This window comes from Microbacterium ureisolvens, assembly GCF_015278315.1.
Classification (GTDB): domain Bacteria; phylum Actinomycetota; class Actinomycetes; order Actinomycetales; family Microbacteriaceae; genus Microbacterium; species Microbacterium ureisolvens.
Genome location: NZ_JADIJE010000007.1, coordinates 169,132 through 225,502, shown reverse-complemented (window position 1 = coordinate 225,502; position 56,371 = coordinate 169,132). Strand labels below are relative to the sequence as shown.

Here is a 56,371-nt window from a genome sequence, read left to right as displayed (position 1 = left end):
CCGCGCGTCGAACGCGGTGATCAGGGGCGCGCCCATGCCCCCGGCGGCGACGTCGGCCACCCGCAGGTTGAAGACCACGGGGCAGCCGGTGGCGCGGGCGATCCAGGCGGGCTCGCCGACCTGCAGCGTGCCCCACACCGCGGCACCCTCGACGCCGTGGAACACCGTCTGCCCGTGCGAGCAGACGAGGTCGACTCCGGCCCCTGCGGCGAACCGCGTCGCGGCCCGCGCGAAGGCCTGGCCCACGGTCGTCTCGACCGCGCACCACTCGCCCGCGTCGAGCGGGTCGCCGGCGACGGCGCGCATGACGAGCTCCCGCTCCTCCGGCCGCCAGGGCTCGGTGCCCCAGCCGTCGACGACGAGCTCGAGCGCGTCGCCGGACGCATCGATGTCGACGACGGCGGCGTCGATGCCGTCGGCGCTCGTGCCTGACTGGAGCGCGAGGATCCTCATCGCCCCTCCCCCGCCCAGGCCCGCGCGATGGCGGCCGAGAACTGCGAGTCGGCGCCCAGCTGCACGACTGCCGCGTCGAACCCGCCGGGCAGCGCGCCGACGTTGACCACGATGCACTCGCCCGCGGCCCGCGCCTGGTCGAGCATCTCCCGCTGCGCCGGACTCGGCCGGTCGGCGACGACCGCCGTGATTTCCGCGTCCGCCTCTGGGCGCCCGTCCGCGAGCGCCCGCAGCGTCTCGACGACCGGGACCGCCCGCGTCGCGGCGGCCTGCGTCGCACCCGCCCGGGCGTCGACGACGCGCGAGATGCGTCGCAGCGCCTCGAGCGCGTGGGGATCGGATGCCGCGGCCAGCGCCTCGGCGATCGCGTCGGTGTCGGCGGGGTCGACGGCGACCGCACTCGCGGCGTCGCTCGTCGGCGTCCCGGTCCCCGCGCGCTCTCCCGCCGTGACCGCGGCGAGGCGTGCGACGCGGCCGTGCGCCTCACGCAGCCGCTCGGCCGAGAGCCGTCCGTCATCCACCGCCGCCACGACGGCGCCGACCACCTCGGCGTACTGGGCCGCGGCGTCGACGCCGCTCAGCTCGGGGTTGCCGAGGCACACCAGGTCCGCGCCGGCGGCCAGCGCCCGTGCCGCTCCGCCCCCGATGCCGTAGCTGCCGGCGATCGCGGCCATGTCGACGGCGTCCGTCACCACCACGCCGTCGAAGCCGTCGGCCCGCAGCCGCGCGATCGCGTCGGGGTTGACGGTGACCGGCTCGGCGCCCCATTCGGGCACCACGATATGTGCGGTCATGATGGCGGGCACGCCCTCGTGGATCGCCGCGGCGAACGGCGCCGCGTGACGTGCGGCGGTCGCGGCCGGCACCGTCGGCACCCCGCGGTGCGAGTCGACGTCGGTGTCGCCGTGACCCGGCCAGTGCTTCACGCACGGCGCGACACCGCGACGGGAACGGATGCCGCGCACCGTCGCCACGACGCGCGCCGCGACCTCGTCGGGGTCGGCGCCGAACGAGCGCGCGCCGATGACGGGGTTGGCCGGGTTGTCGTTGACGTCTGCGCTCGGCGCCAGCACGAGGTCGATCCCGGCGCGGCGCACGCGCTCACCGAGCACCGCACCCGCGCGCTCGGCGAACTCCGGTGACACCAGGCCGAGCTGAGCGGGAGACGGCAGCGTCGACCCGTCGCGGCCCTCGAGCCGGGTGACCACGCCACCCTCCTCGTCGGCCGCGATGAGCGTCTCGGGCCGCACCGCGCGGATGCCGGCCGCCAGGCGCGCCGTCCCGTCGGGGTCGGCCGGGTCGACGTTTCCGGCGAAGAGGCACACCCCGCCGAGTCCCCGCCGCAGTTCGTCGCGCACCCAGTCCGGCAGCGACGGTCCGGCGAATCCGGGCAGCAGGACGCCCGGCACCAGCTCTCGGACGTCCATGTCAGCCCTTCACCGCCCCGGCGACGAGCCCGCTCGACAGGCGCCGCTGCACGACGATGAAGAAGATCATGACGGGGATGGTGATGATGGTCGACGCCGCCATGACCGAGCCCCAGTCGTTCGAGTGCAGGCCGAAGAACTGCCGAAGCCCGATCGACACGGTGTAGTTCTCGGTGGCGCCGCCCAGGAGCGTCATGGCGAAGATGAACTCGTTCCACGCGGTGATGAACGCGAACACGCTCGTCGCCACGAGGCCCGGTGCCACGAGCGGCAGCAGCACCGAGCGGAACATGCGCCACCACGACGCGCCGTCGATGTACGCCGCCTCCTCGAGCTCCACCGGGACGGCCGCGACGAAGCCGCGCAGCATCCAGATGCCGAACGGAAGCGCGAGCGCGGTGTAGACGATGATCAGGCCCGTCAGCGTGCCGAGCAGCTGCAGGTCGCGCACCTGCACGAACAGCGGGATCACCAGCGCCTCGAGCGGGACCATCTGCACGACGAGGATCATCATGACGATCTGGGTGCGGAGGGGGAATCGGAAGCGGGCGACGGCGATCGAGGCCAGGAGGCCCAGCAGGCCCGACGCGAGCACGACGACGAGCGCGACCACGGCGGAGTTGCGAAGGAACGTCGCGAACCCGCCCTCGGTGAGCACGTACACGAAGTGGTCGAACGTGAACTGCCGGGGCACGAGCTGCGCACCGCCCGAGGGGTTCTCGTCGAACGCGCTGACGAGCATCCAGTAGGTCGGGAACAGCGTGAAGACGAGCAGCAGGAAGACGGCGACGCCCTTGAGGATGCGTCGTCCGATCGAGGGCCGGGTCACAGCTGGTCCTCCTTGAGAAGCCGCCGCACGTACACGACGGTGATGCCGAGCAGCAGCAGGGTGAGCAGCACCGCGATCGCGGAGCCGAAGCCGTACCGGTTCTGGCCGAACGATTCGACGTACGACCAGACGCCGAGGTTGAGCACCTCGCGGTTGGAGCCGGCGCCGCCGGGCATCAGGTACACCTGGGCGAAGACCTTGAAGTCCCAGATCGTCGACAGGATGATGACGACCGCGAACACCTGGTTCAGCTGCGGGAAGGTGATGCTCCAGAAGCGGCGCCAGGCGCCGGCGCCGTCGAGGGAAGCCGCCTCCAGCGTCTCCTTCGGCACGCCGAGGAGACCCGCCAGCACCGTCACCGCGACGAACGGGAAGCCGTGGTGGATCACGTTGAGCAGGACGATCGCGTAGAACGACCAGCGGTTCGTGAACCAGTTGTAGGGCTCGTCCATGAGCCCGAGCTGCATGAGGACCTGGTTGAAGATGCCGCGGTCGGCGTCGAAGATCCAGACCCACACGTACGTGCCGGTGACGGCGGGCATGGCCCAGGCCGCCATGATGGCGCTCGCCACGACGGTGCGCCAGAAGGTGCCGAGGGACTGCAGGAGCAGGGCGACGAGGGTTCCGAACGCCACCGTGCCGAAGACGGCGAGCGCCGCGAAGCCGACGGTGTTCGGAAGCACGACGGTCCACAGCGTCGGGCTGGTCAGCACCTCGACGTAGTTGTCGACGCCGATGAAGTTCGGCTCGCCCGAGACGATCTCGCGCAGGCCGTAGTCCTGGAACGAGAACAGGACCACCCGGATGAGGGGCCACAGGAGCAGTCCCGCCAGCACGACGAGTGCCGGCGCGATGAGCATCCACGGCCGGAGGCGGTCGATCGGGCGACGGCGGGATCCCGTCGCGACCGCCGCGCCGGCGGCGGAGGAGGTGCGCTCCTCCGCCACCGGCGCCTGAGGCATGAAAGCCATGCGTCTTCTCTTACTGGTCGTTGAGCGTTGCGGTCATCTCGGCGGCGGCATCCTTCGCCGCCGTCTCGACGTCCTTCTGACCCGACAGGATGGCCTGCATCATGGCGCTGGTCGTCTTCTTCGCCTGCACGGCGCCGAAGGTCGGCGTCACCGGCACCGAGGCGCCGCCGTCGACCATCTGCGTCGCGAACGGCACGACGAGCGGGTCGGCGCTCTCGATCGAGGCCTCCAGCAGCGAGGTCTGACCGGGGAAGTAGCCGCTCTGCTCGCCCCACTTCTCGGCGAACTCGCCCGTGGTCATGAGCTTGACGAACTCGAACGCGAGGTCCTTGTCGTCGGCCGTCTCGAAGACGCTGAGGTGCGAGCCGCCGAGCACCGACGGCGAGATGCCGCCGTCCTGGCCGGGGATCGGGATGGCGGCGAACTTGCCCTCCATCTCGGGGTTCTTCTCGACGATCGCCGCGGGCGTCCACGAGCCCATGACGCCCATGCCGACCGTGCCCGCCGCGAAGCCGTCGAGCACGTCGGTCTCGCGCCACGTGGTCGCGCCGGCCGACGACAGGCCGTCCTCGGTGGCGAGCCCGGTCCAGAACTCGAGGCCTTCGACCGACTCGGGCGAGTCGAGCTGGCTCGTCCACTCGCCGCCGTCCTCGGTGGCGACCTCGCCGCCGGCGCCCCACACCCAGGGGTACACCGTGAACTCGGCGTCGCCGGGCACGGCGACGGCCGTCATGTCGGGCTTGGCCGCCTTGATGGCCAGCGCCGCCTCGCGCAGCTCGTCCCAGTTGGTGGGCGCGCTCAGGCCGAGCTCCTCGAAGACGTCGGTGCGGTAGACGAGCGAGCGCACGCCGGCGTACCACGGCATGCCGTACAGCTCGTCGTCGTACGTGCCCGACTCGACGAGCCCCTCCACGAGGTCGCCGTCCAGGCCCTCCTCCGAGACGTAGTCGCCGATCGGCGCGAGCGCACCGGCGTCGGCGAACTCGGGCGTCCAGGTGGTGCCGGTCTCGGCGACGTCGGGCGTCGTACCGCCCGCGATCGACGTGACGAAACGGTCGTGGGCGTCGGCCCACTGCACGAACTCGACGTTGAGCGTCGCGCCGGTCTCCTCCTCGAACGCCGCGGCCACCTCGTCGAAGAACGGCTCGGCGTCGGGGTTGGTCCCCTCCATGATCCAGACGTCGAGCGTCTTTCCCTCGCCCGAGCTCGCGTCGTCGCCCTCTCCGCCGCCCGCGCTGCAGGCGGTGATGCCGAGTGCTGCCACACCCAACACGGCGATGGGCAAGATGTGCTTCCTCATGTGAACTCCCTTGTGCGTGACCCTTTCGGCCACACATCAGAGTATGGAAGAAACCACCGCATGTCACGTAGTATTCGGAACTTTCTCCCAACCGTTACATGAGCGATGCGCGCGCGAAATGCGCGTGGTTCCGGATGATCAGGAGACGGATGCCGCCACCCGGCGCCGCCGCCACGGCAGCGCCAGCGCTGTCCCGGCGACGACCAGGACCAGCCCGAGCCCGGCCGCGGCCCAGGGCGTGGCATCCGGGATCTCGAGGTACGTGGTGATGCCGAGGATGCGCGCGAGACCCCACGGCAGGAGGCCCATCTCGTCGTTCCACAGCGAGAGCGCGGTCTCGAGGCCGACGGTGCCGATGACCACTGCGGGCACCAGGAGCCCCGCCCCGATCGCCGCGAGCACGAACCCGGTCGCGCGGCGCGCGCGCACCTGGGCGGCGAGCGCCCAGCCGGCGGCGACGAACACCCAGGCGAAGAGCGCGAACGCCACGGTGATGTACGCCGTGCGCAGGACGGGGTCGGTCCAGAAGGCGAACCAGTATCCGCCGGGGCCTGAGAACGAGAGCGCGAACAGGGTGACGATGCAGCGGAGCATCACCACGCCGCCGACCGCGGCGATGACCGGCCACGGCGAGCGATCCCATACGAACAGGCGCAGCACGAGGGCGAACACCGCCCACGCGCCGATGATGACGGCCAGGTGCGTCCACGAGAGGAACGACGTCTGCACGGCGCGCGCGGCGACCAGCAGCGCGACCGGCACGATCAGCAGCAGCCAGCGGTCGAGCTCGAGCATGCCGAGGGTCGACTCGCGCGCCCGCCACGGCCGGGTGGAGGCGATCCACGTCGCGCGCGCGGCGGCGGCGCCGGGCTTCGCGACCAGACGGGTGCGCGCGGCGAGCATGCCGATGACCACCCACGCCAGGGCGAGCACGAGCAGCCCGCGCGCGAGCCAGGCCATCGTCGCGTCGCGCTCCGCGCGCTCGACGCCGAGCTGCGCGGCGGTCAGATTGAACGCCGGGTAGTCGATGTTCCCCTTGTAGGCGGCGAGGTGCTCCGCGGCCCGCTCCTCGTACACGGTGCGATCGGCGTCCCACTGCGCGTGCGCCTCAGGCGAGAGGGTGTCGTGCCACTGGCCCTGGTGCAGGATCATCGCGCGATACGCCTCGAGCAGCCGCAGGGTGTCGAGCTCGTAGTCGAGCGTGTCGAGGAACGACGCGCGAATGTCGGCGGAGTGCCAGGTGGCGGCATCCGTCTGCGAAACCAGGTCGCGCATCTGCTCGACCGCGGTCACGGCCTCGGCTCCGGCGTCGATCGCCGCCTCGACGCCGTCCGGCCCGCTGTCGCGGACGATCGAGTAGAGCACGTCGAGCACCGCGGAGTCGCCGGTCAGGATGTCCCACTCGAAGATCCACATCATGGGCGGCGGTTCGAGCCCGATCGCGAACACGCGCTGCTCGGCGAACTGCGGCACGTACATGCCCTGGGCGATCGCGTGGCGCGAGTGCGTCATCGCCTCGACGATCGCCTCGACGGTGGCGGGGTCGTCCGAGAAGTACTGCCGCGCCCACGACGCGGTGATGCCCGCGACGTCGGCGTCGGGGTTCTGGGCGAGGCCCGCCGCGAGCTGCGTGTTCAGCTCGTACAGCTGCCAGAAACCCGACTTCAGGTAGAGCGACATCGGCCCTGCCCGCCACGGACCGCCGTCCTGCGTCCAGACCCAGATGCCCTCGATCTCGTCGTTCGCGGCCAGCAGCTGCTGCAGCGCCCACTGGTACTCGGCTCCGAGGTCGTTGGGGAACGCGCCGAAGTTCTCGAACTCCCGGCGGCTCTGGAACTCCACGATGCGCCGCTGCTCGCCCTGCTCGAGGGTGTCATTGAGGGGCAGCCACGTGTAGAAGTCGCCGAGCGTGTACTTCGTCGACACGATCAGCGCGGGCGAGTCGAGGCCTGAGAGCACCGCCTCGTACGAGGCGCTGTTGGTGTGCATGTCGCCGACGGCGCCGACACCCACCGACCACGTGCGGAAGATCACCTCGCGATCGGATGCCTCGGCCTGCGCCGAGAACGCCTCGAGCATCGTGCGCACGGCGTCGACCGAGGTCACCTCGAGGGCCGAGTAGTAGTCCCAGCCGCCGACGTCGTAGACCGGGCCCGCCTCGCCGATGCGGATGAGGACGCCGTCGAGGGCGGGCACGGCCTCGTAGAGCTCGTCGAGCCCGGCGGTGTAGACCTCCCAGAGCTCGGGGTTCTCGGTGTCGAGCGACCCGAACTCCTCGGTGAGGTACTGCTCTAGCGGCCCGGTCAGCGCGAGCATGTCGGTCCGGAGGAACACCTTCATGCCGAGCTCGTCGGCGCGCTCCCAGAACGGCGCGAACGCCTCGCGCAGCGCGAGCGCCTTGTCGCGGTGGTCGTCGCCCTCCGGATAGACGGCGTCGTCCGCCACGCCGTCGAACGTGACGAACTCGACGAATCCGGGGAACGCGACCGCGTTGAAGCCGTTCGCGAGCGAGTGGCGCAGGAAGCCGTCGAAGTCCTCGTATGCCTCGGCGAGCGCCGCCTCATCGATGTAGGGCGCCTCCGGCGTGAAGACGTCGGCGAACCCCTTCGACGCGTGCGAGTAGTCGTCGCCGGATTCCCATTCGGCAGGATCGGGCGTCACGCCCACCGCGCCGAGGTCGGTCATCCGCAGCGGCAGTCGGGATGCTTCGTGAATGCCGACGAGGTCCTGCAGCGGGAGCGCGGCGCGCACCTGCGCGGCGAGGTCGTAGACGGCTCGGACCGCCCCGGCCTCGGAGGTGGCCTGGACGCGGAGAGCCGTGGCGTCGCCCTCCAGCGTGTAGCCGTCCCCCGTCTCTGGGATCAGCGTGGGAAGAAGGGTGACCGTGAGCGAGGCCTCTCCCTCGCGCGCGGACGCGGCGGCGACGGCATCGGTCAGCTCATTCGCGGCGACGGTCAGCCGCTCGGTGTCGGGCACGTCGATCGTCGTGAACTCCGGCGGAGCGACCGGCTCTGCGACCTGAGCGACGGTGGCGGCGGCGGGCTCCATCTGCGCGGCCGCCTCGGTGCGGATGCCGAGCGCGTCGCCGACCACGACGGCCACGCCGAGGCCGAGGGCGAGGAGGACGAGGGCCGTGATGACGGCGAGGACGCCGCGGCGTCGCGCCGAAGACATGCGCAGAAGCCTATGCGCGGGTCGGCTGTGGATTCACCCGGACTCCTGCCCCGTGGGCAACGCTGAGCGAATCGTTATCGTCTCGTGCCCGAGCCCGAACGGCCCTGCTACGGGAACTCGATCTCGGAGTCCGGCTCGCGGATGAGGAAGCCCTGCGCCCGGTCGCAGCCCAGCGCCACCGCGACATCGAGATGGGTGAGGGTCTCGATCCCCTCGGCGACCACGCGCAGCCCACGACCCTGCGCCGACTCGACCTGGGCCCGCAGCTCCGCCCGCGCGTCGCCCTCCACCGAGCGGACGAGGTGCCCCGGCAGCTTCCATTCGGCGACCGGCAGACGATCGAGGAGCTCGAGCGACGGCGACTGGTCGTCGGAGCCGGCCAGCGAGATCTCCACACCGATCTCTCGGAGCGTGCGCAGCTGCGTCCGCACGGACCCGTCGTCGATCGCCGGAGGGTCGTGCGGAAGCTCGAGGACGAGCGAACCGGGCGCGAGCGCACGTCGAGCGAACTCGTCGGCGACGTGACGCGCGAACGACTCGTCCTCGAACTGCAGCGGCGAGACGTTGACGGCGACGGCCCAGTCGCGTCCTGTACCGCGCCACTCGGCGAGCTTGTCGAAGCACTCGTCGAGCATCCGCCGCCCGAGCGCGTGGATCGCGCCGGTGCGCTCGGCGACGCCGATCATCGTCACCGGATCGATGTCGCCGAGCTGCGCGTGCCGCCATCGGCACAGCGCTTCGGCGGCCACGACCGACCCGCTCTCCAGCGACACCTGCGGCTGGTAGACGGCGAAGATCTCGGGACCACCGACCGCGGACGCCAGATCGTCCGCGAGGTCTTCCATGGTGGGCATCCCTCCAGTCCACCCGCTCGCGAGCGCCGTCGCAAGCTGGGGCACGACGAGAGCCGATCGGCTACAGTGCGCCGCGGAGACGCTCGTCGACGTCGTGGAGGCGGTATCCGCCTGGTCCATATACTTTCTCGTCGCAGATGCAGCAGGAGGATCGCGATGGCGTTTCGGAATCTTGAGACGTTGGAGTCTTGGCTCGCGGAATACCGCGAACTCGGCAAGCCCGGGGCGGATGCCGCACGCGTGATGGTGCAGGACGGCGACGGCGGGGCCGACACGGGCCTGGTCGCCTTCCGGCTCGGTCACGCGCCGACCGGCGTCTTCATCCAGCCCATCACCCAGGACGCCGAGGGCTGGGTCGCGACGATGGAGCCCCGCGACGAGAACCTCGTCCTCGACGCGGCGGGATTGATGAAGCTGTCGGTCGAGCTCGCGGCGGTCTCGGAGCTGTGCGCGTTCCTCGAGGCGAAGTCGCAGGCGTATGAGGGCACCGACATCGCCTGACGGGCGGACAGCGCCGCGTGCACGCCGGCACGGGGCGGACAGCGCCGCGTGCACGCCAGCGGGGGCGATCAGTGCCGCGTGCCCACCGTCGCGGTGGTCAAGGCCGCCAGCAGTGCGGCCGAGTCGCCGACCAATGCCTGATCGGCGGTGCCGACGGCGACGTCGAAGTCGTCGTCGAACCGGTTGAGGACCGACCACGGGTCGTCGGCGATGTCGATCGTCGCGGTGATGCGGTTGACCCGCCGGTCGTCCGGGTCCACGTCCCGCCGCACCAGCGAGCGGTTGACGAGGCGATCGATCAACGTCGTGACCCCGGCAGACGTGATCCCGAGGTACTCGCGCAGCGCCGTCGGCCTCGTTCCCGGATTGCCCACCACGAACAGGAGGGCCCGCGCGTCGATGTCGCTGATGCCCAGGCTGGCACGCGCCGTCACCATCGCCGCGTTGCGCGCGTCGAGGTACTGCCGCAGCGCTTCTCCGAGGGTCAGCGCCCGCGTGTCGTCCGCCATGCCGCCATTCTCCCTCAGCCACCCCTCCCGCGAGTATCGCAGATCGCAGATGTTTAAGAAAGTTATCTAAATATGCGAAGTATCGGTTAGATTGGAGTCATCCGCCGACGCGACGTCGCATGCCGTCACGCCACCAGCGCACCCCAGGTGCAGAAACCAGGAGCCATCGTGGTCAACGGCACTTTCCCGATCGGATGCCGCGCCCCGTCGATCGCTCACGGCACGAGCGCCGCATGCTAGGCCTCGCGATCTGCGGGCTCGTCGCGGTCGACCACGAGTCGACGGTCCTCGATGCGAATGCGCAGCTGCTCGAGTGGCTGGGCTGCGAGCGCAGAGACGTGATCGGCAGGCCGCTCGAGTCGCTGCTCACCCTGCGGATGCCACTCACCGGCGCCGACGGGCAGCGGCCCACCGATGCCACCCTTCACGGGCTGTCCGGCGTCGTCCGGCCGGTCGTCGTGGGCTCGCTCGGCGAGAACGAGGGCGGCATCGAGCGGATCGCGGTCTACGACGTGTCGACGCGTTCGGCATTCAACCTTGGATTCCAGGGCGCCGAGGCCAAGACCGAGCGAGGGCGGCACCGGCTGCAGATCCTGCTGAACGCCGCGGTGGGCTTCGGCAACGTCAGGACCGAGGTCGACGCGGCCGAACTCCTGGCGGATGTGGCCGAGCGGGCGTTCGCCGCGAGCGCGGTCAGCGTGCACATCGACGGGCCTGACGGCCTCTTCCACGCGGCCGGGGTGAACCCGCTCGCCGCGCGCTGGCCGGCAGGTCTCCGACCTCCCGGCACCGTGACCATGCTCGGCGGAGAGGTGCTCATCGTGCGCTCCCCCGAGGATGCGGACGGCTATGCCCCCGGGGTCGGGATGAGCGACGTCTATCGCGCCTGCGGCGTACACGCGGCGATCGCGTCGCCGATGCGATCGCACGGCGACGCCGTCGGCTCGATGATCTGCTTCTTCGACCACCCGCGGGAGTTCGACGAGGAGGCCGTCCCGCTCGCGGAGGCGCTGTCGAACCAAGCGGCCCAGGCCATCGCCCGCGTGCGCCTGGAGAACATGCAGCGTCGTGCGATCATGCACGACGAGGTGACCGGGCTGCCGAACCGGCGATTGATCGAGGAGGACGTGACGCGCACCCTGCTGCAGGGGTACTCGGCGCTGACCGTGATCTTCATCGATCTCGACGGCTTCAAGGCGGTGAACGACCTCCTGGGTCACGCGGCCGGAGACGCTCTCCTGCGCGAGATCGGACACCGGCTGCGAGGTGTCATCCGGCAGACCGATGTGCTCGGCCGGTTCGGCGGAGACGAGTTCATCGCCGTCGCGACGGTCGACGACGACGCCGACGCCGCGGCGCTCGCCGACCGCATCCGGGCGGCGATCGCCGAGCCGTATGACGAGCTGCCGCCTATCTTGTCCATCACCGCGAGCGTCGGCGTGGTCATCGTCGGCAACGACGGCGCCCCGGTCATGGACCAGCTCATCCGAGCGGCTGACCACGCCATGTACGAGGCGAAGATGGCCGGGGGCGACCGCGTGGTGATCGCGCAGAGCGCATCGGCCCCCGTCCCGCAGTAGCACAGGACGAGGGCCGCCGCTCCCCGATTCCGGCTAGCTGCTCTTGCGCATCGCGCGGATGCCGACCGCGAGGCCGATGACCGCGAGCACGATCGCCGCCACCCAGCCCCACAGCACCTCGATCGCGCCGAGGTCGCCGGCGAACAGCGCCCGCTCGGCCTGCACGACCCAGTTGACGGGGTTCACCGTGGCGACGGCACGCATCCAGCCCGGGCCTTCGTCCAGCGGCAGGAGCATTCCCGACAGGATCAGCAGCGGGAAGATCAGCGTCTGCTGCACACCCCAGAACAGCCACTCGCGATCCTTGGTCTTGAGGGCCAGCGTGTACGACAGCGCGCCGAGGCCGATGCCGAACACTGCGAGCAGGGCGAGCCCGATCACGAGCCCCGGCACGTTGATCGTGAAGCCGAACGGCCACGCGATCAGCACGATGATGATCGCCTGCACCACGATCGGCGCGATCTCCTTGAGCGCACGGCCGACCAACAGCGACGACCGCGACAGCGGAGCCACGAGCGTTCGCTCGTGCGAGCCCGTCATCATCTCGTACTGGAGGTTCGATCCGGTCGCCCCGGTGCCGAACAGCACGATCATCACGAGCACGCCGGGCACGAACCACTGCAGGGTCTCCCCCACCGGCGCTCCCGACGATCCGACGAGCAGAGGCGCGAACAGCCCGAGGAACACCAGCGGCTGCACGAGGCTGAAGATCAGCGTGAACGGGTCGCGGACGACCGGCTTGAGCTCCCGCGTCAGCACGTTCCACGTGTCGCGTGCGGGGTTCGCCCGCACCACCGTGTCGGGTCGGGTCTCCATCTGCAGGGTCATCGCTTCGCTCCCGTCTTCTCTGCCGCCGGTTCGGCGGTGACGGATGCCGCGGCCGCGGCATCCGTTCCCTCGTCTGTCTCATCGGGCTCGCTCTCGCCCTCGCCGGCTTCGCGCAGGGTGCGGCCGGTGAGCGCGAGGAACACGTCGTCGAGCGTCGGCGGCACGCCCGTCGCCGTGCGGACGGTGAGCCCTGCGGCGTCGAGTTCTCGCACCGCGGCCGGCAGCAGCGCGTCGCCGTCCGGAGCGGTCACCGTCACGAACGCCGCGGCGCGGCCGCCGGCGTCGGCGTCGGCGGCGGTGGCGTCGACGCGGTGCACCTCGCGATCGGTGAGCCGCTGGATCACGGCCACGGCGGCTGCGGCATCCGCCTGAGAAGCGAAGCCGAACGTGAGCACGTCGCCCGCGAGTTCCGCCTTGAGGCGGGTGGCGGTGTCATCGGCGATGACGCGGCCCTTGTCCATCACCATGACGCGCTCGGCGTAGCGGTCGGCCTCCTCGAGGTAGTGCGTCGTGAGGAAGACCGTCGTGCCGTACTTCGCGCGCAGGTCGAGGATGTGCTGCCACAGGTTGGCCCGGCTCTGCGGGTCGAGACCCGTCGAAGGCTCGTCGAGGAACAGCAGCGGCGGCGCGTGCATGAGGCCGAGCGCGATGTCGAGCCGGCGCTTCTGCCCGCCCGACAGCTGCTGCACCGACCGCGTCGCGAAGGGTGCGAGGTCGAGCGACTCGATGAGCTCCTCGGCGCGGGTGCGAGCGGAGGCCTTGGACATGCCGTAGAACGCGCCCTGGCTCAGCAGCTCGTCGCGGGCGCCCTGCGAGAAGCTGCCGCTGGTGAGTTGGCCGACGTAGCCGATGCGGGCGCGCACTTCGGCGGGCTGCTTCAGGATGTCGAAGCCGACGACACGCGCCGTGCCGGAGGTCGGCGGGATGAGGGTGGTGAGCATGCGCAGGCTTGTCGACTTGCCCGCGCCGTTGGGTCCGAGGAACGCGACCAGTTCGCCGCGCGCCACCTGGAAGGTGAGGTCGGTGACGGCCTCGACGGTCTTGCCTTTCACAGTGAAGCGCTTGGTGAGCCCCTGCGCTTGGATGATCGATTCGTTCGCCATTCCCCCAAGCTAGGAGCCAATGCGGACACATTCGGTCCGCGATGCATGAGATTCTTGGCGCATGTCCGACACGACCGCCCGAGCTCTCTCGCTGCTGAATCTCCTGCAGACCCATCGGCACTGGCCGGGTTCCGAACTCGCTGATCGGCTCGGCGTCACCGAGCGCACGGTCCGCCGTGACGTCGAGCGTCTCCGCGACCTCGGGTACCGCATCGAGTCCACGCCGGGCGCCGCGGGCGGGTACCGGCTCGAAGCCGGCAGCGCCGTTCCACCCCTGCTGCTCACCGACGAAGAGGCGGTGGCGATGGCGATCGGACTGCGGGTCGCGGCATCGCAGCGCCTCGTCAGCGGCCCGGAGACGACCATCACGGCGCTCGCGAAGCTCGAGCAGGTGCTGCCCGCTCCCCTGCGGCGCCGCGTCGCCGCGCTGGCCGAGGCTGTGCAGCCCGCCGGACTCAACGCCGGCGCAGCGGTGTCGGGCGAGGTGCTGGGCGAGCTGGCTCTCGCGACCCGCGACCACGAGCGCGTGCGGTTCACGTACACCGCCGCGACGGGCGACGTCACGCACCGGCGTGTGGAGCCGCACGCCCTCGCGCCCGCCGACCGCCACTGGTACCTGCTGTGCTGGGATCTCGACAAGGACGACTGGCGCACCTTCCGCGTGGACCGGCTCACCGGTGTGGAGCACACGCGCGTGCTGTTCCAGCCCAAGCCGCTCACGCCCGAAGAGATCGAGGAGTTCATCTTCGTCGCACGTTCGTGGGTGCGGCAGGCGGTTGAAGCGGACGCCGTGATGGAACTCGACCTCCAGTCGATGCGCGACCTCTTCGGGCAGTGGGGCCAGGGCGCTTCGGACGAGGGCGACGGCCGCACCCGCTGGCCGGTCGGGGGAAGCGACTTCCGCGAGACGATGTACGGCCTGTCGTGGATCCCTGCCGGCGTCGAGTTCACGACCGACCTCGCGTCGCCCGCGCGAGAGCAGCTGCGCGAGACGCTCGAGCGGATGCTGCGCGCTCTCGACGCGCCGGCTCCTCCGGTTCCGCCCGAGCGCGCGCGGCAGCGCGAGCGCCAGCTGCGCGCGTAGCCGGCCGGCAGCGGTGGGCTCGCCGCGGCCGGTTCGCACATCGGAGCGGTCTACGCGGACCTCGCGCGTCTGAGTTCGTGCAGCAGGAGCCGATTGGGCCCGCGCCATCGTCGCTGCGGATCGACCCAGCCCGGCGGTCGCACCTGCGGCATCCCGTCCACCATGCGGATCTCCCACCCGCTGGTCTCGATCCCGTGGTGATGGTGCCAGCAGAGCAGCACGCCGTTGTCGACAGAGGTCGGCCCACCCTTCGCCCAATCGGTGACGTGGTGCACCTCGCACCACGCCGCCGGCACGGTGCAGCCGGGGATGATGCAACCGCCGTCGCGGGCGCCGATGGCCTTGCGCTGCCAGTGGTTGAAGATCCGATCCTCGATGTGGAGTGCTCTGATCGCCCCGTTCGCGGCGAGCGTGAGCCGGTGGATCGTGCCATGGCAGCCGACGTGCCGGGCGAACGTGGCGGAAACCGTCACCGGGCCGCCCGCGCTCTCGACGAACGCGACGCCGTTCGGCGCGGCGAGGTCTTCCTCGGTGGTGGTGACGATGAGCGTAGGCGCCGCACCCCCCAGAGTCGGTGTCGCTGCCGCACCCGCCGCAGCGGACAGGATCGACGCGAACGCGTCATGCCGCTTCTGGTCGATGGTCCGAGGGTCGAGCACGCAGTCGTCGGGCGTGTCTTCTGCGCGGGCCTCCGCGAATCGTGGCCCGCGATCCTGCACCCGGGGATTCAGGTGGGCGTCCACCAGCCGGTCGAACTGCGCCGCGACCTCGTCGGTGACATCACCGGAGATCCTGCGCAGGCCCCGATTGGACCGCCTGCTGATGCGGACTCCGCGCATCCGCGTCGCGTACTCGTCGTCGGGCAGCGTGCCGTCAGGATCGAGGAACAGCGCCCACGTCGTCGCCATGATCTTCAACTCGTGGATGCCGCAGGCCGGCGCCTCGGCGTCACCCACGGCCGCTCCGACGAGCTCGAACTCGGCCGCCGCGAGCTCATCTCCCGAGCAGCGGCCGAGCAGCGGGCGCAGTGCGTCGACGATCGTGGACAATGCGTCGGCACTGAGCCGCCCCGATACCAAGGCTGCGCGCGCATGCTCGAGCGGCGCCGGGCGCGCCTGGCCAGTGAGCGTCACGCGGCCGGTGATGGCTTTCGCGTCGCGCAGTCGAGACCGAGCCGTCGTCGCCGAGACTAACGTCGCCCGTTCCAGGAGTTCCTGCGCCGACCCGCAGCCGAACTGCACCGTGATGGCATCGTCGCCGAACTCGGAGTCGGCACGGCGCCCTACCTCTCCGGCGAGCGCCAGGCGCGCGGCATCCGTCACCCGCCCCAGCCGCTCGACGACGCCCAGCGCGTCGACCAGCTCTGGATGGGAGAGACCCATCTGAGCCCCGCCGCCGAGCGCCGATCCGAGCGCGTCGCCGAGCTGGTCGGCGATGCTCCGGAGGTCGGCGAGCGGGAAGTTCATATATCCCAATTCTGCCGAGGAGTTCCGACACTGAGTGGGTTGTAAAGCCCAGGTCAAACGTAGTTTGTGGATCGCCTCGACTTCGGCCGATTTCCCCATGGCTGGGGAGGAGGCGGTGCTTGAAGGAGGACCGAGCAATCCCAACCGCGCGGGCGACCGCCCCCGCGCCCCGCACCATCCCGCCTCCCCACCCACAACGCCCGACCCCGACGCCGATAGAGTCGTCGGGATGACGCGCAAGGGGCTCGCGACCGCGGGCGTGGGAACGGTCACCCTCGGGGCCACTCTGCTGGCCGTCCCGCTGACGACGATCCAGACGCTCAACCCGGTCAGCATCGTGGGCGGCGGGGTCATCGTCGTCGGACTGGGCGTGCTGGCAGCGGCAGGATTCCGGCGCGGCGACTCAGCCCCCGCCCAGCCCACGCCGGCTGCGGTTCGCCGCGAGGAGATCAAGAACGCCCTGAGGATCCACAACGACGCCCTCATCGACGCCAAGGCGGCGCTCACGCGCAACGACATCGCCCGCAAGCACTCCGCGAGCTTCAGCGACGGCGGTGCGCACCTCTACGACACCCTCGAGACCCGGCTCGCCTCGGATCGCGACAAGATCGAGCAGCGCATCGCGGAGCTCGAAGAGGAGCTCCAAGCGCTCGACCGATCCGAGGCCGCGTAACGCGCCGCTCCCGTCCGCGAAGTCCCGCGCTACCGTCGTTCCATGACCGACGACATCGCCGCTCTGCTCGCCCGCGTCGAAACCGACGAGGCCGAGGTGGTGCTCACCCGATTCGATGTGACGGATGCCTGGACCCTCGGCCGGCGCATGCGCGAAGCCGCGGCGGCTCGCGGCCTGCCGATCGTCATCGGGATCACGCTCGGCGAGGCTCGCGTGTTCCACACGGCGCTGCCCGGTTCGAGCGCCGACAACGACGGCTGGCTCGAACGCAAGACCCGCGTCGCCCGCCGGTACGGCCGGTCGTCCTTCGGCGTCGGACTGTCGTTCAAGGCCTCGGGCAAGGACTTCGACACCGACGGCCGCCTCGACCCGACGCAGTACGCCGCGCACGGCGGCGTGTTCCCGATCACGATCGAGGGAGTCGGCGTCGTCGGAACCGTCGGCGTCTCGGGCCTCCCGCAGGCCGAGGACCACGCGTTCGTCGTCGAGCACCTGCGGGCGTTCATCGCCGACAGCGCGCGGCCGGGCGCGTAGGTAGCGCGCCACCTCGCAATCCGCGGCCACCCCGCACTCCGCGGACCACCCCGCACCACATGAGACCGGCGGACCAGGAAGCCACCTACCGCTGACACCGATCCCCCCGGTTGTCAAGCGCGCCTTCCCTCGACATCGCCGACGTACGCTTCCGACAGCGCAGGCTCCTCGCCCTGCGCCGTGAGCGAGGTGGAACGTGGGCGTTCAGACCGCGATGGACGACGTGCTCAACTCGCCGACGATCCTGCACGCCCTGCGCGCCGCCGACGATGTCGCATTCGAGGCGGGCCGCGACCCGAGCGTGCGGACCCTGCGTGTGCTCATGAGCGCTCTCGCGAGCAACGACGACATCGCGGCGATCGCCGCGGTGCACGCCCTCGCCGAGATGCACGATGACGAGGCGCTGACGGAGCTGGTCGCACTGCTGTCGGACCAGCGGCCATTCATCCGAGAGCACGCCGCGTGGGCGCTCGGCCAGAGCGCGCCGCGCCCGGAGGCCGTCGGCCGCCTCCTCGCTCTCGTCATCAGGGGCGGCTTCACCGGCATGCTGGCACAGCACACGATCGAGAGGTGGGCGGCCTCCGCGGGCGACGCGATGGCGATGGCCGTCGAGGCCGCATTGCTGGGGATCACGGATGCCTCGTCCCGGGCGTCGCTCGTCGAGACCCTGGGACTCGTCCCGCAGCCGATCGCCGCGCGCCGTCTGCGCGAGGTGGCGCTGGATGACGCCGAGCCGGACGACGTGCGCGAGGCCGCGATCGCCGCGCTCGGGCAGCGCCGCGACACCGCCGGCCTGGAGGAGGATCTCGGCGGCCTCATGGCCGCCGGCGGCCGCCTGGCGGCGATCGCCCGCCTTGCGCTCATCGACCTCGATCCGATGCCGCCCGCGCACGGCGCACACCCCCGACTCGACCCGCACCCCGGACTCGGAACGAACCCCGGACTCGGACCGAACCCCGGACGCGGCCCGCACCCGACGCTCGGGGCGTATCCGCCGTTCGGCCCACCGACCGGCGCAGGCACGCGGAGAGGCCTGACCGTCGCGCAGCTGTTCCTCCACGCCGACATCGACCCGTCTCTGTCCGCCGCCGGGGCGGGCGACAACGGGGGCATCGCCACGCTCCTGGTGCGCCTCGGCGATGCGCTGACGCAGACCGACGGCGACGTCACGCGGGTGCTCACGCTGTCGCGCGGTCCGCTGCAGAAGAGCACCGTGGACCTGCTCCAGCTCGCCGGCACGCCGACCGGCCACCTCTACGGCCACATCCCCCTCGCTGCAGAACCCGTGGCATCCGCAGCGGCCTGGCCGTACCGGGTGACCGCGAGGCGCGGCATCCGTCGCGTACTCCGCACCGCGGGCGGTGTCGACGTCGTGCACCTGCGCATGGCCGATGTGGGCAGCCTCGCGGCCGCGGACGTCGCACGTGAGCTCGGCATCCCCACCGTCTTCACCGTCGCACCCGACCCGCACAGCGTGATGCGGTCGCTCGAGGAGGCCGGCACGCTCACCCGTGACGGCTTCGGCGAGGCGGACCTTCGCGAGCACTTCTGGTTCCGGACGCATCTGGTGCGGACGCTCGCGGCATCGGCCTCGCACACGGTGTTCTTCCCGCGCCCGAATCTCGTCGACGAGATGAGAGAGCTGGTCGGCCTCGACCTGACCTCGCGCGGCGACCGGCACACGGTGGTGGCAGAGGGCGTCGACCTGGCGGTCATCGACCGGGCCGTCGCCGAAGTCCGAGCGGCGACGGCACCCGCCGGCGGGACGGACCAGACGACCGCCGACGCCCGCACGCTGAACCATGCGACCGCCCATCCCGCTGCGACGAGGCCGGCCCTCCTCGAGCTCTCAGCCCTCCTCGGCGAGCTCGACGAGGAACGCCGCGGGCTTCCGCTCCTGATCTCGGTCGGCCGTCTGCACCGGGTCAAAGGCATGGCGACCCTGGTGGAGACCTGGGCGGGATCGCTGCTGGCCGAGCGCGCAAACCTCCTCATCGTCGGAGGCGACCTCGACGCTCCGTCCCGCGACGAGCAGGACGAGTTGACGCGCATCGCAACCGTCGCTCGGCCGCACGAGCGCCCCCGGCGGGGACTGGTCCTCGCGGGCCACCGCCCCAACGACGTCGCCGCGCGCTGGATGGCGGCGGCGCGATTCGGGCTCCCCGAGCTCGCCGCCCCCGGAGGTGTCTACGTGTGCGCCAGCATGAAGGAAGAGTTCGGCCTTGCCCTGCTCGAGGCGATGGCGACGGGCCTGGTCGTGGTGGCACCTGACGCCGGCGGCCCTGCCACCTACGTGGACCACGGCGACACCGGGTTCCTCACGTCCACATGGGACGCCGAGCGGTTGGCCCACACGATCGCCGCCGCCCTGGACCGTGCGGCCGATCACGACGCACGCCGCGCCGAGCGTGCGCGCGAGGTCGTGGCGTCGAGATTCACGATCGAGGGGATGGCGGCCACCCTGGCTCCGATCTACGCGTCGGTCGTCGCGCAGGAGGCGCAATACGCGCAGCCGACGAGGCTTCCGGCATGACCCTTCTCGTCATCACCCCCGACTACGCCTCGCACCTCCTGCCGCTGGCGACCCTCGCGACGGCATGGCGTGACGCGGGCGAGCGGGTCGTCGTAGCGACCGGCCTCGCGACCGCGCCGATCGTCGCCGACTTCGGCTTCGACCGCGTCGACCTGCCGCTCGGCCGCGGGGCGAACGCCGGCGTCATGCGCACGGAGGAGCAGGGTGCCGCGGAGGCGGCATCCCTCGAGGGCTTCTTCGACGCCACCCGGCACGGGATGGTGCCGACGCTGGCCTATCAGGCGCGCGAGCGCCTCACCGACCTGATGTGGCGCCCGGAGGAGCGGGCCGCGGCGACGCTCGACGTCGTCGACCGCGTTCGCCCCGACACGATCCTCGTCGATCACCTCGCGTTCAGCGCCCGTCTCGCCCTTCACACGGCCGGCATCGAGCACGGGGACGTCGTGCTCGGCCACCCCTCCGCGCTGCCGGTGGCCGACGAGGTGTACGGCTATCCGCCGGCGTGGCCGAGCGCCTTCGCGCCCGCGGCCGCCGAGCTGGCGGACCTCCGTCAGCTGTGCGAGAAGGTGTCGGACCGCTTCGCACAGCAGTGGAACACGGCTGCTCACGCGCTGGATCGCGACGCCGTCGAGGTCACCGACGCCTTCGCGCTGCACGGCGATCTCGTGCTGTACAACTACCCGGCGCTCCTGGCTGCGGGCGACGGACGGATGCTGCCGCCACACGTCTTCCTCGGCTCGACTCGCCGCGACGAGCGCCACGACCCGGAGGTCGACGAGTTCCTCCGCGACGATGCGCCCTTCGTGTACGTGAGCTTCGGCAGCTTCCTGTCGGTGCGCGGCGATGTACTAAGTCGGGTCGCGGCGGCGATCGCGCGGACCGGCCTCCGCGCCGCGATCGCCGTCGGCTCGATTCCCGCGAGCGACCTCGGCTCGCTGCCGGCCGGCTGGCTCGTCCGCGAGTACCTCCCTCAAGTGCGCCTGCTCGGTGCGGCCCGCCTCGCCGTCACCCACGGCGGCAACAACTCCGTGACGGAGGCGGTCGGGCAGGGGGTCCCGCTGCTCGTCCTGCCGTTCTCGACCGATCAGTTCGCCGGCGCGGCCGCCATCGAGCGCTCGGGCACGGGCATGGCGCTCGCGCCGAACACCGCCACCGTCGACGAGCTCGCCGAGGCGATCACCGCCCTGGCCGACCGGTCGTGGCCGGGTCGGGAGCCGCTCCGGACCGAGGCGGGCGCTCAGCACGAGCGCCCGGGCCCGACGCTTGCCTACGCAGCCCTGGCCTCTGTCTCGCTGACCGGCGAGCCGGCGGCGTCCGCCCCGGCCGTCATCCACGGATCCCCGATCCCTGGATGAGCGCGCCCTGAATCTCCGCCGCGGACCTGCCGAGCATGGGAAGCACCCACCGATACAGGAGCCCCCATGCCCAAGCCTCTCGACATCCCCGTTCCCGACCTCACCGGCAAGCTCGCCCTCGTCACCGGCGCCAGCGACGGCGTCGGCCTCGAGATCGCCGCGCGTCTGGCGCGCGCCGGCGCCGACCTCCTCATGCCGGTCCGCAATGAGCAGAAGGGCCAAGCGGCAGTCGCCGAGATCCGCGCGCGAACCGAGCGAGCCGGCATCCGTGTCCTCTCACTCGACCTCGCCTCGCTCGACTCGGTCGCGAACCTCGCAGCCGAACTCCGCACCGACGGCCGCCCCATCGACTACCTCATCGCGAACGCCGGCGTGATGACCCCGCCGACCCGCCACGTCACCGAGGACGGGTTCGAGCTGCAGTTCGCCACCAACCATCTCGGCCACTTCGCACTCGTCGCGCAGCTGCTTCCGCTCCTCAGCGAGGCGAGGGCGCACATCGTCAGTCAGGTGAGCATCGCCGCCGACCGGGGCGCCGTGAACTGGGACGACCCGAACTGGGAGCAGGGCTACGACCCGATGAAGGCGTACAGCTCGTCGAAGATCGCGTTCGGCCTGTTCGCGCGGGAACTCCAGCGGAGATCGGATGCCGCGGGCTGGGGCATCCGGAGCACCCTCTCGCATCCCGGCATCACGCCGACCAACCTGCTCTCCGCGCAGCCGGGCATGGGCCGCCCCACCGACACGACCGCGGTGAAGCTGATCCGGGCACTGTCGCGGCGCGGCATCCTGGTCGGCACACCTTCGTCTGCCGCGCTGTCGGCGGTGTACGCGGCGACCAGCCTCGATGCCCGCGGCGGTCACCTCTACGGGCCGAAGGGCTTCCACCACCTGGGCGGGCTGCCCGCCGAGCAGCCGCTGTACTCGCGGCTGCAGAGCGAGGAGGACGCCGGCCGCATCTGGCAGCTGTCGGAGCAGTTCACCGGCGTGCGCGTCGCGGCGTGACCCAGTCGCCCAGGCCGCGAACGCTCCCGGACCCGAGCGCTCCACTTTCCTGCGAACGCTGCGCAGATCCACGCAGCGGTCGCAGGAAACTGCAGCGGTGGGAAGCGAGCAGAGCGCGCGGACACGGGGACCCGCAGTCCCTGGTTGAGGACTGACGGATGCCGCAGACTCGGGTCATGGACCGCGCACAGCTCGCCGACTTCCTCCGTCGCCGGCGCGAAGCGCTGCAGCCCGAAGACGTCGGGCTGCGGCGCGCATCGCGGCGGCGCACCGCGGGGCTCCGGCGCGAGGAGATCGCAGCGCTCTGCGACATGTCGACCGACTACTACAGCCGGCTCGAGCAGGCCCGCGGTCCGCAGCCGTCGGAGCAGATGCTCGCCGCGATCGCCCGCGGCCTGCGGCTGACGCTCGACGAGCGCGACCATCTGTTCCGGCTCGCCGGTCACACGGCACCGGCGCGGGCGCTGCGCAGCGAGCACGTCTCGCCCGGGCTCATGCGCATCCTCGACCGCCTCGCCGACACCCCCGCCCAGGTGATGACCGAGCTCGGCGAGACGCTCGCGCAGACCCCGGCTGCCCGCGCGCTCTTCGGCGACGAGACCCGCTTCGACGGCTTCATGCGCAGCGTCGGCTACCGCTGGTTCGTCGATCCGTCGGCGCGCGACGTGTATCCGGCCGAGGACCACCCGATGCATTCGCGCGCGTTCGCCGCCGACATCCGCACCGCCTACGCGAAGTTCGGCGCCCACTCGCGCGCCGGTGCGATCGTGTCGGCACTCCTGGAGGAGAGCCCCGAGTTCGCCGAGCTGTGGGCCGAGCACGAGGTGCGCTCGACCCACGCGCGCGAGAAGCGCCTGCAGCACCCCGAGGTCGGCGTCATGGACATGCAGTGCCAGTTCCTCATCGACCCCGAGCAGGGTCAGACCCTCCTCGTGCTCACCGCGACCCCCGGCACAGAGAGCCACGAGCGGCTCCAGCTGCTCTCGGTGATCGGCACCCAGCAGATCGCCGCGGGCCGCTGACAGCCGCCGCCCCGGCGGAGATCCCCGGCTCACCACCTCGCCTCCCGCGTCGGCTTGTCAAGCCCCGAGCCCTCCGTGCCTCGACCGCGGAAGCTGAACCTCCGACGCACAGGAGGAACCATGAGCGACCCCGAGCGAGACCCGCACGGCCCGATGCAGCTTCCCGACCAGCAGCCGACTCTCGACCCGACGGATCTCAGCAACCAGCCCGCGCTGCGGGCGGGCGCGCCCTCACGGTGGATCGTGCCGGCTGCGGTGCTGGCGGCCGTGGCGATCGCGCTCTACTGCTTCGCCTTCCAGCTGCAGATCATCCTGCCGATCATCGGCATCGTCTACGTCATCGTGGTGTGGGTCGTCATGTTCGTGACGGCCCGCCGGGGTGGTGACGGCAAGAGCACCAACCGTCGCCTGGCGTGGCTGATGGGCGCCATGGGCGTCGGCGCGCTGCTCGTGGCGATCGGCATCTACATCGTCGAGTCCACGCGCCTGCCCTGGACCTGACACCGGCGCACGGCGGCCGCGTGTACGGCGAGCGAGCAACGGGCGAGACGAAACGCCTCGGATGACGGATGCCGCGGGTCGCGGCATCCGTCTCCTCTCAGTCGTCGAAGATCCCGACCGACTCCGACAGCCGGCTCACCTCGTCGGCGCTGAGCTCGAGATTCGCCGCCTGAGCCGAGTCGGTGATGGATGCCGCGCGCCGGGCCCCCGGGATCGGAATGACGTGCGAGCCGAGGGCCAGCTCCCAGGCGAGCACCGCCTGCTGCGGGCTGACGCCGTGCGCCTCGCCGACCTCGCGGAAGGCCGAGAAGCGATCGCCGACGCGGCGGGCGCCGCCGCCGGTGCCGCCGAGCGGGCTCCACGGCAGGAACGCGATGTCGTGCTCGCCGCAGAAGCGGAGCTCATCGATGCTGCCGGGGTGCTTGGGCGAGAACTCGTTCTGCACGCTCGCGAGGTTGCCCTCGCCGAGCACGTCGAGCGCGATCTCGATCTCTTCGACGCTCGCGTTCGAGATGCCGATCGAGCGGACGAGCCCGTCGTTCTGCAGAGCCTTCAGGCCCCTCATGATGTCGCCGTAGACGAGCCAGCGGTCGGGACGGTGGTACTGGTACAGCTCGATCTGGTCGACGCCGAGGATGTCGAGCGACTTCTCGACGGCAGATCGCAGGTAATCCTCCGAGCCGTCGCGGCCCTTGGAGCCGTCCTCGCGGAGCACGATGCCGCCCTTCGTCGCGACGAAGACGTCCGACGCGTCGCCGTCCCACGTGCGCAGGGCCTCGGCGACGATGCGCTCGTTGTGCCCCATCTCCTCGCCGTCGGGTGCATAGATGTCGGCGGTGTCGATGAGCGTGACGCCGGCGTCGAGTGCGGCGTGCACGGTCGCGACGGCGTCCTCGAGCGACGGGTACTGCTTGTCGTTGTTCATCGACAGCGGCATCGCGCCGAGTCCGATCGCCGAAACCTGTCGTCCTGCCAGCGTGCGCTGCTTCATCGCATCTCCTTCTCGCATGCTCCTACCCTGCCAGCGCCCCGCGACATGCCGCAGGGACTGGACAACCGCCATCCCGCCGCCTAAGACACGGGCCCGGCAAGGCTGGGGACCCGCCCGGCACGCGGATGCGGAGAGCCGCTGGCGGACGCGACGGCGCACTCGGTAACGTGGCCCGCGTTGCGCCCTCGCGGCGCCGTCCCCGAGGAGCCCCCCATGAGCACGAACCCCGTCGCGGTCGCACCAGGCTCCGCTCCCGCGTCAGCGCCCGCCCCGCGGGGCGTGCCGCTGTGGCTCACGCCGCTGATCGGGGTCGCGGCCGGCTTCGTCGGGCTGCTGCCGTGGCTGGCGACGGGCATGCGGCTGCCGCTGCAGAACCTGTGGGGTGCCGCGACCGATTCATCCGCGATGCCCGTGGTGCTGCTGCCCTTCAGCCAGTACTACCTCATGATGCTCTTCGCGCTGATCGCCACCGGGTCGGTCGCCGCCGGCGTCGCGGCGCGAGCGCTGCGCCCCCGGCTGCCGCGCGGCGGCTTCTGGCTCGTGGCCGGCGGGGTGCTGCTCGTCCAGGTCCTCGCCATCGTGCAGACGACGCTCGTGGTGCGGGGCGGCCTCCAGGAGCGCACCGAGTCGACGCTCTACCTCGCGGTGCTGGTGGCGATCTGCATCCTCTCGGTGCTCATCGGGTTCGGCCTGCTGGTCCTCATCGCGCTTGCACCACGGGCGGGCGCGCTGATCGGTCTCACGATCGGAGCCATCGCCGTCGGCAGCTGGCTGAGCGCCTGGCTGCACCCGTTCGTGATCACCGGCGGCGACGTCGTGATGACGCTGTCGTGGCTCCTGCAGTGGGTTCCGGCGATCCTCGTCGGCGTCGCGATCGCCTGGACCGGACTCGGCTCGGTCGGCAAGGCGGTGGCGGCGATGGCGAGCCTCGTCATCCTGTGGATCGCGCCGGCGCTCATCACCGGTGTGTCGGCCGCGGCGGGCACGCGCGTGCTCGCGAAGTACCCGTCAGAGATGATCGCGTACGCGGCGGAGGTGTTCCGGATGGCACTGTTCATGCCCGAACTCGCGCTGCGCCCCATCGTCACGGCGATCGTCGTGGCCGCGCTCGGTTTCGCGGCCAGAGCGCTGATCCGCCGCACGCGCACCGCGACCTGACCGCGAGTCACCCGAGCGCCGACATCGCCTCGCGCCACAGCTCACGCACTCGCAGGTTGGCCGCGGGCGCGATCCGGTTGCCGGAGCGGAACTGGAACCTCCACGCCACCTCCGGCACCACCACCTCGAGCACGTCCCGCGGCACGCGGTCGCCCTCGACCACCAGCTCGTCGAACGCGACGTCGACGAAGCCGGCCGTGCGCCGGGGGTCGGCGAAGTGCACATCTTCGTAGGGCTGCGTCAGGACCGTGGCGTGGCCGATGAGTCCGTACGACCCGCCCTGGCGCAGCAGCCACGCGTCGGTCCCTGGCTCGACCTCCTTGCGGGCTCCGACCGACCATTGCGTCACGTACGGTGTGCCGCTTGCCACGCCCGCCACGACCGCCGCATACGAGCCGGGCCATTCGTCCCAGAGGCTCGGATTCCAGCCCAGGATGATCCCCGCGTCGCGCCAGTGGACGGATGCCTCGACCATCAGTCCAGCCTCACAGACTCTCGCCAAGGGGGCGACCGGGGTCTGGATCCGTGCCACCGAGGACTCCGGCATCCGGATCCGCTTCGGCCGGCCTCGAAGGGCGCCCACTCCTCCGCGTCGTCCTGCGGGAAGTAGCCGATGGCATTGCCGGGCTCGAGCGGACACCTCCTGCGACGGTTGGCCGAGATCGCGTAGACGATGTGGTGACCGCCGGCCGTGGTGGTCGCCGTAGCCTCGATCAGGCGGGTCAGGTCGGCGAACGACAGCCAGGTGCGGCGGTGCCGCTCGGTCGTAGGGATGGCGCCGAGCGTGCCGATCCGCGCGGAGACGACGGTCATGCCGAACCGATCGGCGTAGAGGCTACGGCGGCATCACCGAGACCGACATGGACCCGCAGCACATCTGGTACCCGTCGTACGGGTACGGGGAGCAGAAGGGACTCGTCATCGGCTACTACAACACCGGCAACGCGGCCCGCACCTACGCGGCGCTGAGCCCGCGCGACCGCGAGGCGCGTGCGGTGGCGCAGGGCGTGAAGATCCACGGCGAGAAGTACCGCACCGAGCTCGAGCAGTCGTTCTCCATCGCCTGGCACCGGGTGCCCTACATCGAAGGTGCGTGGGCGTTCCCGAACACCACGTCGCCGGGGTTCAAGAAGCTTCAGACCGGCTCGGGCAACGTGTACTTCGCGGGCGACTGGATGTCGGAGATCTCCGCCTGGCAGCACGGAGCGTTCTGGTCGGCGCGTTACGCCGTGCAGGCCCTGCACGCTCGCGTCATGGCGGGCTGAGCTCGCACCCCTTGCGGGTGAGCGAGGACTCAGGCGGCGACGTCCGCCACCTGAGTCCTCGCTGAGCACCACCTCCGTGCGCTTCCCGCGTCGGAGTACCTGCAGGAGACTGGCCGGGTGAGCACCCCGCACGTCGTGACGCTGGTGATCGACCTGCCGATCACCAAGCTCGACGCGCTCGACACGATCGCCTTCGTTGCAGACGGCGAGGTTGAGGGCGCCGGCACCGTGCGCCCGCGCGTGTGGCTCAGTGCCGACGCATGGGCGCAGGTCGAGATCCCGAAGTTCGCCGACCCTCCCCCGCTCGCGATCGACGTGTACTCCGAGACCTCGCGCGACACCGCACTCGCCGAGGCGCGGCGTCTGGCCGCGGCGCTGGAAGCTGTCGGCTGGACCATCCGCCCCGAGCGGCCGGTCCGCTGACGGAGCGGGGCGGTTCGTGACCACACTCTCGCCTCGGCTGCAGGAGGTGGTCGACGCGCTGCCGCTCCGGCCGGGGATGCGCGTGCTCGAGGTCGGCGGAGCACCCGGCGCCGCCGCACGGGCGGTGGCCGCCCACGTCGGAGCCGCCGGACACGTGCTGGTATTGGACCGCTCGGCCACCGGCATCCGTCAGATCCAGCAGAACTGCCGCGCCGAGATCGCGGCCGGCACGCTCTCGGTGCTGCAGGCGCCGGTCGAGGACTTCGCGCTGCCCGACGGCGTCGCTCCGTTCGACCTGGCCTTCGCCTGCCGCGTCGGAGCCCTCGACGGGCGCCACCCTCAGCTCTACGGGGCCGCGCTCGCGAACCTGCGCCGGGCGGTCAAACCCGGCGGGGCGCTCTACGTCGACACCGGCTCTCCGCTCACCGCCATCAGCCTGGACTGAGGGCCGCGCGCCGAACGGCGCCTGGCCGCCGTGCCGCACAGCCCGGCACCCTGCAAGCCCCTGTCGGCGCCCGGCGAGCGCACCTACGCTCCAGGCATGACCCCTGACGACCGCGACCACGACATCGTCCTGCTCGGCGCCTCGGGCTTCGTCGGCAGGTACACCGCGAAGCACCTGGCGCGATCGGCGCCTGACGGCGTGCGGATCGCCATCGCGGGCCGGTCCCTCGAGCGCCTCGAGAAGGTGAACCGCGAGCTCGGCGTCGACTGGCCGACCATCGAGGTCGACACCGCCGATGAGGCCGCGGTCGGGCGGGTCGCGGCATCCGCCGCCGTCATCGCCACCACCGTCGGACCGTACCTGCGCTGCGGCACCGAGGTCGCCGCGGCGTGCGCCCGCGCCGGCACGTCGTACGCCGACCTCTCGGGCGAGAGCATCTTCGTTGCCCGCAGCATCGATCGCAATCACGCCGTCGCCGAGTCGACGGGCGCCAGGATCGTGCACTCGTGCGGCTTCGACTCGATCCCGTCCGACCTCGGGGTGGGTCTCGCCCACGCCGCTGCCGGTGGCGTGCCGATCGTCGCGGCGACCCTGACGGTGCGGTCGCTGCGGGGCGGCATCAGCGGCGGCACGATCGACTCGCTGCGGCAGCAGATGAAGGAGGCGAAGACGGATGCCTCGGCCCGCCGCCTCATCGCGAACCCCTACGCGCTCACTCCGGGGCCGACCGTGCGACTGCCCGGTTCCGGTGGTGACGGGTGGGGCAAGGTGCGCGGAACCTGGCAGGCGCCGTTCATCATGGGCGCCTACAACCAGCAGATCGTCCAGCGCAGCAACTACCTCACCGGCTGGAGCTACGGCCAGCTCATGCGGTACCGCGAGGTCGTGGCAACCGGGCGCGGCGTTGCGGGGTTCGCGCGGGCGGGGGCTCTCGCCGTGGGAACCGCGGGCCTCGTGGGCGCGATGTCGTTCGCACCGACCGCGGCCGTCCTCGATCGGGTGCTGCCGTCGCCGGGGAGCGGCCCCAGCGCGGAGGCGATCGCGGACGGGCGCTTCGCGCTGGACGTCGACGTGTATCCGGTGACGGGCCAGGCCGTGCGGGCTCGCTTCGCCGCGCCGTACGACCCCGGCTACGGCGGAACGGGCGTGATGCTCGCGGAGTCCGCGCTGAGCCTCGCGCTCGACGACCTCCCCGATCGCGCCGGCGTGCTGACCCCGATGATCGCGATGGGCGAGCATCTCGCCGGCCGGCTCCGGGCTCACGGGTTCACCCTCGAGGCGGCTCCGCTTCCCTGACTCCCGGTCGTCGAGCGAGCGAAGCGAGACGAATCGCCCCAGCCCCGGTCGTTGAGCGAGCGAGACCGCCTCGAGTCCGGTCGTTGAGCGAGCGAGGAACGAGCGAGACGAAACGCCCGAGCCGACCAGCAACCCCGGTGACCTCGCACCGCGCTTCGTCTCGTCGCCGTACTCCTCGCTCAGCGGCCGGGCGCCGCAGCCGGGTAGGGTCGCGCCATGGGCGAACTTCCCGAGCACGTGGCCGTCAATCGTGAGTACTGGGACGGCATGGCCCATGAGTGGGTCGAGGCGGGCGAGCGTTCCTGGAGACAGACCGAGCCCACGTGGGGGGTGTGGGGCATCCCCGAAAGCGAGCTGCAGCTGTTGCCCGACGACATGTCGGGCGTGCGCGCGATCGAGCTGGGGTGCGGCACCGGGTACGTGTCGGCGTGGATGGCCCGGCGCGGAGCGGAGGTCACCGGCATCGACAACTCCCTCGAGCAGCTGCGAACCGCAGGGCGCCTCTCGCAGGAGCATGGCGTTCCCCTCGAGCTGATCCACGGCAACGCGGAGGCCGTGCCCAAACCCGACGAGTCCTTCGACTTCGCGATCAGCGAGTACGGCGCGGCCATCTGGGCCGACCCTTACCAGTGGATCCCCGAAGCCCACCGGCTGCTGCGGCCCGGTGGCACGCTGGTCTTCCTCGGGAACCACCACCTCGTGAGCGTGTGCTCACCGCTGGACGGGTCGTTCCCGATCAGTCGGCAGCTCCAGCGCCCGTATTTCGGCGACCCCCGCCTCGACTGGCGCGATGCCGCCGACGAGCCGGGCGGGATCGAGTTCTCGCTGACCATCTCCGAGTGGATCAGGCTCTTCCGAACCACGGGGTTCGAGGTCGTCGATCTCGCCGAGATCCAGGCTCCGGCCGACGCCGACGGACCGAGGTTCGGCATCCCCGCCGACTGGGCGAGGGACTTCCCCAGCGAGCACGTCTGGACCGTGCGCAAGGCGGGCTGACGTCCGTCTGCCACCGCACTGGTTCAGACAGCGGACTCTTCTGTGGGGCTCGTCAACCCGTTGCGTCGATCGCCCGCCGTCTCGTGGACTGGTTGCATGACCGACGCAACTCTTCCCCCGCAAGAGCCGGGCCCCGAGCCCGACACCACGACAGCCGCGGAGTCCGACCACCCCGACGACAACCTCGACTCCGAGGCCACGCCGGCGATGCTCGACCGCGACGACAGCGAAGTCGAGGACTTCGAGATCTAGCCGCCTCACTCCCCGGTTGTTGAGCGAGCGAGGACGCTTCGTCTCGCTGGCGCTCGCTCAGCGACCGACTCCCGAGACGAAACGCCCACAGCGCCCCGGTTGTTGAGCGAGCGAGGACGCTTCGTCTCGCTGGCGCTCGCTCAGCGACCGACTCCCGAGACGAAACTCCGCGGCCGCAGAGCGAACACGCCGACGCCTCGCGCAACGGCGGGTCACGGCATCCGCTCGAACACCTCCCGGGCTCGCAGCGTGCGCGTGCGTGTGACCGGACGGGTCGCGAGCACGATCTTGCCCCGCGCGTGCAGCTTCGCCAGATCTTCGAAAGCGTCGACGATGTCGTCGATGGGATACAGTCCCGACACGAGCAGCCGGAACGCGCCGGCGCCGGCCAGGTCGACGACCCGCTGCAGCACGTTGGTCGCGTGCACGATGGATTCCGGGTCGTCGCGGAGCAGTCTGAGCTCGACCTCGCGCCGGTCGGCACTGGAGCGGTAGCGCTCAGCCGGAACCCCGAGGGCGTCGGCGACTTCGCGGCCGTCCTTGCCGTAGTTGTCGATGAAGGCAGTGACTGGGGCGCCCGCGGCCCGCTCGATGCGCTCGACGATCCCCTCGCCGTACTTCACCGGGATGACGCCGAGCTGCCGCAGGTAGTCGAAGTTGCGCTCGCCGCACGTGCCGATCACGCGCGCGCCGCGATGCCTCGCGACCTGCGCCTCGATGCTCCCGACGCCGCCCGCCGCGGCCGAGATGACCACCGTGTCGGAGGCGCCGATCCGCAGGTCGTCGAGGGTCTCGAGGGCCGTGGCTCCGGCGAGGAAGAGTCCGCCCGCCACTTCCCACGTGATGGCCCGGTGCTTGAGCACGAGCTGATCGGCCGGCAGGACGATGTGGCTGGCGTGGGCGCCGGTCCGGATGTGCCCCACGACGTCCGAGCCCACTCGCACCGCGCTCACTCCCGGCCCGCGACCGCGGACGATCCCCGCGAAGTCGCTGCCCGACGCCCGCGGCCACGGGTCGTCGTGCCAGGTGTCTTCCTTGCCGTTGCGCAGGAAGGCGTCCATGTGGTTGATCCCCGTCGAGATCACCTCGACCAGCACCTCTCCCGGCCCCGGAGTCGGCAGCGGATACTGATGGCGCTTGAGAACGTCAGCGTCACCGTAGTGGGTGTAGCGGTACGCGAATGCTTCCATCGGTGCGCGCATGTCGATCCCCTTCTGCTGTTCTCGGTGGAGCGCGGATGCCCCCGAAGATGTATTCCGCTGGATAGGTGTGCGCGGATGCAGGAGGCGTCCCATCCGATTCCTCACCCGCACCGAAGACCTTTCACAGCACGGCAGATCGCCGCTGGGAAAGAGAGGTCTCTCATGGGCTCGTCACCGAACCGCATCGTCGCCACGGTCTTCGGCGCGGTCTACCTTCTCGTTGGCCTCCTGGGCTTCTTCGTCACGGGTCCGATCGGCTTCATCGCCACCGAGGGCGGCCTGCTGCTGGGCGTCTTCGAGGTGAACCCGCTGCACAACATCGCCCACCTGCTGATCGGTGCGGCGCTGCTGATCGCCGGACTCGCCGGCGCGCGGCCTGCGAAGACCGTGAACATCACCGTGGGAGCGGCCTACCTGCTCCTCGGCGTGGTCGGCTTCTTCCTCGTCGGCACGCCGGCGAACATCCTCGCGCTGAACGCGCCCGATCACTTCCTGCATCTCGCGAGCGCCATCGTGCTGCTCGGAGTGGGCCTGGCCGCCGAGCGCTCGCCGCGAGTCGCAACCGCGTGACCATGGCCCGGGTGTCCGCGACGGAGCGCGCAGGGGGGCGCGCTCCGTCGTGGGTGCCGGTCGCCGCGTGGGGCTTCGGCCTTGTCTCGATCGCGCTCGGGGCCGCCGGGCTGGTCGCGGTTCAGGCCGACGTGCTGTCGCGGGCGCTGGGGGTCCTGTCAGTCGTGGTGGGACTCGCTGCCCTCGCCTGGGGAGCGGCGAGCCTCGCCCTCGGTCGCACGCCGGCACCGCGGGGGGCGGTTGCGGGCGTGTCCGCGGGAGTCGCGGTGGCTGTTTCGCTCCTCGGCACAGCGCCAGGGCAGGCGGGCGTGCTGGCGATCGCTCTGCTGGTCGGCCTCGGGGTTGTGGTGTCTCTCGGGATCCTCCGTGGCCGTCGGCGTTCATCGGGTCGGACGAGCCTGTGGGTGTTGGTCGCTGCGGCCGCCGTCGTGACCGGACTCGTGGTGCCGGCGCTCGGCGCGTGCCAGGGCGCTGCCCTCCTCGAGGCCGACGGCACGGTGCTGCCGGTCGTCACTCACGACGGACATCGATGACGGATGCCGCTCCGCTGACCCTCTTGCCGCGCGCTGGGTTCGTCACACTCTGACACCGTCGGACACGCCCCGACACTCACAGGCGATCCATCCGATCCCCGCCTAGCGTGGGGTCATCGCGGCGATCCGGGCGGTCCCGGGCTCCGGCTCATATCCGGCAGCGTTGCGGGTTCGACTCCCGCCGTCGCGTCTGTATCCGCGCCAGCGAGCTTCTCGCCGCCCCGCACAACGGATGACTGCACCGCCGTCACGAAGTATCGTCACGCCATGAAGCGAATGTGGCCGTATCTCGTGCTGGGCATCATTCTGGCGCTGGTCGGGGCGGTGTGGACCCTGCAGGGGCTCAATGTGCTGGGCGGATCGGTGATGAGCGGATCGGCGCTGTGGGCCATCATCGGGCCGATCGTACTCGTCGTCGGCGTCGCGCTGATCGTCGTCGCGATCGTCGTGGCGCAGCGCCGCAAAGCCGACTGAGCGCCGAGCCCTCATCCCCTCACGCGATCCAGGCATCCCGCCGCCGTGGCCCGGCGCGCTCCTCGACCGCGCCCGCACCTGTCAACCCCGCTTCCCTCGCTCGCCCGCCGGTGCTTGAATCCCCCCGCACCCACTCGCCCGCGGTACGCACGGAGAGGCAGTCTTCCGCATGATCCTCGAACCGCAGTCCGCCCACCTCGACCACGACCCCTCCCGCGTCGTCGACCGGCTCTTCCTCCCGGGCGAGGAGACGCACACCGCCCACCCGCGCATTCCGCTCATCATCGAGCGCGTCCGCTCCATCCCTCGAGACGAGGTCGACGCCGTCGCCGAGGCGATCGTCGCCGATTTCGCGACGAAGCAGCCGGACGCGGCATCCGTTCTCCTCTCCCATGCGCAGGCGGTGACTACACGCGTCAAAGGCAACCATGACCTCTCCGAGGCGCAGCTGCTGGTCATGGGGTCGGCGTTCACGGCGCAGTTCGCTGTCGAAGGTGCGGCGCTGTGCAACCCGAGCGCGGTCGAGCATCCGTCGCAGGACGGGCTCGGGGAAGGCGAGCTGCGAGTCGCGGTGTCGCTGCGATGCATCGGCGAAGGACACACGTCGTCCATCGGCTTCGCGGAGGCCGTGATCGGGGTGGACGACACCTGGACGTTCAGCGCGCGCGCCACTCCGCTCGTCCGCGCGGAGGTCGCGCTCGGCGAATGGTCGCGCGCCGAATTCGCGCGAGCACTCGACGTCGCCGGTCAGCTCGACGATCTGGCGAGCCCGGTGCTCGCGGCCCTCCCCGACCGCTTCACAGCGACCGAACTGGAGGCGGCGATCGAGGGCCTGCCGCCCACGCTGGCGATGCGGCCGTCGAGCCACGCGCCCCTGCAGGCGCTGCGCGACATGGCGGCGTCGACGTACCGCGTGGGGTTCGACTCCGCTGCAGAGCTGTCGGCACGCACCATCATGCCGGTGCTGCCGGAGGAGGACAGCGGCGTCGAGGACGCGCGGTTCGTCCGCTTCACCGCCGGCAACGGCGATGGCGACTATCGCGCGACCTACACCGCGTACGACGGACGCGGCATCGCCCCGCGGCTGCTCACCTCGCCAGATCTCGTCACGTTCGAGTCGCAGCGGCTCGTCGGGCCGGGTGCGCGCGGCAAGGGCATGGCGCTCTTCCCGCGCCCGATCGGCGGGCGTCACCTCGCCATCGCGCGCGGCGACGGCGAGAACGTCGCGCTCTCCACCTCGGACGACGGGGTCTTCTGGGACGACCTGGGGCTCCTCTACGCACCCACGGAGGTGTGGGAGCTGATCCAGCTCGGAAACTGCGGCTCGCCCATCGAGACCCCCCGCGGGTGGCTGCTGCTCACGCACGGCGTCGGCCCGCTTCGCACCTACTCCCTCGGGGCCTTGCTGCTCGACCTCGACGATCCGTCGCGCATCCTGGCGCGCACGCGCCAGCCGTTGCTCACTCCGGAGGGCGCGATGGTCGACGGCTACGTGCCGCGCGTCGTATATTCCTGCGGCGGAATCCTTCACCGCGAGCGGCTCTGGGTGCCGACGGGCATCGGCGACTCGCGCATCCGCGTCTACTCGGCACCCCTCGATCGCGTGTGGGAAGCGATGGATTGAACGGATGCCGCGCCCCGGCGTGCTCTCACTCGCATTCGTGACGCCTCACGAACTCATCTCTTGACGTACGCGCGTTCATCGACGAGGCTGTAAAACGTTTCATCCGGCAAACGCTTTCCGACGCACAATCGATCAAGGGAGACTCCGTGCGATCCACTCGTCGTCCCCAGCGACTGAGAACGCTCATCACCGCAACCACCGCCTGTGCGCTCGTCGCGTCGGGCGCCTTCCTGGCCGTCTCGCCCGCGGCCGCAGCCGACGAGGTCGACTACTCGTTCGACTTCGGCGGGCCTTCCACCCCCGTCGCCGCCGGCTGGCTCGGCGTGAACCCGGGCACCGCCTACTCCGCCGCCCAGGGGTACGGGTTCATCACCGCGCCCGCCGCGAACGGCTTCCGCGATCGCGGCGGCGATGACCTCCTCCGGCGCGACTTCACGATCGGCAACACCTCGGCCTTCGCCGTCGACGTGCCCAACGGCACGTACGAGGTCACGACGTGGGCAGGCGACCTGATCGCCGGCAACGCGACGAGCTTCGACATCGAGGGGACCGCGTTCGCCGGCCCGCGCACGTCCTCGGGCGCGATCCACGAGCAGTTCTTCCCCACGATCACCGTCGCTGACGGACAGCTGAACGTCCGCGTCACCGGTGGCGACGGACGCATCAACGGCATCCGCGTGCAGACGCCGCTGGCAGCCCCCGCAGGGGTCGCGGCATCCGTCGACGCATCCGCCGAGGAAGTGACGCTCTCATGGCAGCCGGTGGACGGGGCCACCGGCTACGCCGTCTTCCGCTCGGCACCCGGCGGCGAGCTCACTGAGATCGGGCGCATCGCCGCCCCGAGCGACCCCACCGCCGCTCCGAGCTTCACCGACACGAGCGCCGAACTGAGCGAGACCTACGACTACGCGGTCGCCACCGTGAAGGACGAGCGCGTGTCGCGGCCGGGTGACCGGGTCGCGGCATCCGTCATCGACGAGTCCGTCGCGAAGCCCGCCGCGCCCGCCGGAATCAGCACGAAGGCGATCGAGCGCAACAGCGTGACGATCGGATGGGATGCCGCAGACGACGTCGTGCAGTACAAGGTGTTCCGCTCGACCCGGGCCGACATCCCGTTCGAGCAGGTGGCCACGGTCACCGAGCCGAGCTTCACCGACACCGACGTGCTGACGACGCGCCCCTACCTCTACCAAGTGGTCGCGCAGAACGCCGGCGGATCGAGCGAGCCGAGCGCGACGTACACCACCGAGATCGCGACGACCCTGGTGCGCCAGGCCGAATACCTCGACCGCTCCCCCGTCGCCGTCAGCACCGACGACGGCGTCTACGTCGGGTGGCGCCAGCTCGGGCTCGACGCGCGCGACCTCGGCTTCGACGTCTACCGCGACGGCGTGAAGATCACCGAGGCGCCGATCACCGACACGAACAACTTCGTCGACGCCGACGGCACGACCGACTCGACATACCTGGTCACCGCGCACGTCGGCGAGCGCGAGGTCTCGGTGACCGACGAGTTCGGCGTGTGGGACGAGAACCACCTCGACATCCCGCTGAACAAGCCGGCCGATGCCAGACTCCCCGACGGCAACACCGTCACGTACTGGCCGGGCGACGGCACCGTGGGCGACGTGGACGGCGACGGCGAGTACGAGCTCGTGTTCCTGTGGAACCCGTCGATCGCGAAGGACAACTCGCAGTCCGGCTACACCGGCAAGGTCTACGCCGAGGCCGTGAAGTTCGACGGCACCAGCCTGTGGCGCATCGATCTCGGTGTGAACATCCGCGCCGGCGCCCACTACACGCAGCTCGAGGTGTTCGACTTCGACGGCGACGGTGCGTCCGAAGTGGCGTTCAAGACCGCCGATGGCACGGTCGACGGCGTCGGCACGGTGATCGGCGACGCGAACGCGGACTACCGCAACTCCGGCGGCTACATCCTGAGCGGACCCGAGTACCTCACCGTCTTCGACGGTGCCACCGGCGCCGCGATCGACACCGTGGACTACCTCCCCGGCCGTGGCAACGTCGGCTCGTGGGGCGACACCTACGGCAACCGCGTCGACCGCTTCCTCGCGGGCGTCGCCTACCTCAACGGCGAGCACCCGTCGCTCATCACCAGCCGCGGGTACTACACGCGCTCGGTGATCGTGGCGTGGGACCTCGTCGACGGCCAGCTCGTCGAGCGCTGGACCTTCGACTCGAACACGGCCGGCTCGCAGTACGAGGGACAGGGCAACCACCAGTTCACGACGGCCGACGTCGACCGCGACGGGCTCGACGAGATCGTCTTCGGCTCGATGACGATCGACCACGACGGCACGCCGCTGTATAACACGCGCCTGCACCACGGCGACGCGCTGCACGTGAGCGACTTCATCACCGACCGCCCGGGACTTGAGGTGTACGCGGTGCACGAGAGCCCGAGCGGCAACGGCGGCATCATCGCGTCGATGCGGGACGCCGAGACCGGCGAGGTCGTCTGGTCGAACAAGGGCAGCCGCGACACCGGTCGCGGTGCGGCCGCCGACATCGACCCGACGTCGCCCGGTGCGGAGGCGTGGAACATCGGCGGGGACTACGCCTGGAACTCGCGCACCGGCACGCTCAACGCCGCGGACGGCGAGGTGCTGTCGACCGACATCCCGGCGGCGAACTTCGTCACCTGGTGGGACGGCGACCTCACGCGCGAGATCACCGACCACGACTACGACGCGACCACGAGCTCGGGCGTTCCGACGATCTCGAAGTGGGATCCGGCCGCGAAGCAGTCGGTGCTGCTCGAGCGCCTCGACGGCACTCTCACGAACAACACCACGAAGGGCAACCCCGTCATCCAGGCCGACCTGTTCGGCGACTGGCGCGAGGAGCTCGCGGTGCGGCTGGCAGATGGCAGCGGCATCCGGATCTACACGACGACAGACGTGACCGAGGAGCGCATCCCGACGCTGATGCACGACTCGCAGTACCGGCTCGCCGTGGCGAACCAGAATTCCGCGTACAACCAGCCGCCGCACCCGTCGTTCTTCCTCGGGGCGGGCATGGACGAAGCGCCGGTGCCGTCGATCAGCTACATCGGCGCTCCGGGTCTCGACGAGACGGCGCCGGTGATCGCGGGCCTGCCCGCTGGCACGATCGTGGCCGACGAGCCGCGGCAGCTGTCGGTGACGGCGGATGACCCAGAGAGCGGCATCCGCTCGCTCGTGGTCACGGTGGGCGACGAGGTGGTGCCGGCCGACGGCTCGGTCGATCTCGCCGCGCTCGGCCTGTACGGCGATGTCGAGATCACGGCGACGGCGACCAACCACGCGGGCCTGGTGACGCAGACCTCGTCGACGGTTCTGGTCGTGCGGGCGGATGCCGCAACCGCCGCCCCCGGACGCGGCACGCTGTCGAACACCAGCGGGTGGGCCTACGGCCTGCACGACGGCACGTACGACGTCGTGATGAACCTGTGGCACGGCACGCCGGGCAGCATCTTCCGCCTCTACGAGAACGGTGCGCTGATCCAGACGCGGGTGCTGCCCGAGACGTCGGGCACGTCGCAGACGACCGGTGTCAGCTTCGCGGGCAAGCCCAACGGCACCTACGTGTACACCGGCGAGCTCATCAACTCGCAGGGCACGACGGCGACGACCTCGACCACCGTGAAGGTCGTGCACGCGGCGCCGGCGGCGCCGGTCGTCTCGCACGACAACTGGGACAAGGACGGCTCGTTCACCGCCACCGCCAACCTCTGGTGGGGCACGAACGCCACCTCGTACCGGTTCGAGCTCGACGGCGTCGTCGTCGGGTCAGGTGAGCTGACCGCGCGCACGCCGGACGCGCAGCGCGCGTCGGTGAAGCTCGACGGCGTCGCGCCGGGCACGCACACGCTCGTCGCGGTGTTCGCCAACGCGAACGGCGAGACCGCGTCGAAGCCGGTGACGGTGACCGTGCGCTGAGCCTTCCGCACGACCGAGGGCCGGGTCGACGCTGCGGCGTCGGCCCGGCCCTCGGTTCGTCTTGCGTCGGCGGCCGTTGTTGCGGGCGCGGCCGCGCGCTCGCGGCGGAGTCAGAGCACCGGAGTCGCTCCCAGTCGCTCCCAGACGCGGTGCGCCGGAAGCATGTCGAGCACCTCCCGTGTCACCGACTTCGCGTCGCCCACGGCGACCCCGGGTTCGGTGCCGTCCAGCGCGACGTCGTCGAGCATGGCCGCCGCCGCATCCGCGACACCGATCGCCTTGGCGTGACGGAACGCCTCGCCGACCAGCTGCAGCACGCGCCAGTCGCCCGACGCCGCGAGCACCACCACCGCGTCGAGCTCGACACTCGTCGCCGTGTCGGCGGTGCGCTGCACCGGGATGTCGCCGAGCTTGCCGCCGTGCGGGGCGATGACGAGGGGCGTGACGGATGCCGCGTCGAACGCCGTGCGGACGGCTGCGAGCTCGGCCGCGTCGGTGGTGTCGTCGGCGACGATCCCGACCACCCGTCCGTCGATAGGCCACTCCTCGCCGACCATCCGCAGAGCCGGGCTCGGATCGGAGTCGACGACCTCCACCGACGGCTTCGGAGCCGGCAGTCCGAGCGCCGTGGCGACTGAGGCGCAGAGGTGAGCGTCGATGTTCGCCAGCGCCGCCAGCTGGCGCTCCTTGATCGCCTGTTCGTAGCACTTACCGAGCTCGAACGCGTACGCCGCCGCGATGTGCTGCTGCTCCACCGGCGTGAGCGAGCGGAAGAAGAGGCGCACCTGCGAGAAGTGGTCCTCGAAGCTCGCCGGCCGACGACGCTCCTTCACCGACTCCTCCACTCGGGCCGGAACCTCGATGAACGCACCTGTGTCGGCACCGGCGTGGAAGGGGCATCCGCCGTCCAGCGAATTGGGGCGATACGGGGCGACGCCCGCATGCACCGCCGTCTGATGCATGCCGTCGCGGAGCATGTCGTTCACATCGGTGTGCGGACGATTGATCGGCAGCTGCGCGAAGTTCGGGCCGCCCAGGCGGGTGAGCTGCGTGTCGAGGTACGAGAAGAGCCGGCCCTGCAGAAGCGGATCGTTCGTGACATCGATGCCGGGGACGAGGTGCCCCGGGTGGAAGGCGACCTGCTCCGTCTCGGCGAAGTAGTTCGTCGGATTCGCATCGAGGGTCATCGTGCCGATCACCTGCAGCGGCGCGAGCTCCTCCGGCACGATCTTCGTCGGGTCGAGGAGGTCGATGCCCTCGAACGTCTCGTCGGGGGTGTCGGGCATGACCTGGAGCGCCAGGTCCCACTGCGGGAACGCTCCGGCTTCGATGGCATCGGCGAGATCGCGGCGGTGGAAGTCGGGGTCCTTACCGCCGAGCAGCTGGGCCTCCTCCCACGTCGTGCCGTGGGTGCCGAGCTTCGGCCGCCAGTGGAACTTCACGAGGGATGTCTCGCCCGCGGCATTCTCGAGGCGGAACGTGTGCACGCCGAAGCCCTGCATCATGCGGTAGGACCGCGGCAGCGCGCGGTCGGACATGTTCCAGATCGTGTGGTGCTGGGCCTCGGTGTGCAGCGACACGAAGTCCCAGAAGGTGTCGTGCGCCGACTGGGCCTGCGGGATCTCGCGATCCGGGTGCGGCTTGCCGGCGTGGATGATGTCGGGGAACTTGATGGCGTCCTGGATGAAGAACACCGGGATGTTGTTGCCGACGAGGTCGTAGACGCCCTCTTCGGTGTAAAACTTCGTGGCGAACCCGCGCGTATCGCGCGCGGTGTCGGCCGAGCCGCGCGACCCGAGCACGGTGGAGAAGCGGACGAACACCTTCGTGCGGGCGCCGCCACGCAGGAACGCGGCCTTCGTCACGCCCTCGGCGGCGCCGTTCGCCTCGAAGTATCCGTGCGCGGCCGCGCCGCGTGCGTGCACGGCGCGCTCGGGGATGCGCTCGTGGTCGAAGTGCATGATCTTCTCGCGCAGGTGGTGGTCCTGCAGGAGCACCGGCCCGCGCGGGCCGGCCTTCAGGGAGTGGTCGGTGTCGGGCAGGCGCGCACCCTGCGCAGTGGTGAGATACGCGCCCTGCTGGGCCACCGCCTCGGCCGGCACATCGGTCGCCGCCCCCGTGGGAGTCCGCCTCTCGGGACCGCGCTGATCCGGCTTCGGGGGCAGCGGCTCCCGCGGCGACGTCGGCTCTTCGAGACTCGGCGCCTCGGGTGCGGGAGCTCCCGGGATCTGCGGCTGGTCGGTGTGCTCGGGCGTGTCCACGTCATGTCCTCCGTTGCGCGTCGTCGTCCAGGGAGGCTACGTTCCCGTCGGCGACGGCCGCACCGGGTTGACAGGGCTCGGCTGCCCTGACACCCTCGCCTTCACGTCAGCGGCACTTCCACGTCACCACCACCTGCGCCCGGCACAGCATGTCGGCGAGCGCACCCCGCCGTCAGCCGAGCGCGACGAACCGCGCCGTCGCACCCCGGAACGTGCTGGCGTCACCTCCATCGCGGCCCGCGCGACCGGGGGTCCCCGGCCGCTTGTCGACGAGCCGGCGGTGCGCGATGCGCCGGCCGCCTCGCGGCCGGAAGAGCTCACCCGCACGCGCCAGCAGCCGGGCGGTCGCGGATGCCCGGGGTGCGCGCACAGCGGGGGCGGCCGGGGTGTGATCGACCGGCGGGAGCGACGGGATGTCGACGGGCTTGCGGCTACGAGGCGTCAGCATGGCTCTGACATTCGATGCAGGCGGCCGCATGCGGCAGCACTTCGAGCCGGGCTGGCGCGATCTGGCGACCGCACCGGGTGCAACGGCCGTACGTGCCCTCGGCGATGCGGTTCAACGCCGCGGTGATCTGCTCGACCGCCAGCCGGTGGGATGCCGACGTCTGGTACGCGACGGGGTCGACGCTCGGAAGGGCGAACGGCTGAAGCTCCTGAATGACGGCGAGCCGCTCCTCGAGGTGGCGCTCGAGCTCGCGCTGCACGACGGCGAGAGCAGCGGCGTCGGTGGTGGGGGTCTTCATCGATGTGCTCCTTGATACGAAGAAACGCGCCGCAGATGCGACGCGCTGGGTGTCCGGTGAGACCGGTGGGATGGACGGTTCTCACGGTGGCGCGGCGCGGCGGGTGGGCTGCATGAGCAGTCCATCCGCGTCGTTCCGCCGGGGCGGGAGCACCTCGTGCCGGGCGCCGGCGATGTCGGCCACGGCCGTCACGACGGACGCGTCGACGAGACGCTCCGTGCTGCGCGTGTGGGCCACCGTGATCATGGCCATCACCATAGCCGGGTCCCTGGAAAAGGCAAGTCAGCCGGTTTTCCCGAGCGCCCTGCGCGAATTGACATCGCCGGCAAGACGGCTATGGTCGTGGGTTCACCCGCCAGCCGAAAGAGGGGAAGCGAGTCATCATGTCAGGCAGATCACCGCGAGGACGCGACGGAAAGAAGGTCGCGCAGTCGTCGCTGAAGGAGAAGCGCGCCGAGAAGCGCGCGAGCCAGGAGTCACGAGCGTTCGTCAAGCCACGCAAGGGCGCGTGAGGGCGACGAACGACGCGGGCTCCTCTCCGGAGGAGCCCGCGGGCCTCATTGCGACGGCTCGAGCCGCGGACGAGGCATCCGTCGTCGACGTCTGCATCGAGGCCTGAGACATCGCTGCCGACCGCTCAGAGCGCGGCGGCGGCTCCGAGGTCTGCCAGGAGCGGGGTCATCGTCGTCCACGTCGTCGGAGCACCGATGAACGGATCGACCCGGCGGTCCAGCTCGGCGAGCACCGGTCCCTCATTGTGGCGATCGAGGTGCGCTTGCGAGGTCCATTTCTCGATCAGCACGATCGTCCCGTCTTCGGCGTCGTGGATGGCGTAGAGGAGGCACCCCTCCTCGCGATGCACGTCCGGAAGGATCTCACGCAGCGCCCCGATGAGATCGCCACTCGCCTCCGGGCGTGGCCTGAACACCGTCACGACCACCACGGCCTCTGTGTTCTCGGTCATGTTCTCTCCTCACCACCACCAGCTGCGCCCGCGCAGCATGTCGCCGAAGTCCTCGGGCGTGCCGCGGCCGGTGTGCCGCGCGCCGAGGTAGCTGTCGACGACGGCACGACCGAGATCGTCGAGCTCCGGCGCCACCACGTGCCCGCCGGCTCGCCGGGCGAGGGCGTCGATGAACCGGGCGAGCCCCGGATCCTGGCCCAGGCGGAAGAACGTCGTCTGCGCGCCGAGTCGCTGCACGGTGTCGAGCTCGCGCACGGTGGCGGCCACGGTGCGGGCGTCCGGCGGATACGCGAAGTGCACGCTCCCGTCGGGGCGCAGATGCGACGTGGGCTCGCCGTCGGTCACGATCAGCAGCACCGGCTGCGCCGTCGGATTCTTGCGGAAGTGGCGCTGCGCCAGCAGCAGCCCGTGCTGCAGATTCGTGCCTTTGTCCCACACGGCGTCCTTCGCCGTGAGCTGCTCGATGTCGATCACCTCGGCATGACGGGCGAACGCGATCAGTTGCAGGTTGTCGCCGCGGAACCTCGTCGAGATGAGGTGATGCAGCGCCAGCGCGGTGCGCTTCATCGGCACCCACCGTCCGTCGATCGCCATCGAGAACGACGTGTCCACCAGCAGCGCGACGGCCGCCTGCGTGCGCTCCTCGGTTTCGACCACCTCGACGTCGTGAGTGTCCAGCCGCACCCCGCCCGAGACATCGCCCCCGTCGAGCACCGTCCGCAGCACCGCGTTCGAGACCGTCCGCGGAATGTCCCACGGCTCGGTGTCGCCGAACGCCCACTCGCGGGTCGAACCGGTGCGATCGCCCGCGGCGCCGACGTTGCGCGTCTCGCGGCGGCCCATGCGACCGGACTGCCGCGTGGCGATGTCGCGCAGCAGCGCCCGCCCCAGCTGCCGCATCGCCCGCGGCGTGAGCCGGAGCTGACCGTCGGACGCACGCTGCAGCATCCCGGTGTCCCTCAGCTCCTGCTCCAGCTCGCGCAGGGTGCGGGCGCTGACGGCGGCGTCCTCGCCGATGAGGCGCTCGAGCGCGTCGAGATCGATGTCGTCCATGCGCGCGCCCGGGTACATCTGGCCGAGCTGGTCGGTCAGCGAATCGAGGTCGGAGAGGTCCTGCATGATGCCGGTCGCCTCGCCGAGACCCGCCGGCTGATCGCCGGAGAAGGATGCCGAACCCGTCCAGTCCTCGCCGGGCCGGAGCGAGCGCAGATTCTCGTCGAGGCGCGACAGCGACTGCATGAGGTCGGGTGAGCCGAACGCCTGTTCGGCCAGGCTCAGGAGCTCGTCGCGCTGTCCGGGCGTCATCGAGTTGAGCATCCGCTGCGCTGCCGCGGAGCGTTCGGCGAGCGTGTCGAGGAGCTCGCCGAGATTCTGCGGGTTCTCGGGGAACTGGTCCCCGTGCTTGCGCATGAACTCGTCGAAGTCCTCCTGCGTGTCCTCGCCCATCCGGCGCTTCTCGAGCAGGTCGTTGAGATCGTCGAGCATGTCGCGGATCGCCTGGCGGTCGGCATCCGTCGCGCTCTCGAGCGCGTTCTTCATGCCGGCGAAGCGCTGGTCGAGCAGTTCGCGGCCCAGCAGCTCGCGAATGCGGTCGTAGTCGGCCCTGGCGCTCGGGCTCTGCCAGTCGTAGTCGGCGAGGTCAGTGACGGCCGCGGCCGTCGAGGCCGGCAGGTTCTCGAGCCGCATCTCGGCGAAGGCACGGACGTCATCGTCGAGATTCACGTCGCGGACGAGATGCTTGCGCTCTTCGAGCACCGCCCGGTCGAGCAGCTTCTTGACCTCCTCGAGCGTGCCGTCCAGGCGGTGGCGCCGCGTGAGCTCGGCGCGGCGCTCGCGCACCCGCCGGGCGAGGTCGTCGAGCCCCATCCGGTCGCGGTCGCCGCGGCGGAGGTACTCGCGCATCGCGCGCTCGGCCGACGTTCCCGACATCACGTCCTGCCCGATCGCCTCGAGCGCGGACTGCACCTCGACCGGCGGCGCCAGCGGATCGCCGCCGTGGTACCTGCCGTAGCGGGATGTGTGCGCGGGAGTGCGGTGGAAGGAGCGGGGCATTACGGATGCCTCGCATCCGGGCTGCCCGTCGGTCCGGGGCGCTTCGTCTCGGGAGCCGGTCGCTGAGCGAGCGCCGCCGAGACGAAGCGTCCTCGCTCGCTCGACGACCGGGGGCTGAGACGAGACGACAGGCTCAGCGACCGGGGGGCGGGGTGCGGGTCAGCCATAGACCGTCTCACCGCCTGCACTGTCTTTGCCGATCTTCTTCTCGAGGTAGAGGGACTCCAGCAGCAGCTCGAGGGCACCGGCACGCTCCCCCGGTGTCGCGGCGTCGAGGCGCTCGGCCACCTGGTCGTACAGATCCGACTCGCCGAGCACCGGCATCGCCGTCAGAACCTCGGCCGCGGGGACCTGTTCGCCCGTCATCACGCTCGCGCCGTCGTGGATCGCGTCGGCGAGCGCTCGAGTGTCGAGGCCTCGCAGGTGGGCGCGGGCGGTCTCCGCGACGGCGGTGCGCAGCAGGTGCTCGAGGATCGCGCGCTCGCGACCCTCCTCCCCGGTCTCGAACTCGATCTTTCCGCCGAGCACGTCGACGGCGGTCTCGAGGTCCACCGGCCGGGCGACGGCGACCTCCTCGTGCTGGCGCGTCGCGCGGTGCAGGGCAGCGGCGGCGATCGTCTCGGCGCCGGCGATCGCGAACCTCGCTGAGACGCCTGCGCGCTGGTCGACGGCATCCGATTCCCGCAGGTTGCGCGTGAAGCGCGCCAGCACCTCGAGAAGGTGAGCCGGCACGAGGGCGACGAGGTCGGCCTCCTGGCGGATGACGGCGATCTCCTCGTCGATCGTCTGCGGGTAGTGCGTGCGGATCTCGGCGCCGAAGCGGTCCTGCAGCGGCGTGATGATGCGGCCGCGATTGGTGTAGTCCTCGGGGTTCGCGGTCGCCACGACGAGCACGTCGAGGTCGAGGCGCAGCACGTAGCCGCGGATCTGGATGTCACGCTCCTCCATGACGTTCAGCAGCGACACCTGGATGCGCTCGGCGAGATCTGGAAGCTCGTTGATCGCGACGATGCCGCCGTTGCTGCGCGGCACGAGGCCGTAGTGGATGGTCTCGGGGTCGCCGAGCGAGCGCCCCTCGGCGACCTTGATCGGGTCGACGTCGCCGATGAGGTCGGCCACCGACGTGTCGGGGGTCGCGAGCTTCTCGGCGTAGCGCTCGCTGCGGTGGCGCCACACGACGGGCAGCTCGTCTCCCAGCTCGCCGGCGCGGCGGACGGATGCCGGGGCGATGGGGTGGAACGGATGCTCGCCGAGCTCCGACCCCTCGATGACGGGAGTCCATTCGTCGAGCAGACCCACGAGGCTGCGGAGGAGCCGGGTCTTTCCCTGACCCCGCTCGCCGAGGAGGACGATGTCGTGGCCCGCGAGGAGCGCGCGCTCGAGCTGCGGGATCACGGTCTCGTCGAACCCGTGGATGCCGGGCCACGGGTCTTCGCCGGAGGCGAGTGCGGCGAGCAGATTCTCGCGCAGCTCGATGCGCACCGGCCGATAGGTGTGACCCGATGCGCGCAGCTGGCCGGCCGTCGTGATCGCGGGAGAAGGCGTCATGTCCGCACGCTACGCCGGTCGGGCGGGTGGAGGGGCCGGTTCAAGGAAATTCCTCGGCCGCGGTCGTCCGCCGACCCTCTTGCGGCCGCCGCCCGCCGGGAGTATCTCTGGGGTGGTCGTGCGAGCGATCGCGCGACCGGGGGAATCGGGGAGCACGGACGGGGGGAGGCCGGCCATGGCCGATGAGCAGTTCCTCACCATCGCGTCGATCCCGGGCGAGGTCGCCGACGATCGCCACCCCCGCGCCATCGAGGTGCTGAGCTGGAGCTGGGCGGTGTCGAATGCCGCGCCGGCCGGCGGGGGCGGCGGGGGCGGCCGGGTCGGCAAGCCGACGCTCACGGATGTCGCGATCTCGCTGCGCGTGGATGCGGCGACGCCGCGCCTCTTCGACGCCTGTGCCCGCGGCATCCGCCTGGATGAGGTCCTGCTCTCGGCGCGACGCGCGGGAATGATCGGCGACTATCTGACGGTGCGCCTGCAGGACGCCGTCGTGACGTCGGCGAACACCGCCTTCTCGGGCGAGGATCCCGCCGTGCAGATCACCCTGGGGTTCGCCACGGTGATCCTGACCTACCAGACGACGCTGCCCGACGGTTCTCTGGGCGACCCGGTCTCGGTCACGATCGGTCGCGTCCAGCGGTGACCGGCGCGGCGTGACGGAACGTGGAAATCCATCCACCGATCCGAGAAGGAGTCACCGATGAGTTGGAACGAGATCAGCAGCACGGCGCGCATGCTCTCCCTGCTGGGGCGCATCAATCCCGAGATCTTCGACGTCTTCCCACCGCACAGCCATCGCGCGCACCTCGCGAGCAGGTTCGACGCGGTGGCGCTCAATCCGCAGCCGCTCCCGCCCCGGTGGCTGCTGGCCGCTTCCGAGCTCTCCGGCTACATCGCCCAGGTGGTGCTCGAATCCGACCTGCGCGGTGAGGACCAGCCCGGCTGGGTGTCGGAGGTGCTGGACGACTGGTGCGGCACGGGCTGGCCGCGGCGGCTGCCCATCCCGCTTCCCGGTCCGCGCGGCGAAGGCCCGCAGCCGGATCCGTGGGATGTCGCCGCCGCGCAGATGACGGGGGCGGTGGCGTTCGCGTCGCTGGCGTCGCGGCTCGCCGGCGGCAACGCCCAGGCGTCGTTCGTCAGGATGGCGGAGAGCCTCGCGGAGGCGTCCAGCAAGGAGATGTAGCAGTGCCGTGCGGGAGGCCGATGCATCCGGCCTCCCGCACGACGCCGCGGCGCGGCATCCGTCATCCGCGCAGGATCAGCCCTTCACGCTCCCCGTCGCGAGCCCCGACTGCCAGTACCGCTGCAGGAACAGGAAGGCGATGATCAGCGGCAGGATCGACACGAACGAGCCCGTGATCACCGTCGAGAACAGCGCCTGCGTGCCGCCGCCCGCCGACGCGGCCGCCTGCAGCTGCGCGAGGCCGACGGTGATCGGATACAGGTCGGACGTGTTGAGCATGACCAAGGGCAGGAAGTAGTTGTTCCACGTCGCGACGAGCGAGAAGAGGAACACGGTGACCAGTCCCGGCCCGAGGAGGCGGAAGCCCACCTGCCAGAACGTGCGGAACTCGCCCGCCCCGTCGACGCGTGCCGACTCGATGAGCGTGTCGGGGATCGCGTCGGCCGCGTAGACCCGCATCAGGTACACCCCGAACGGACTGACGAGCGACGGGATGATCACGGCCCAGGGGGTGTCGGTCAGTCCCGCCCGCGCGAACAGCAGGTAGGTCGGCAGCGCCAGGGCGGTCAGCGGGATCATGATCGCGCCGAGGGTCGCGCTGAAGAGCAGCTTCTTGCCGGGGAACTCGTACTTCGCGAACGCGTAGCCGGCCATGGCCGACAGCAGCGTCGCGCCGACCGCGGCGGTCACCGAGTACACCACGGTGTTGATCAGCCAGCGCGTGAACAGGCCGCCTCTCACCGTGAACAGCGTCTGGAGGTTCTCCCACAACGAGAACTCGGGGCCGAACCACAGCCCGAACGTCGAGAACAGCGCGGAGTTGTCCTTCGTCGACGACACGAGCAGCCACCACAGCGGCAGGATGAAGTACAGCACGCACAGCCACAGCAGGATCGTCAGCAGCCAGCTCCGCCGACGCGAGCGCGAGTACGACGCCGGGAGCCGCTCGGAGCGGCGGGCCCGGTCCCCGGTCACGAGCGTGCGGGTCTCGGTGGAGGTCATGCCAGCCCCTTCCGCTCGCGGCGCGCGGATCGCTCGGATCCGAGCTGCACGAAGTACGAGACGATCGCGATCACGAGTCCGAGCACGAACGCGAGCGCTGCCGCGTAGTTGAGCTCCTGGTTGATGAACGCGACGTTGTAGGCGTAGTAGTTCGGCGTGAAGCCGTTGGTGATCGCATCCGGGGCGATCGTGTTGAGCAGGCTCGGCTCGGCGAACAGCTGGAACGACCCGATCACCGAGAAGATCACGGTGAGGAGGATCGCCGGGCGGATGGCCGGGATCTTGATGCTCCACGCGAGCCGGAACTGCCCCGCCCCGTCGATCTCGGCCGCCTCGTACAGCTCACCGGGGATCGCGCGGAGCGCCGCGTACATGATGATCATGTTGTAGCCGACGAACTCCCACGTGACGATGTTCATCATCGACCCGAGGATGTTCTCCGGCGACAGGAAATCGGGTGTGCCCAGCCCCATCGCCCGCGCCATCTGCGCGATCGGACCGAAGTCGGGGCCGTACAGGTATCCCCACATCAGCGTGGCGACGACCGCGGGCACGGCGTACGGCATGAAGATCAGCAGGCGGATGCCCTTCGACCCTCGTGCGAGGAACGAGTCGAGCGCGAGGGCGAAGAACAGGGCCAGGCCGAGCATGATCGGCACCTGCACGATGAAGAACAGGGCTACCCGGCCGAGGCCGCCGAGGAACTGCGGGTCGGTCAGGGCGCGGACGTAGTTGTTCAGGCCCGCGAACACCTCGCCGCCGATGAGCTTGCTCTCGAAGAGGCTGAGGTAGCCGGCATAGACGAGCGGCACCACGAGCATCGTGATGAAGACGACGAAGAACGGCAGGAGGAAGAGGTACGCGGCGCGGTACTGCTTGCGCTTGGTGGGACTGGTGCGCCGCTTCTTCGCGGGCGCGGCGGGTCGCGCGGCAGGCACGGCGGATGCGGTGGCCACGGGATCTCCTTTCGATGGATGCTGCGGGCCGGCGTCCAGCGCCGTGCACCGAGCCGGTAGCGGTCGAGGAGCGGCGCCCGCCGCGCGGGCGGCGGGCGCCGCAGACCTCACTCGACGGTGAAGCCCTGGTCCTCGGCGTACGACACGAGCTGGTCCTGCCACGTGTCGAGGGCGTCGCTGATATCACCCTTGGCGGCGATCACGGTGCCCATCGTCTCTTCGTACGTGGAGTACACGTAGTCCATGAAGGGCAGCCACTGGAACTCGGTGTCGACCGTCTCGGAGATCTCGGCGAACAGCGCGTTCACCTTCTGGCCTCCGTAGAACTCCGACTCCTGGTCCGCGAACGCAGGGTCCTCGAGCACCGACACCTGCGGCGGGTAGAGGAACTGCTCGGTCGCGAGCATCATCGCCGACTCCTGGTCGGTGTTGATGAACTTGGCGAGCTCGTAGGCGGCGATCGGGTTCTCGCTCGAGGCGAGGACGGCGTCGGACGAACCGCCCCAGTTGCCCGAGACCTGCTCGCCCTCCGACCACTGCGGCAGCGGCGCCGCGCGCCACAGACCCGACGTGTCGGATGCCGTGCCCTGGAGGAAGATCGGCCCCCAGGCCGCGGTGAGCCAGCCGGCGTACTTGCCGCTCGCGAGCCCCTGGTACCAGGTGTCGTTGAAGTCGACATCGGTCGAGACCAGGTCCGCCTGGATGAGCTGCGTCCAGTAGTCGGCCACCTGCTTGGCCTCGTCGCTGTTGACGTTGATCGAGACGGTCTCCTCGCCGTCGTAGCCGAACGGCTTGATGCCGGCCTGCCAGAAGAACCCGATCATCTGACCCGCCTGCGTGGCGCCGAGGTTAGAGATGTACGAACCCGTCTGGTCCTTCACCGCCTGGGCCGCGGTCGCGTAGTCGTCCCACGTGGCCGGAGGCTCGGTGATGCCCGCCGCCGCGAGGATGTCCTCGCGGTAGAGGTTGCCCATCGGGCCCACATCCTGCGGGACCGCCCACACCTCGTCGCCCGGCGACACCTGGTTCCACGCCCAGTCGACGAACTGGTCGGACAGGTCGTCACCGCCGTAGGGCGTGAGGTCGAGGAGCGACTCGGGAAGGACGAACGACGGGATGTACTGATACTCGATCTGCGCGACATCCGGGGCACCCTCGCCCGCTTCGATCGCGCTGCGCAGCTTCTGGTAGTGCGGCAGACCTTGACCGACGTTCTCGACCTTGACCTTGATGTCGGGGTACTTCGCCTCGAACAGGTCGACCTCGTTCTGGATGTCGGGCACCCAGGTCCAGAACGTGAGCTCGGTCGGCGTGCTGAGCGCCTCGTCGATCTGGTCCTGCGTGATGGGTCCCTGAGCCTCGCCGCCGCTCCCGCCCGGGGCGCACCCGGCGAGGAGCACGGCGACCGTGGCGGCGCCGACGGTCAGCGTCGCTGCTGTTCTGCGTGCCTTCTTCATGATTGCTCTTTCTTCTCGGTGGGATCAGGCGATCCTCTGGGTGCTCACCTTCCGACGAGGCAGCGGACTGCCCACGCCGGGAGGGAGATCTCGGTGCCGGCCGACAGCTGGTCGCCGGTGACGGCGTCCGCCAGGTCGACGGCAGGGGTGAACGTCTGCGATTCGCCGCTCCAGTTGAAGACGAACCATGCCCGGCGTCCGTCGGGCAGGGCGCCGGAGCTCACAGTGACGGGAAGCGCTCGTCCGGGGGCGATGGAGTCGGCGTGGACGGTGGGAGCCGCCCAGCGCACGATGTCGGCCGCGAGCGCCGGTGAGGGGACGGTGCCGACCACCGTGATCCGCCCGTCGCCGTGCGCACGGGTGGTGACGGTCGCGAAATCCCCGAACCGCGGGTGCTCGTACCGCACCAGCGTGTCGGCGTCGCCCGCGAGGAGCCCGTCGGCCCACAGCGTCGCCGTGGCGTGCGCCGACAGCTCGAGGTCACCCTCGCCGCGCACCGCCAAAGGCTCGCGCAGGTTGGAGAATTCCTCATAGCTGACGCCCGCGGCATCCGACAGCCGAGCCGGTGCGACGCTCACGCGAGCGCGCGCCTCCTCGTCGCCATAGCCGGTGCGGATGCCGACGATGAGGTGTCCGCCGGCCGCCGCGTAGTCGCGCAGCAGGTCGAGATGGGCGTCCGTCGCGACATAGAGGCCGGCGGCGACGAGAACCGGGAACCGAGCGACCAGTTCCACGGCACCCCACGAGAGCGCCTGGTCGGGGTGCAGGACCCGCGCCTGTGCCCCGCTGTCGACGATGCCGCGGTGGAAGGCGTCGAAGATGCGCGTGTACGAGGAGCGGTCCGGGTCCCCGCCCGGAGTGGGGAAGGTCGGGAAGAACTCCAGTGCGTAGCGCGAGTCGTTCGACCACAGCATCGCGACGTCGGCGTCGGGCTCGTACCCGTCGAGCAGATCGCCGATGGCGGCGAGATCGGCACCGACCGTCGCGAGCTCGCGATAGACGCGTCCGGGTTCGAGACTGTGGGGAAGGACGCCTCCCCAGTACGTCTCGGTGCCGTACGGGAGCGTGTGCCAGTGCCAGTACTCGATCATCGCGGCCCCGCGGGACACGAACGCGAAGGCTGCCTGCGCGAGCTGGCCCGGGTAGGGCGGCAGGTTGAAGTCGGACCCGCCGATGGACTGGGCATCGGTCTCGGTGACGAGGAAGCGCTGCTGGTTCGACGAGAACATCCGGTCGGCCTGACGGAACAGCGCCGCGACTCCGCTCGTCGTCCAGGGCGTGACGGGCGGCAGCTCCTTCGTCGCGTCGAGGTGGTCCTGCATCGCGTAGTAGGGGTTGCCCGCCGTGATGTCGAGAGCCTGGAGGAGCTTCTCGTCGTCCACCGCGACACGCGGGTACGCGATGCACGTCGTCACGAACTGCTCCGGCGTCGAGTACTCGCGCACGATCTCGGCCTGCCAGGCGATGAACTCGGTCGTGAGCTCGGCCTGGTAGCGACGCCAGGCGAGGTCGTACTGGGGCAGCGAGTTGCCGTCCGGCGTCCACAGGTCGGACCAGTCCGACAGCCGGTGCGACCAGTACGTCAGCCCCCACTCGCGGTTGAGCGTGTCGACATCCCCGTACTGGGCGGCCAGCCGCCGCACGAACCGGCGGAAGGTGCCGCGGTTGTGGAAGAGGACCATGCCCGGCTCGTTGTCGACCTGGAACCCGATCACGGCGGGGTGCGAGGCGTACCGTCCGACGACGGCGCGGATGACGCGCTCGGCGTGGAAGCGGAACGCCGGATGCGTGAAGTCGACCTCCTGACGTGCTCCCCACGGCATCGGCTGCCCGGTGCGCAGCTCGGCCGCGATCTCGGGGTGGGCGCTCTGCAGCCACGGCGGGACGGCGTAGGTCGGGGTGCCGAGCACGACCGCGATGCCGCGCGCGTGGGCCCCGTCGAGGACCGGCTGCAGCCACTCCAGGTCGAACTCGCCGTCGCGAGGCTCCCACGTCGACCACACCGACTCACCGACGCGGATCACGGTGAAGTCCGCTTCTTTCATCAGGTCGAGGTCCTGATCGATCCGTTCCGTCTGGTGGTATTCGGCGTAGTAGGCGGCGCCGAAAAGGATGCCGGATCGGTCGGGCTGCATCGGTAACTCCGTCGTTGTGGTGGGGCTGGATGTTTTCGGAAACATCAGTGCCGGCTCAGTATGTTTCCGATAACATCGCGGTGTCAAGGGAAACTCGGGAATCGTGAGCACAGAGACCGAACCGCAACATCTGGGGCCCGGAGCGTCGGCTCGTGGGGTCGCGCCTGGGGCGTCGGGGCCCGGGGCGTTGGCGCCTGGCGTGGTGGCGCCTGGGGCGGTGGCGCCTGGGGCGGTGGCGCCTGGGGCGGTGGCGCCTGGGGCGTCGGGGCCCGGGGTGTCGGGGTCCGGGGTGTCGGGGTCCGGAGTGTCGGGGCGTGGGGTGTCAGCACCTGGGGCGTCGGGGGCGGGGGCGTCGGGCCGCGCCGCGACGATCTACGACGTCGCGCAGCATGCCGGCGTCTCGCATCAGACCGTCAGCCGGTTCCTGAGGGGCTTCCCCGGCATCCGCCCCGAGACCAGGGCGCGCGTCGAGGCCGCGCTGGCGGAGCTGGACTATCAGCCGAACCTGACTGCCCGCAGCCTCAAGTCCGGGCGAGCCCACCGCATCGGCGCGCTGGTCCACGACGAATCCGAGACCGGACCGAGCCTCACGGCGCACGGTGCCACGATGGAAGCGCGCGAGGCGGGATACCTCCTCGACCTCATCCCCCTGGACGCCCACGACGGCGACTCGATCCAGCGATCGCTCGCCCTCATCGGTCCGTACTCGCTCGCCGGAATCCTCGCGCTCGCCTCCACCGACGAGATGCTCCACGCCTTCGACGCCGCCAGCTTCACGATGCCGGCCTACATCCACAGCGAGGCCGACGACACGCGGCTTGCCAAGACCGACGTCTCCCGCGTGGGCATGCCTGCCCTCATGGCGCACCTGCGCGACCTCGGCCACCGCCGGGTCGCCCACATCGCGGGCCCCTCGAACTGGTCCGCCGGCCGCAATCGCGCCCGAGCCTTCGCCTCGGCGGTCGAGGACCTAGGGCTGATCCACATCGGCCAGTACACGGGCGACTGGTCCGCACGGTCGGGCTTCGACGCCATCGCAGGGCTGCCCGAGCTGCCCGATGCGACCGCCTACGTCGTGGCCAACGACCAGATGGCGATCGGCGCCATCCTTGCGCTGAAGCGGCGAGGGCTGCGGGTTCCCGAGGACGTCAGCGTCGTCGGCATCGACGACCTTCCCGAGTCGGCGTACATCGACCCGCCGCTCACGACACTGCGCGTCGACCATGTCGCTCGGGGCCGCGAGGCGGTGGCCTCCCTCATCGGCCAGATCGAAGGAGTGCCCCCGAGGTCCGTGCCGATCGAGGTCCCGCACCTCGTGGTGCGGGAGTCGTCAGGACCGGCGCCTCGGGAGGATGTGCGCTGACCGGCGCGGTTTCCGTTGACGCCGTCACGGCCGCGTGCGGCCGGGCGATGTGCTGGCGGGGCGGTCGGGCGCTGGCTGGGGCGGAGCATCCGTCGACGGCAGCGGAGCCAGTGAGGGCGAGTTCGGTCTCGAACCTGGCGCGTGGCGTTCGTCAGCGCCTTGCGAGTCTCGGCGGTCGCGTCGGCCTGGGCCAGGTCAGTGCCAGCCCCACGGGCGACGTCGATCAGCACCTTGCTCCTGACGGATGACGTCGATGAGCACCTCGCCGACTCCGGGGTGTGGCCGTGATCAGCAGGCGCGCTCTGCGGGCGCGCGGGGGCCGGTTCAGAAGGACTCGGCGCGGCGTCGTGGTTGCGAAGTAGTCGCTCGTTGCGAAGATCCCTTGCTGTGAGCACTCCGATGCCGGGATACGGCACGCGAACTCGTGGGGCGCCACCCTCAATGGTCAAGAGGGAAGACATCCGAGACGGCACAGTGATAGCCGTGTTGCAGCCGCGCCCCGACGCGCTCTCGGGGTCGCCGCGATGCTCGAAAAGCGATGCACCGCCGTCGTCCCGGACGACGGGTCCGCGCCGAATTGTCAGTGTCGGCGCCTTCCGGGCGACATCCACACCCCGGCCGCTCGTGAGGAACGACGCGCAACGGGGCTCTCAGTGCGCCAAAACCGAGCATGCAGGCCACCAGTTCGGGTCAATCCCGGCACACGTCGGCAGCGTCCGCCATCGTGTCTGGGTCGACGCGGAGAGGACGGACTGGCGATTCATCGATGTTTTGTTCGAATGTCGGAGGTCCATAGGAGAATGAATCATGGACATCTTCTCCGATATGCGAGCGGCGCTTGACGCGTTGCGCACTGCGCTCGGAGAGAGTGAACCGACCAGCATTCCGGCGGCGGTGCAGCGGCTCGAAGATGACGTCCTGCTGACCGTGATCGAGAACGCCACCACGCTGGTGCGCACCGCTGAGTGCGTACGTATCGCGGCATCCGGCGTGGTGGCAGCCCGCTCGACGAGGGAGGCGGGCCACGGCGGACTCGCCCAGAAGCGCGGGCACCGCTCAGCCGTCTCGCTCATCCAAGACCTCACCGGCAGTACACGAGCCGATGCGACGAAGCAGGTGCGAATCGGCGAGGCTCTGGCGGCGGCGTCCGTGTCGGCCGCTCCGGTCGATCCGACGGCTCCCGGTACCGGTCTTCTCGAGAGCATCGCGCCTGCCGTGCCGCCCCAGCCTCCGTGGCACGCGGCGCTCGGTGAAGCGCTCATGTCGGGCGCGCTCACGTCAGCTCAGCACGACGCGATCTTCCGGGGTCTCGGAACGCCGCCGACCATCGCCCACTCCGACGCCGAAGACCCGGCGGCACGCGACGCCTGGACCATGGCGGCGGAACAGCTCATCGATGAGGCGCAGGTGCGCACCGTCGAAGAACTCGCGACGGCCGCTCGGGCCGTCCGCGATCTCCTCGATCCGGATGGTGCGCAGCGCCGCTTCGACGAGCGATTCGAAGCACGCTCGTTCCGCACCTGGACCGACCGCGATGGCGTGCGCCGCGGCAGCTTCACGTTCGACGACGTCGGGGCCGTCGGCATCGAGACCATCATCGGCACCACACTACGTCCCCGTCGTGGTGGACCCCGCTTCGTCGATCCCGACGAGGCCGCGCGAGCCCAAGAATTGCAGGACGATCCGCGCACCAACGACCAGCTCGCCTACGACCTGGTCATGGACATCATCCGCGCCGGCGCACTCGCCGACGCCCAGACGGTGTTCGGCACCCGTCAGGCCGGCATCCGCGTCGTCGCCACGCGGGCCGCCCACGACGACGCCCTGCACGG

The 56,371-nt window shown here is 70.6% G+C and carries 53 protein-coding genes and 1 tRNA gene (2 of these 54 running past the window's edge); 28 read left to right on the top strand and 26 right to left on the bottom strand.

Going from position 1 to position 56,371, the window contains the following annotated elements; all coding sequences use genetic code 11:
• The 7 genes from IM767_RS12805 to IM767_RS12775 all read right to left on the bottom strand — a co-directional run.
• Positions 1–453, bottom strand: partial view of an anhydro-N-acetylmuramic acid kinase gene (locus tag IM767_RS12805; RefSeq protein ID WP_109211054.1) — the 5' end (the start) only. The gene continues 741 nt to the left of window position 1, outside the view; the window shows 453 of its 1,194 coding nt (coding positions 1–453); the start codon lies at positions 451–453; its stop codon lies beyond the left edge, outside the window.
• A complete protein-coding gene (locus tag IM767_RS12800; RefSeq protein WP_109211055.1) occupies positions 450–1,880 on the bottom strand; it encodes a glycoside hydrolase family 3 N-terminal domain-containing protein in 1,431 nt (476 codons plus the stop codon). Before IM767_RS12800 ends, IM767_RS12805 begins: the two co-directional genes overlap by 4 nt.
• Position 1,881: 1 nt before the next feature.
• Entirely contained in the window at positions 1,882–2,709 is an 828-nt protein-coding gene (locus tag IM767_RS12795; protein WP_109211056.1) for a carbohydrate ABC transporter permease, read from the bottom strand.
• Positions 2,706–3,680 carry a carbohydrate ABC transporter permease gene (locus tag IM767_RS12790; RefSeq protein WP_109211057.1) on the bottom strand — a complete coding sequence of 325 codons (975 nt, stop codon included), beginning with the start codon at positions 3,678–3,680 and terminating at the stop codon, positions 2,706–2,708. The genes IM767_RS12795 and IM767_RS12790 overlap by 4 nt, the downstream gene beginning before the upstream one ends.
• 10 nt (positions 3,681–3,690) lie before the next feature.
• Positions 3,691–4,980 (bottom strand): sugar ABC transporter substrate-binding protein, encoded by a 1,290-nt coding sequence (locus IM767_RS12785; protein ID WP_109211058.1) that lies wholly within the window; start codon positions 4,978–4,980, stop codon positions 3,691–3,693.
• A 138-nt stretch (positions 4,981–5,118) separates the two neighbouring features.
• On the bottom strand, positions 5,119–8,154 hold the full coding sequence (locus IM767_RS12780) for a DUF2339 domain-containing protein (RefSeq protein ID WP_109211059.1): 3,036 nt from the start codon (positions 8,152–8,154) through the stop codon (positions 5,119–5,121).
• A gap of 107 nt (positions 8,155–8,261) precedes the next feature.
• Complete coding sequence (locus IM767_RS12775; protein WP_162564317.1) at positions 8,262–9,008, bottom strand: EAL domain-containing protein; 747 nt, start codon at positions 9,006–9,008, stop codon at positions 8,262–8,264.
• Positions 9,009–9,188: 180 nt separating this feature from the next.
• On the opposite strand from IM767_RS12775, the gene IM767_RS12770 reads away from it, so the two are divergent.
• On the top strand, positions 9,189–9,509 hold the full coding sequence (locus IM767_RS12770; protein ID WP_109211061.1) for a hypothetical protein: 321 nt from the start codon (positions 9,189–9,191) through the stop codon (positions 9,507–9,509).
• A 68-nt stretch (positions 9,510–9,577) separates the two neighbouring features.
• Here the strand turns inward: IM767_RS12770 and IM767_RS12765 are convergent, their stop codons facing one another.
• Positions 9,578–10,018, bottom strand: coding sequence for a MarR family transcriptional regulator (locus tag IM767_RS12765; RefSeq protein WP_109211062.1), 441 nt, complete (start codon positions 10,016–10,018; stop codon positions 9,578–9,580).
• Positions 10,019–10,251: 233 nt separating this feature from the next.
• Here IM767_RS12765 and IM767_RS12760 point away from each other — a divergent pair, with 233 nt between their 5' ends.
• Positions 10,252–11,598, top strand: coding sequence for a sensor domain-containing diguanylate cyclase (locus tag IM767_RS12760; RefSeq protein ID WP_162564318.1), 1,347 nt, complete (start codon positions 10,252–10,254; stop codon positions 11,596–11,598).
• 33 nt (positions 11,599–11,631) lie between these two features.
• On the opposite strand, the gene IM767_RS12755 is transcribed toward IM767_RS12760, so the two are convergent.
• Complete coding sequence (locus IM767_RS12755; protein ID WP_109211064.1) at positions 11,632–12,426, bottom strand: ABC transporter permease; 795 nt, start codon at positions 12,424–12,426, stop codon at positions 11,632–11,634.
• Complete coding sequence (locus IM767_RS12750; RefSeq protein WP_109211065.1) at positions 12,423–13,529, bottom strand: ATP-binding cassette domain-containing protein; 1,107 nt, start codon at positions 13,527–13,529, stop codon at positions 12,423–12,425. The genes IM767_RS12755 and IM767_RS12750 overlap by 4 nt, the downstream gene beginning before the upstream one ends.
• 61 nt (positions 13,530–13,590) lie before the next feature.
• On the opposite strand from IM767_RS12750, the gene IM767_RS12745 reads away from it, so the two are divergent.
• Entirely contained in the window at positions 13,591–14,613 is a 1,023-nt protein-coding gene (locus IM767_RS12745) for a helix-turn-helix transcriptional regulator (RefSeq protein WP_109211066.1), read from the top strand.
• Positions 14,614–14,663: 50 nt separating this feature from the next.
• Here the strand turns inward: IM767_RS12745 and IM767_RS12740 are convergent, their stop codons facing one another.
• A complete protein-coding gene (locus IM767_RS12740; protein WP_162564319.1) occupies positions 14,664–16,352 on the bottom strand; it encodes an HNH endonuclease signature motif containing protein in 1,689 nt (562 codons plus the stop codon).
• Between IM767_RS12740 and IM767_RS12735 the strand changes: the two genes are divergently transcribed.
• The 7 genes from IM767_RS12735 (at position 16,309) to IM767_RS12705 (ending at position 23,702) form a co-directional block, all read left to right on the top strand.
• Positions 16,309–16,752 carry a hypothetical protein gene (locus IM767_RS12735; RefSeq protein WP_162564320.1) on the top strand — a complete coding sequence of 148 codons (444 nt, stop codon included), beginning with the start codon at positions 16,309–16,311 and terminating at the stop codon, positions 16,750–16,752. The genes IM767_RS12740 and IM767_RS12735 overlap by 44 nt on opposite strands.
• A gap of 42 nt (positions 16,753–16,794) precedes the next feature.
• The gene (locus IM767_RS12730) at positions 16,795–17,286 is read left to right on the top strand and encodes a heme-degrading domain-containing protein (RefSeq protein WP_109211068.1); all 492 of its coding nucleotides are present in this window, start codon (positions 16,795–16,797) and stop codon (positions 17,284–17,286) included.
• A 196-nt stretch (positions 17,287–17,482) separates the two neighbouring features.
• The gene (locus IM767_RS12725; RefSeq protein WP_109211069.1) at positions 17,483–19,819 is read left to right on the top strand and encodes a glycosyltransferase; all 2,337 of its coding nucleotides are present in this window, start codon (positions 17,483–17,485) and stop codon (positions 19,817–19,819) included.
• On the top strand, positions 19,816–21,174 hold the full coding sequence (locus IM767_RS12720) for a nucleotide disphospho-sugar-binding domain-containing protein (RefSeq protein ID WP_109211070.1): 1,359 nt from the start codon (positions 19,816–19,818) through the stop codon (positions 21,172–21,174). Before IM767_RS12725 ends, IM767_RS12720 begins: the two co-directional genes overlap by 4 nt.
• A gap of 66 nt (positions 21,175–21,240) precedes the next feature.
• A complete protein-coding gene (locus tag IM767_RS12715; protein WP_109211071.1) occupies positions 21,241–22,179 on the top strand; it encodes an SDR family oxidoreductase in 939 nt (312 codons plus the stop codon).
• Between the two features lie 176 nt (positions 22,180–22,355).
• Positions 22,356–23,201, top strand: a complete 846-nt coding sequence (locus tag IM767_RS12710) for a helix-turn-helix transcriptional regulator (protein ID WP_109211072.1) — start codon at positions 22,356–22,358, stop codon at positions 23,199–23,201.
• A gap of 120 nt (positions 23,202–23,321) precedes the next feature.
• A complete protein-coding gene (locus tag IM767_RS12705; RefSeq protein WP_109211073.1) occupies positions 23,322–23,702 on the top strand; it encodes a hypothetical protein in 381 nt (126 codons plus the stop codon).
• A gap of 97 nt (positions 23,703–23,799) precedes the next feature.
• Here IM767_RS12705 and IM767_RS12700 read toward each other — a convergent pair whose 3' ends face one another.
• Positions 23,800–24,693, bottom strand: a complete 894-nt coding sequence (locus tag IM767_RS12700) for an aldo/keto reductase (protein ID WP_109211074.1) — start codon at positions 24,691–24,693, stop codon at positions 23,800–23,802.
• A gap of 213 nt (positions 24,694–24,906) precedes the next feature.
• Here IM767_RS12700 and IM767_RS12695 point away from each other — a divergent pair, with 213 nt between their 5' ends.
• Positions 24,907–25,851 carry a hypothetical protein gene (locus IM767_RS12695; protein ID WP_109211075.1) on the top strand — a complete coding sequence of 315 codons (945 nt, stop codon included), beginning with the start codon at positions 24,907–24,909 and terminating at the stop codon, positions 25,849–25,851.
• 7 nt (positions 25,852–25,858) lie between these two features.
• On the opposite strand, the gene IM767_RS12690 is transcribed toward IM767_RS12695, so the two are convergent.
• Positions 25,859–26,326: a hypothetical protein gene (locus tag IM767_RS12690; RefSeq protein ID WP_109211076.1), complete on the bottom strand. Its 468-nt coding sequence runs from the start codon at positions 26,324–26,326 to the stop codon at positions 25,859–25,861.
• A complete protein-coding gene (locus IM767_RS12685) occupies positions 26,326–26,664 on the bottom strand; it encodes a hypothetical protein (protein ID WP_109211077.1) in 339 nt (112 codons plus the stop codon). Before IM767_RS12685 ends, IM767_RS12690 begins: the two co-directional genes overlap by 1 nt.
• Before the next feature lie 32 nt (positions 26,665–26,696).
• Between IM767_RS12685 and IM767_RS12680 the strand changes: the two genes are divergently transcribed.
• The 6 genes from IM767_RS12680 (at position 26,697) to IM767_RS12655 (ending at position 30,528) form a co-directional block, all read left to right on the top strand.
• A complete protein-coding gene (locus IM767_RS12680) occupies positions 26,697–27,116 on the top strand; it encodes a flavin monoamine oxidase family protein (RefSeq protein WP_275426027.1) in 420 nt (139 codons plus the stop codon).
• A gap of 117 nt (positions 27,117–27,233) precedes the next feature.
• Positions 27,234–27,539 carry a hypothetical protein gene (locus tag IM767_RS12675; RefSeq protein ID WP_239453387.1) on the top strand — a complete coding sequence of 102 codons (306 nt, stop codon included), beginning with the start codon at positions 27,234–27,236 and terminating at the stop codon, positions 27,537–27,539.
• A 16-nt stretch (positions 27,540–27,555) separates the two neighbouring features.
• The gene (locus tag IM767_RS12670; RefSeq protein WP_109211079.1) at positions 27,556–27,984 is read left to right on the top strand and encodes a class I SAM-dependent methyltransferase; all 429 of its coding nucleotides are present in this window, start codon (positions 27,556–27,558) and stop codon (positions 27,982–27,984) included.
• A gap of 96 nt (positions 27,985–28,080) precedes the next feature.
• Positions 28,081–29,280: a saccharopine dehydrogenase family protein gene (locus IM767_RS12665; RefSeq protein WP_109211080.1), complete on the top strand. Its 1,200-nt coding sequence runs from the start codon at positions 28,081–28,083 to the stop codon at positions 29,278–29,280.
• 216 nt (positions 29,281–29,496) lie between these two features.
• The gene (locus IM767_RS12660) at positions 29,497–30,276 is read left to right on the top strand and encodes a class I SAM-dependent methyltransferase (RefSeq protein WP_109211081.1); all 780 of its coding nucleotides are present in this window, start codon (positions 29,497–29,499) and stop codon (positions 30,274–30,276) included.
• 96 nt (positions 30,277–30,372) lie between these two features.
• Entirely contained in the window at positions 30,373–30,528 is a 156-nt protein-coding gene (locus IM767_RS12655; protein ID WP_162564321.1) for a hypothetical protein, read from the top strand.
• A 212-nt stretch (positions 30,529–30,740) separates the two neighbouring features.
• Here the strand turns inward: IM767_RS12655 and IM767_RS12650 are convergent, their stop codons facing one another.
• The gene (locus IM767_RS12650) at positions 30,741–31,730 is read right to left on the bottom strand and encodes an NADP-dependent oxidoreductase (RefSeq protein ID WP_109211082.1); all 990 of its coding nucleotides are present in this window, start codon (positions 31,728–31,730) and stop codon (positions 30,741–30,743) included.
• A 162-nt stretch (positions 31,731–31,892) separates the two neighbouring features.
• Here IM767_RS12650 and IM767_RS12645 point away from each other — a divergent pair, with 162 nt between their 5' ends.
• The 6 genes from IM767_RS12645 (at position 31,893) to IM767_RS12620 (ending at position 38,872) form a co-directional block, all read left to right on the top strand.
• Positions 31,893–32,300 (top strand): DUF4383 domain-containing protein, encoded by a 408-nt coding sequence (locus IM767_RS12645; protein WP_109211083.1) that lies wholly within the window; start codon positions 31,893–31,895, stop codon positions 32,298–32,300.
• A gap of 11 nt (positions 32,301–32,311) precedes the next feature.
• Positions 32,312–32,833: a hypothetical protein gene (locus tag IM767_RS12640; protein WP_162564322.1), complete on the top strand. Its 522-nt coding sequence runs from the start codon at positions 32,312–32,314 to the stop codon at positions 32,831–32,833.
• Positions 32,834–32,950: 117 nt separating this feature from the next.
• Positions 32,951–33,023: transfer RNA gene (locus IM767_RS12635), tRNA-Met, on the top strand.
• A 77-nt stretch (positions 33,024–33,100) separates the two neighbouring features.
• Positions 33,101–33,307: a hypothetical protein gene (locus tag IM767_RS12630; protein WP_194398880.1), complete on the top strand. Its 207-nt coding sequence runs from the start codon at positions 33,101–33,103 to the stop codon at positions 33,305–33,307.
• Positions 33,308–33,476: 169 nt separating this feature from the next.
• Positions 33,477–34,931, top strand: coding sequence for a glycoside hydrolase family 130 protein (locus tag IM767_RS12625; RefSeq protein WP_109211085.1), 1,455 nt, complete (start codon positions 33,477–33,479; stop codon positions 34,929–34,931).
• Positions 34,932–35,077: 146 nt separating this feature from the next.
• Complete coding sequence (locus tag IM767_RS12620; protein ID WP_275426025.1) at positions 35,078–38,872, top strand: rhamnogalacturonan lyase family protein; 3,795 nt, start codon at positions 35,078–35,080, stop codon at positions 38,870–38,872.
• A 110-nt stretch (positions 38,873–38,982) separates the two neighbouring features.
• Here the strand turns inward: IM767_RS12620 and IM767_RS12615 are convergent, their stop codons facing one another.
• From IM767_RS12615 to IM767_RS12600, 4 genes are all read right to left on the bottom strand, one after another.
• Entirely contained in the window at positions 38,983–41,133 is a 2,151-nt protein-coding gene (locus tag IM767_RS12615; RefSeq protein WP_109211086.1) for a catalase, read from the bottom strand.
• A 172-nt stretch (positions 41,134–41,305) separates the two neighbouring features.
• Positions 41,306–41,581: a hypothetical protein gene (locus IM767_RS12610; RefSeq protein ID WP_109211087.1), complete on the bottom strand. Its 276-nt coding sequence runs from the start codon at positions 41,579–41,581 to the stop codon at positions 41,306–41,308.
• Positions 41,565–41,879, bottom strand: coding sequence for a TraR/DksA family transcriptional regulator (locus IM767_RS12605; protein WP_109211088.1), 315 nt, complete (start codon positions 41,877–41,879; stop codon positions 41,565–41,567). Before IM767_RS12605 ends, IM767_RS12610 begins: the two co-directional genes overlap by 17 nt.
• 81 nt (positions 41,880–41,960) lie before the next feature.
• Positions 41,961–42,125, bottom strand: coding sequence for a hypothetical protein (locus IM767_RS12600; protein WP_162564311.1), 165 nt, complete (start codon positions 42,123–42,125; stop codon positions 41,961–41,963).
• Between the two features lie 137 nt (positions 42,126–42,262).
• Between IM767_RS12600 and IM767_RS21025 the strand changes: the two genes are divergently transcribed.
• Entirely contained in the window at positions 42,263–42,391 is a 129-nt protein-coding gene (locus IM767_RS21025; protein WP_275426026.1) for a hypothetical protein, read from the top strand.
• Positions 42,392–42,516: 125 nt separating this feature from the next.
• Here the strand turns inward: IM767_RS21025 and IM767_RS12595 are convergent, their stop codons facing one another.
• The 3 genes from IM767_RS12595 to IM767_RS12585 form a co-directional block, all read right to left on the bottom strand.
• Positions 42,517–42,843 carry a putative quinol monooxygenase gene (locus IM767_RS12595; protein ID WP_109211089.1) on the bottom strand — a complete coding sequence of 109 codons (327 nt, stop codon included), beginning with the start codon at positions 42,841–42,843 and terminating at the stop codon, positions 42,517–42,519.
• A gap of 9 nt (positions 42,844–42,852) precedes the next feature.
• Positions 42,853–44,895 (bottom strand): vWA domain-containing protein, encoded by a 2,043-nt coding sequence (locus IM767_RS12590; RefSeq protein WP_109211090.1) that lies wholly within the window; start codon positions 44,893–44,895, stop codon positions 42,853–42,855.
• A 159-nt stretch (positions 44,896–45,054) separates the two neighbouring features.
• The gene (locus IM767_RS12585; protein WP_109211091.1) at positions 45,055–46,443 is read right to left on the bottom strand and encodes an AAA family ATPase; all 1,389 of its coding nucleotides are present in this window, start codon (positions 46,441–46,443) and stop codon (positions 45,055–45,057) included.
• A 175-nt stretch (positions 46,444–46,618) separates the two neighbouring features.
• On the opposite strand from IM767_RS12585, the gene IM767_RS12580 reads away from it, so the two are divergent.
• Positions 46,619–47,086 carry an Hcp family type VI secretion system effector gene (locus tag IM767_RS12580; protein WP_162564323.1) on the top strand — a complete coding sequence of 156 codons (468 nt, stop codon included), beginning with the start codon at positions 46,619–46,621 and terminating at the stop codon, positions 47,084–47,086.
• 57 nt (positions 47,087–47,143) lie between these two features.
• Positions 47,144–47,626, top strand: coding sequence for a hypothetical protein (locus IM767_RS12575; protein ID WP_109211093.1), 483 nt, complete (start codon positions 47,144–47,146; stop codon positions 47,624–47,626).
• A 75-nt stretch (positions 47,627–47,701) separates the two neighbouring features.
• On the opposite strand, the gene IM767_RS12570 is transcribed toward IM767_RS12575, so the two are convergent.
• The 4 genes from IM767_RS12570 to IM767_RS12555 form a co-directional block, all read right to left on the bottom strand.
• Complete coding sequence (locus IM767_RS12570) at positions 47,702–48,628, bottom strand: carbohydrate ABC transporter permease (protein ID WP_109211094.1); 927 nt, start codon at positions 48,626–48,628, stop codon at positions 47,702–47,704.
• Complete coding sequence (locus IM767_RS12565; protein ID WP_239453389.1) at positions 48,625–49,584, bottom strand: carbohydrate ABC transporter permease; 960 nt, start codon at positions 49,582–49,584, stop codon at positions 48,625–48,627. Before IM767_RS12565 ends, IM767_RS12570 begins: the two co-directional genes overlap by 4 nt.
• 107 nt (positions 49,585–49,691) lie before the next feature.
• The gene (locus IM767_RS12560; RefSeq protein ID WP_109211095.1) at positions 49,692–51,041 is read right to left on the bottom strand and encodes an ABC transporter substrate-binding protein; all 1,350 of its coding nucleotides are present in this window, start codon (positions 51,039–51,041) and stop codon (positions 49,692–49,694) included.
• Between the two features lie 44 nt (positions 51,042–51,085).
• The gene (locus IM767_RS12555; protein ID WP_109211096.1) at positions 51,086–53,176 is read right to left on the bottom strand and encodes a beta-galactosidase; all 2,091 of its coding nucleotides are present in this window, start codon (positions 53,174–53,176) and stop codon (positions 51,086–51,088) included.
• A gap of 319 nt (positions 53,177–53,495) precedes the next feature.
• Between IM767_RS12555 and IM767_RS12550 the strand changes: the two genes are divergently transcribed.
• Both IM767_RS12550 and IM767_RS12545 read left to right on the top strand, forming a co-directional pair.
• The gene (locus IM767_RS12550; protein WP_162564324.1) at positions 53,496–54,539 is read left to right on the top strand and encodes a LacI family DNA-binding transcriptional regulator; all 1,044 of its coding nucleotides are present in this window, start codon (positions 53,496–53,498) and stop codon (positions 54,537–54,539) included.
• An 807-nt stretch (positions 54,540–55,346) separates the two neighbouring features.
• Positions 55,347–56,371: the 5' portion of an HNH endonuclease signature motif containing protein gene (locus IM767_RS12545; protein ID WP_109211098.1), read on the top strand. 478 nt of this gene lie beyond the right edge of the window; 1,025 of the gene's 1,503 nt are visible here — the first part of the coding sequence; the start codon lies at positions 55,347–55,349; its stop codon lies beyond the right edge, outside the window.

Excerpts from the sequence above, each read along its gene's own strand:
- IM767_RS12800 (WP_109211055.1), bottom strand. The coding sequence starts at position 1,880 with ATGGACGTCCGAGAGCTGGTGCCGGGCGTCCTGCTGCCCGGATTCGCC.
- IM767_RS12790 (WP_109211057.1), bottom strand. The coding sequence starts at position 3,680 with ATGGCTTTCATGCCTCAGGCGCCGGTGGCGGAGGAGCGCACCTCCTCC.
- IM767_RS12785 (WP_109211058.1), bottom strand. The coding sequence starts at position 4,980 with ATGAGGAAGCACATCTTGCCCATCGCCGTGTTGGGTGTGGCAGCACTC.
- IM767_RS12780 (WP_109211059.1), bottom strand. The coding sequence starts at position 8,154 with ATGTCTTCGGCGCGACGCCGCGGCGTCCTCGCCGTCATCACGGCCCTC.
- IM767_RS12775 (WP_162564317.1), bottom strand. The coding sequence starts at position 9,008 with ATGCCCACCATGGAAGACCTCGCGGACGATCTGGCGTCCGCGGTCGGT.
- IM767_RS12765 (WP_109211062.1), bottom strand. The coding sequence starts at position 10,018 with ATGGCGGACGACACGCGGGCGCTGACCCTCGGAGAAGCGCTGCGGCAG.
- IM767_RS12760 (WP_162564318.1), top strand. The coding sequence starts at position 10,252 with ATGCTAGGCCTCGCGATCTGCGGGCTCGTCGCGGTCGACCACGAGTCG.
- IM767_RS12755 (WP_109211064.1), bottom strand. The coding sequence starts at position 12,426 with ATGACCCTGCAGATGGAGACCCGACCCGACACGGTGGTGCGGGCGAAC.
- IM767_RS12750 (WP_109211065.1), bottom strand. The coding sequence starts at position 13,529 with ATGGCGAACGAATCGATCATCCAAGCGCAGGGGCTCACCAAGCGCTTC.
- IM767_RS12745 (WP_109211066.1), top strand. The coding sequence starts at position 13,591 with ATGTCCGACACGACCGCCCGAGCTCTCTCGCTGCTGAATCTCCTGCAG.
- IM767_RS12735 (WP_162564320.1), top strand. The coding sequence starts at position 16,309 with ATGACGCGCAAGGGGCTCGCGACCGCGGGCGTGGGAACGGTCACCCTC.
- IM767_RS12730 (WP_109211068.1), top strand. The coding sequence starts at position 16,795 with ATGACCGACGACATCGCCGCTCTGCTCGCCCGCGTCGAAACCGACGAG.
- IM767_RS12720 (WP_109211070.1), top strand. The coding sequence starts at position 19,816 with ATGACCCTTCTCGTCATCACCCCCGACTACGCCTCGCACCTCCTGCCG.
- IM767_RS12715 (WP_109211071.1), top strand. The coding sequence starts at position 21,241 with ATGCCCAAGCCTCTCGACATCCCCGTTCCCGACCTCACCGGCAAGCTC.
- IM767_RS12710 (WP_109211072.1), top strand. The coding sequence starts at position 22,356 with ATGGACCGCGCACAGCTCGCCGACTTCCTCCGTCGCCGGCGCGAAGCG.
- IM767_RS12705 (WP_109211073.1), top strand. The coding sequence starts at position 23,322 with ATGAGCGACCCCGAGCGAGACCCGCACGGCCCGATGCAGCTTCCCGAC.
- IM767_RS12700 (WP_109211074.1), bottom strand. The coding sequence starts at position 24,693 with ATGAAGCAGCGCACGCTGGCAGGACGACAGGTTTCGGCGATCGGACTC.
- IM767_RS12695 (WP_109211075.1), top strand. The coding sequence starts at position 24,907 with ATGAGCACGAACCCCGTCGCGGTCGCACCAGGCTCCGCTCCCGCGTCA.
- IM767_RS12690 (WP_109211076.1), bottom strand. The coding sequence starts at position 26,326 with ATGGTCGAGGCATCCGTCCACTGGCGCGACGCGGGGATCATCCTGGGC.
- IM767_RS12685 (WP_109211077.1), bottom strand. The coding sequence starts at position 26,664 with ATGACCGTCGTCTCCGCGCGGATCGGCACGCTCGGCGCCATCCCTACG.
- IM767_RS12665 (WP_109211080.1), top strand. The coding sequence starts at position 28,081 with ATGACCCCTGACGACCGCGACCACGACATCGTCCTGCTCGGCGCCTCG.
- IM767_RS12660 (WP_109211081.1), top strand. The coding sequence starts at position 29,497 with ATGGGCGAACTTCCCGAGCACGTGGCCGTCAATCGTGAGTACTGGGAC.
- IM767_RS12655 (WP_162564321.1), top strand. The coding sequence starts at position 30,373 with ATGACCGACGCAACTCTTCCCCCGCAAGAGCCGGGCCCCGAGCCCGAC.
- IM767_RS12650 (WP_109211082.1), bottom strand. The coding sequence starts at position 31,730 with ATGCGCGCACCGATGGAAGCATTCGCGTACCGCTACACCCACTACGGT.
- IM767_RS12645 (WP_109211083.1), top strand. The coding sequence starts at position 31,893 with ATGGGCTCGTCACCGAACCGCATCGTCGCCACGGTCTTCGGCGCGGTC.
- IM767_RS12630 (WP_194398880.1), top strand. The coding sequence starts at position 33,101 with ATGAAGCGAATGTGGCCGTATCTCGTGCTGGGCATCATTCTGGCGCTG.
- IM767_RS12625 (WP_109211085.1), top strand. The coding sequence starts at position 33,477 with ATGATCCTCGAACCGCAGTCCGCCCACCTCGACCACGACCCCTCCCGC.
- IM767_RS12610 (WP_109211087.1), bottom strand. The coding sequence starts at position 41,581 with ATGCTGACGCCTCGTAGCCGCAAGCCCGTCGACATCCCGTCGCTCCCG.
- IM767_RS12605 (WP_109211088.1), bottom strand. The coding sequence starts at position 41,879 with ATGAAGACCCCCACCACCGACGCCGCTGCTCTCGCCGTCGTGCAGCGC.
- IM767_RS12600 (WP_162564311.1), bottom strand. The coding sequence starts at position 42,125 with ATGATCACGGTGGCCCACACGCGCAGCACGGAGCGTCTCGTCGACGCG.
- IM767_RS21025 (WP_275426026.1), top strand. The coding sequence starts at position 42,263 with ATGTCAGGCAGATCACCGCGAGGACGCGACGGAAAGAAGGTCGCGCAG.
- IM767_RS12595 (WP_109211089.1), bottom strand. The coding sequence starts at position 42,843 with ATGACCGAGAACACAGAGGCCGTGGTGGTCGTGACGGTGTTCAGGCCA.
- IM767_RS12590 (WP_109211090.1), bottom strand. The coding sequence starts at position 44,895 with ATGCCCCGCTCCTTCCACCGCACTCCCGCGCACACATCCCGCTACGGC.
- IM767_RS12585 (WP_109211091.1), bottom strand. The coding sequence starts at position 46,443 with ATGACGCCTTCTCCCGCGATCACGACGGCCGGCCAGCTGCGCGCATCG.
- IM767_RS12580 (WP_162564323.1), top strand. The coding sequence starts at position 46,619 with ATGGCCGATGAGCAGTTCCTCACCATCGCGTCGATCCCGGGCGAGGTC.
- IM767_RS12575 (WP_109211093.1), top strand. The coding sequence starts at position 47,144 with ATGAGTTGGAACGAGATCAGCAGCACGGCGCGCATGCTCTCCCTGCTG.
- IM767_RS12570 (WP_109211094.1), bottom strand. The coding sequence starts at position 48,628 with ATGACCTCCACCGAGACCCGCACGCTCGTGACCGGGGACCGGGCCCGC.
- IM767_RS12560 (WP_109211095.1), bottom strand. The coding sequence starts at position 51,041 with ATGAAGAAGGCACGCAGAACAGCAGCGACGCTGACCGTCGGCGCCGCC.
- IM767_RS12555 (WP_109211096.1), bottom strand. The coding sequence starts at position 53,176 with ATGCAGCCCGACCGATCCGGCATCCTTTTCGGCGCCGCCTACTACGCC.